Source organism: Desulfatiferula olefinivorans (assembly GCF_054657895.1).
In genome coordinates this window covers 1-56,819 of record NZ_BAAHXV010000012.1, presented here as the reverse complement: position 1 = coordinate 56,819, position 56,819 = coordinate 1, and the positions used below count along the sequence as shown (strand labels likewise).

The 56,819-nt window shown below is 57.5% G+C and carries 55 protein-coding genes and 1 pseudogene (1 of these 56 running past the window's edge); 16 read left to right on the top strand and 40 right to left on the bottom strand.

The window, feature by feature from the left end:
- From ACYQ11_RS10620 to ACYQ11_RS10515, 22 genes are all read right to left on the bottom strand, one after another.
- Positions 1–1,339 carry the 5' portion of a hypothetical protein gene (locus tag ACYQ11_RS10620; RefSeq protein ID WP_459923756.1) on the bottom strand. It extends 221 nt beyond the left edge of the window, so 1,339 of the gene's 1,560 nt are visible here — the first part of the coding sequence; it begins with the start codon at positions 1,337–1,339; its stop codon lies off the left edge, out of view.
- Between the two features lie 2 nt (positions 1,340–1,341).
- Positions 1,342–2,112: a FliA/WhiG family RNA polymerase sigma factor gene (locus tag ACYQ11_RS10615; protein ID WP_459923755.1), complete on the bottom strand. Its 771-nt coding sequence runs from the start codon at positions 2,110–2,112 to the stop codon at positions 1,342–1,344.
- Positions 2,113–2,162: 50 nt separating this feature from the next.
- Positions 2,163–3,026 carry a MinD/ParA family protein gene (locus tag ACYQ11_RS10610; RefSeq protein WP_459923754.1) on the bottom strand — a complete coding sequence of 288 codons (864 nt, stop codon included), beginning with the start codon at positions 3,024–3,026 and terminating at the stop codon, positions 2,163–2,165.
- A gap of 71 nt (positions 3,027–3,097) precedes the next feature.
- Positions 3,098–4,279: a flagellar biosynthesis GTPase FlhF gene (gene flhF / locus ACYQ11_RS10605; RefSeq protein WP_459923753.1), complete on the bottom strand. Its 1,182-nt coding sequence runs from the start codon at positions 4,277–4,279 to the stop codon at positions 3,098–3,100.
- A gap of 1 nt (position 4,280) precedes the next feature.
- On the bottom strand, positions 4,281–6,368 hold the full coding sequence (gene flhA / locus ACYQ11_RS10600; protein ID WP_459923752.1) for a flagellar biosynthesis protein FlhA: 2,088 nt from the start codon (positions 6,366–6,368) through the stop codon (positions 4,281–4,283).
- Between the two features lie 108 nt (positions 6,369–6,476).
- Positions 6,477–7,544 (bottom strand): flagellar biosynthesis protein FlhB, encoded by a 1,068-nt coding sequence (gene flhB, locus ACYQ11_RS10595; protein ID WP_459923751.1) that lies wholly within the window; start codon positions 7,542–7,544, stop codon positions 6,477–6,479.
- Positions 7,545–7,554: 10 nt separating this feature from the next.
- Entirely contained in the window at positions 7,555–8,337 is a 783-nt protein-coding gene (fliR, locus tag ACYQ11_RS10590; protein WP_459923750.1) for a flagellar biosynthetic protein FliR, read from the bottom strand.
- Position 8,338: 1 nt separating this feature from the next.
- The gene (fliQ, locus tag ACYQ11_RS10585) at positions 8,339–8,608 is read right to left on the bottom strand and encodes a flagellar biosynthesis protein FliQ (protein WP_459923749.1); all 270 of its coding nucleotides are present in this window, start codon (positions 8,606–8,608) and stop codon (positions 8,339–8,341) included.
- A 187-nt stretch (positions 8,609–8,795) separates the two neighbouring features.
- Entirely contained in the window at positions 8,796–9,617 is an 822-nt protein-coding gene (locus ACYQ11_RS10580; RefSeq protein WP_459923748.1) for a ParA family protein, read from the bottom strand.
- 129 nt (positions 9,618–9,746) lie between these two features.
- Positions 9,747–10,613, bottom strand: a complete 867-nt coding sequence (locus ACYQ11_RS10575; protein WP_459923747.1) for an alpha/beta fold hydrolase — start codon at positions 10,611–10,613, stop codon at positions 9,747–9,749.
- Between the two features lie 94 nt (positions 10,614–10,707).
- Positions 10,708–11,505: a flagellar type III secretion system pore protein FliP gene (gene fliP, locus ACYQ11_RS10570; RefSeq protein ID WP_459923746.1), complete on the bottom strand. Its 798-nt coding sequence runs from the start codon at positions 11,503–11,505 to the stop codon at positions 10,708–10,710.
- Positions 11,502–11,939, bottom strand: coding sequence for a flagellar biosynthetic protein FliO (gene fliO / locus ACYQ11_RS10565; RefSeq protein WP_459923745.1), 438 nt, complete (start codon positions 11,937–11,939; stop codon positions 11,502–11,504). The genes fliP and fliO overlap by 4 nt, the downstream gene beginning before the upstream one ends.
- Positions 11,940–11,974: 35 nt before the next feature.
- Positions 11,975–12,301: a flagellar motor switch protein FliN gene (fliN, locus tag ACYQ11_RS10560; protein WP_459923744.1), complete on the bottom strand. Its 327-nt coding sequence runs from the start codon at positions 12,299–12,301 to the stop codon at positions 11,975–11,977.
- 12 nt (positions 12,302–12,313) lie between these two features.
- On the bottom strand, positions 12,314–13,294 hold the full coding sequence (gene fliM, locus ACYQ11_RS10555; protein ID WP_459923743.1) for a flagellar motor switch protein FliM: 981 nt from the start codon (positions 13,292–13,294) through the stop codon (positions 12,314–12,316).
- A 15-nt stretch (positions 13,295–13,309) separates the two neighbouring features.
- Positions 13,310–13,852 (bottom strand): flagellar basal body-associated FliL family protein, encoded by a 543-nt coding sequence (locus tag ACYQ11_RS10550; protein ID WP_459923742.1) that lies wholly within the window; start codon positions 13,850–13,852, stop codon positions 13,310–13,312.
- A 10-nt stretch (positions 13,853–13,862) separates the two neighbouring features.
- Entirely contained in the window at positions 13,863–14,546 is a 684-nt protein-coding gene (locus ACYQ11_RS10545) for an OmpA/MotB family protein (protein WP_459923741.1), read from the bottom strand.
- Positions 14,547–14,557: 11 nt separating this feature from the next.
- A complete protein-coding gene (locus tag ACYQ11_RS10540) occupies positions 14,558–15,295 on the bottom strand; it encodes an OmpA family protein (RefSeq protein ID WP_459923740.1) in 738 nt (245 codons plus the stop codon).
- Positions 15,296–15,305: 10 nt separating this feature from the next.
- Positions 15,306–16,070, bottom strand: a complete 765-nt coding sequence (locus ACYQ11_RS10535) for a motility protein A (protein ID WP_459923739.1) — start codon at positions 16,068–16,070, stop codon at positions 15,306–15,308.
- Positions 16,071–16,380: 310 nt separating this feature from the next.
- Positions 16,381–18,186 carry a flagellar hook protein FlgE gene (locus tag ACYQ11_RS10530; protein ID WP_459923738.1) on the bottom strand — a complete coding sequence of 602 codons (1,806 nt, stop codon included), beginning with the start codon at positions 18,184–18,186 and terminating at the stop codon, positions 16,381–16,383.
- A 72-nt stretch (positions 18,187–18,258) separates the two neighbouring features.
- Positions 18,259–18,960 carry a flagellar hook assembly protein FlgD gene (locus ACYQ11_RS10525; protein ID WP_459923737.1) on the bottom strand — a complete coding sequence of 234 codons (702 nt, stop codon included), beginning with the start codon at positions 18,958–18,960 and terminating at the stop codon, positions 18,259–18,261.
- 32 nt (positions 18,961–18,992) lie between these two features.
- Entirely contained in the window at positions 18,993–20,621 is a 1,629-nt protein-coding gene (locus ACYQ11_RS10520; protein ID WP_459923736.1) for a flagellar hook-length control protein FliK, read from the bottom strand.
- Positions 20,622–20,905: 284 nt separating this feature from the next.
- A complete protein-coding gene (locus ACYQ11_RS10515; RefSeq protein ID WP_459923735.1) occupies positions 20,906–22,579 on the bottom strand; it encodes a methyl-accepting chemotaxis protein in 1,674 nt (557 codons plus the stop codon).
- A 453-nt stretch (positions 22,580–23,032) separates the two neighbouring features.
- On the opposite strand from ACYQ11_RS10515, the gene ACYQ11_RS10510 reads away from it, so the two are divergent.
- Complete coding sequence (locus ACYQ11_RS10510; RefSeq protein ID WP_459923734.1) at positions 23,033–23,449, top strand: hypothetical protein; 417 nt, start codon at positions 23,033–23,035, stop codon at positions 23,447–23,449.
- On the opposite strand, the gene ACYQ11_RS10505 is transcribed toward ACYQ11_RS10510, so the two are convergent.
- The 3 genes from ACYQ11_RS10505 to ACYQ11_RS10495 form a co-directional block, all read right to left on the bottom strand.
- Positions 23,450–23,665 carry a PLDc N-terminal domain-containing protein gene (locus ACYQ11_RS10505; protein ID WP_459923733.1) on the bottom strand — a complete coding sequence of 72 codons (216 nt, stop codon included), beginning with the start codon at positions 23,663–23,665 and terminating at the stop codon, positions 23,450–23,452.
- The gene (locus ACYQ11_RS10500; protein WP_459923732.1) at positions 23,658–24,554 is read right to left on the bottom strand and encodes a lytic murein transglycosylase; all 897 of its coding nucleotides are present in this window, start codon (positions 24,552–24,554) and stop codon (positions 23,658–23,660) included. Before ACYQ11_RS10500 ends, ACYQ11_RS10505 begins: the two co-directional genes overlap by 8 nt.
- A gap of 256 nt (positions 24,555–24,810) precedes the next feature.
- Complete coding sequence (locus tag ACYQ11_RS10495; RefSeq protein WP_459923731.1) at positions 24,811–25,605, bottom strand: histidinol-phosphatase; 795 nt, start codon at positions 25,603–25,605, stop codon at positions 24,811–24,813.
- A 97-nt stretch (positions 25,606–25,702) separates the two neighbouring features.
- Here ACYQ11_RS10495 and radA point away from each other — a divergent pair, with 97 nt between their 5' ends.
- Genes radA through ACYQ11_RS10475 form a run of 4 tightly spaced genes read left to right on the top strand, consistent with a single transcriptional unit; the run spans position 25,703 to position 28,805 of the window.
- Entirely contained in the window at positions 25,703–27,073 is a 1,371-nt protein-coding gene (gene radA, locus ACYQ11_RS10490) for a DNA repair protein RadA (protein WP_459923730.1), read from the top strand.
- Positions 27,070–27,696, top strand: coding sequence for an RlmE family RNA methyltransferase (locus ACYQ11_RS10485; protein WP_459923729.1), 627 nt, complete (start codon positions 27,070–27,072; stop codon positions 27,694–27,696). The genes radA and ACYQ11_RS10485 overlap by 4 nt, the downstream gene beginning before the upstream one ends.
- A gap of 8 nt (positions 27,697–27,704) precedes the next feature.
- Positions 27,705–28,439 carry a YebC/PmpR family DNA-binding transcriptional regulator gene (locus ACYQ11_RS10480; RefSeq protein ID WP_459923728.1) on the top strand — a complete coding sequence of 245 codons (735 nt, stop codon included), beginning with the start codon at positions 27,705–27,707 and terminating at the stop codon, positions 28,437–28,439.
- Positions 28,440–28,499: 60 nt separating this feature from the next.
- The gene (locus ACYQ11_RS10475) at positions 28,500–28,805 is read left to right on the top strand and encodes a YebG family protein (RefSeq protein WP_459923727.1); all 306 of its coding nucleotides are present in this window, start codon (positions 28,500–28,502) and stop codon (positions 28,803–28,805) included.
- A 200-nt stretch (positions 28,806–29,005) separates the two neighbouring features.
- Here the strand turns inward: ACYQ11_RS10475 and ACYQ11_RS10470 are convergent, their stop codons facing one another.
- From ACYQ11_RS10470 to ACYQ11_RS10410, 13 genes and pseudogenes are all read right to left on the bottom strand, one after another.
- Positions 29,006–30,355: a Ni/Fe hydrogenase subunit alpha gene (locus ACYQ11_RS10470; RefSeq protein ID WP_459923726.1), complete on the bottom strand. Its 1,350-nt coding sequence runs from the start codon at positions 30,353–30,355 to the stop codon at positions 29,006–29,008.
- A gap of 171 nt (positions 30,356–30,526) precedes the next feature.
- Positions 30,527–31,465, bottom strand: a complete 939-nt coding sequence (locus tag ACYQ11_RS10465; protein ID WP_459923725.1) for an NADH-quinone oxidoreductase subunit B family protein — start codon at positions 31,463–31,465, stop codon at positions 30,527–30,529.
- Positions 31,466–31,525: 60 nt separating this feature from the next.
- Positions 31,526–32,641 carry a Coenzyme F420 hydrogenase/dehydrogenase, beta subunit C-terminal domain gene (locus ACYQ11_RS10460; RefSeq protein ID WP_459923724.1) on the bottom strand — a complete coding sequence of 372 codons (1,116 nt, stop codon included), beginning with the start codon at positions 32,639–32,641 and terminating at the stop codon, positions 31,526–31,528.
- 20 nt (positions 32,642–32,661) lie between these two features.
- Positions 32,662–33,963 carry a (Fe-S)-binding protein gene (locus ACYQ11_RS10455; protein ID WP_459923723.1) on the bottom strand — a complete coding sequence of 434 codons (1,302 nt, stop codon included), beginning with the start codon at positions 33,961–33,963 and terminating at the stop codon, positions 32,662–32,664.
- Between the two features lie 43 nt (positions 33,964–34,006).
- Positions 34,007–34,456: a hydrogenase iron-sulfur subunit gene (locus tag ACYQ11_RS10450; RefSeq protein WP_459923722.1), complete on the bottom strand. Its 450-nt coding sequence runs from the start codon at positions 34,454–34,456 to the stop codon at positions 34,007–34,009.
- 25 nt (positions 34,457–34,481) lie between these two features.
- The gene (locus tag ACYQ11_RS10445; RefSeq protein WP_459923824.1) at positions 34,482–37,529 is read right to left on the bottom strand and encodes a 4Fe-4S binding protein; all 3,048 of its coding nucleotides are present in this window, start codon (positions 37,527–37,529) and stop codon (positions 34,482–34,484) included.
- A gap of 177 nt (positions 37,530–37,706) precedes the next feature.
- Positions 37,707–37,835: pseudogene (locus ACYQ11_RS10440) on the bottom strand (helix-turn-helix domain-containing protein); the annotation flags it as partial.
- An 83-nt stretch (positions 37,836–37,918) separates the two neighbouring features.
- Positions 37,919–38,467, bottom strand: a complete 549-nt coding sequence (locus ACYQ11_RS10435; protein ID WP_459923721.1) for a hydrogenase maturation protease — start codon at positions 38,465–38,467, stop codon at positions 37,919–37,921.
- A gap of 213 nt (positions 38,468–38,680) precedes the next feature.
- Positions 38,681–39,223, bottom strand: coding sequence for a hydrogenase maturation protease (locus ACYQ11_RS10430; protein WP_459923720.1), 543 nt, complete (start codon positions 39,221–39,223; stop codon positions 38,681–38,683).
- Positions 39,198–40,928: a nickel-dependent hydrogenase large subunit gene (locus ACYQ11_RS10425; RefSeq protein ID WP_459923719.1), complete on the bottom strand. Its 1,731-nt coding sequence runs from the start codon at positions 40,926–40,928 to the stop codon at positions 39,198–39,200. Before ACYQ11_RS10425 ends, ACYQ11_RS10430 begins: the two co-directional genes overlap by 26 nt.
- Before the next feature lie 3 nt (positions 40,929–40,931).
- A complete protein-coding gene (locus tag ACYQ11_RS10420) occupies positions 40,932–42,098 on the bottom strand; it encodes a polysulfide reductase NrfD family protein (RefSeq protein WP_459923718.1) in 1,167 nt (388 codons plus the stop codon).
- A 3-nt stretch (positions 42,099–42,101) separates the two neighbouring features.
- The gene (gene hybA / locus ACYQ11_RS10415) at positions 42,102–43,001 is read right to left on the bottom strand and encodes a hydrogenase 2 operon protein HybA (protein WP_459923717.1); all 900 of its coding nucleotides are present in this window, start codon (positions 42,999–43,001) and stop codon (positions 42,102–42,104) included.
- Complete coding sequence (locus ACYQ11_RS10410) at positions 42,988–44,106, bottom strand: hydrogenase small subunit (RefSeq protein ID WP_459923716.1); 1,119 nt, start codon at positions 44,104–44,106, stop codon at positions 42,988–42,990. The genes hybA and ACYQ11_RS10410 overlap by 14 nt, the downstream gene beginning before the upstream one ends.
- A gap of 622 nt (positions 44,107–44,728) precedes the next feature.
- Between ACYQ11_RS10410 and ACYQ11_RS10405 the strand changes: the two genes are divergently transcribed.
- The 10 genes from ACYQ11_RS10405 to ACYQ11_RS10360 all read left to right on the top strand — a co-directional run bounded on the left by ACYQ11_RS10405 (position 44,729) and on the right by ACYQ11_RS10360 (position 53,569).
- Positions 44,729–45,079 carry a hydrogenase maturation nickel metallochaperone HypA/HybF gene (locus ACYQ11_RS10405; RefSeq protein ID WP_459923715.1) on the top strand — a complete coding sequence of 117 codons (351 nt, stop codon included), beginning with the start codon at positions 44,729–44,731 and terminating at the stop codon, positions 45,077–45,079.
- Positions 45,072–45,803 carry a hydrogenase nickel incorporation protein HypB gene (hypB, locus tag ACYQ11_RS10400; RefSeq protein WP_459923714.1) on the top strand — a complete coding sequence of 244 codons (732 nt, stop codon included), beginning with the start codon at positions 45,072–45,074 and terminating at the stop codon, positions 45,801–45,803. Before ACYQ11_RS10405 ends, hypB begins: the two co-directional genes overlap by 8 nt.
- Complete coding sequence (gene hypF / locus ACYQ11_RS10395; protein WP_459923713.1) at positions 45,800–48,145, top strand: carbamoyltransferase HypF; 2,346 nt, start codon at positions 45,800–45,802, stop codon at positions 48,143–48,145. Before hypB ends, hypF begins: the two co-directional genes overlap by 4 nt.
- 108 nt (positions 48,146–48,253) lie before the next feature.
- Positions 48,254–48,481, top strand: a complete 228-nt coding sequence (locus ACYQ11_RS10390; RefSeq protein WP_459923712.1) for a HypC/HybG/HupF family hydrogenase formation chaperone — start codon at positions 48,254–48,256, stop codon at positions 48,479–48,481.
- Positions 48,481–49,566 carry a hydrogenase formation protein HypD gene (gene hypD / locus ACYQ11_RS10385; RefSeq protein ID WP_459923711.1) on the top strand — a complete coding sequence of 362 codons (1,086 nt, stop codon included), beginning with the start codon at positions 48,481–48,483 and terminating at the stop codon, positions 49,564–49,566. The genes ACYQ11_RS10390 and hypD overlap by 1 nt, the downstream gene beginning before the upstream one ends.
- The gene (gene hypE, locus ACYQ11_RS10380) at positions 49,563–50,573 is read left to right on the top strand and encodes a hydrogenase expression/formation protein HypE (RefSeq protein ID WP_459923710.1); all 1,011 of its coding nucleotides are present in this window, start codon (positions 49,563–49,565) and stop codon (positions 50,571–50,573) included. Before hypD ends, hypE begins: the two co-directional genes overlap by 4 nt.
- A 460-nt stretch (positions 50,574–51,033) precedes the next feature.
- Positions 51,034–51,852, top strand: coding sequence for a substrate-binding periplasmic protein (locus ACYQ11_RS10375; protein ID WP_459923709.1), 819 nt, complete (start codon positions 51,034–51,036; stop codon positions 51,850–51,852).
- A 321-nt stretch (positions 51,853–52,173) separates the two neighbouring features.
- On the top strand, positions 52,174–52,584 hold the full coding sequence (locus ACYQ11_RS10370) for an amidohydrolase family protein (protein WP_459923708.1): 411 nt from the start codon (positions 52,174–52,176) through the stop codon (positions 52,582–52,584).
- Positions 52,585–52,945: 361 nt separating this feature from the next.
- Positions 52,946–53,182, top strand: coding sequence for a hypothetical protein (locus ACYQ11_RS10365; protein WP_459923707.1), 237 nt, complete (start codon positions 52,946–52,948; stop codon positions 53,180–53,182).
- A 15-nt stretch (positions 53,183–53,197) separates the two neighbouring features.
- Positions 53,198–53,569 (top strand): amidohydrolase family protein, encoded by a 372-nt coding sequence (locus ACYQ11_RS10360; protein ID WP_459923706.1) that lies wholly within the window; start codon positions 53,198–53,200, stop codon positions 53,567–53,569.
- A 31-nt stretch (positions 53,570–53,600) separates the two neighbouring features.
- On the opposite strand, the gene ACYQ11_RS10355 is transcribed toward ACYQ11_RS10360, so the two are convergent.
- The gene (locus ACYQ11_RS10355) at positions 53,601–54,059 is read right to left on the bottom strand and encodes a cupin domain-containing protein (RefSeq protein ID WP_459923705.1); all 459 of its coding nucleotides are present in this window, start codon (positions 54,057–54,059) and stop codon (positions 53,601–53,603) included.
- 12 nt (positions 54,060–54,071) lie between these two features.
- The gene (locus ACYQ11_RS10350) at positions 54,072–54,857 is read right to left on the bottom strand and encodes a FadR/GntR family transcriptional regulator (RefSeq protein ID WP_459923704.1); all 786 of its coding nucleotides are present in this window, start codon (positions 54,855–54,857) and stop codon (positions 54,072–54,074) included.
- A gap of 243 nt (positions 54,858–55,100) precedes the next feature.
- Here ACYQ11_RS10350 and ACYQ11_RS10345 point away from each other — a divergent pair, with 243 nt between their 5' ends.
- Positions 55,101–56,513 carry a thiolase family protein gene (locus ACYQ11_RS10345; protein WP_459923703.1) on the top strand — a complete coding sequence of 471 codons (1,413 nt, stop codon included), beginning with the start codon at positions 55,101–55,103 and terminating at the stop codon, positions 56,511–56,513.
- Positions 56,514–56,819: the final 306 nt, after the last annotated feature.

Genomic DNA, 56,819 nt, shown 5'->3' with positions numbered 1-56,819 from the left:
TGTCCAGGGCGATGTAGGCGGCGCCTTTGATATGGGCCGGTGCGGGCACGAGAAAGCCGTTCATGGTGACCCGAATGATGTCCGGGGCCGGTGCGGGTGCCGGGGCGTCATCGGGCCCGGCGGTGTCCGGCACGGCCGGGGTGTCGAACGCCGGGGCCTGCTCATGAACGGAAAGGTCGGGTTCCGGTTTTTCTGAAAAGAACATCAGCGAGACCAGGCTGACCACCAGGACCAGGGCCACGGCCGCAAGGCTGACGGCCGGCCGGGACCGGTACCAGCGCACGTCCCCTTTGGGTGCGGGGGCATCGTCGCCGGGCTTGGCTTCAAGAATGACCTGGTCGGCAAGACGGTCTTCCAGGGGCTGAGCCCGGCCCGGTTCTTCACTGAGCAGCTTGTCGATGTCTTCCTGGGAAATCAGCTTTTCAGGCGATGCGGCGGTGGTAAGGCGGCTGTCGTCAAAGGGCTGAGCCGCATTCAGAAGGCGATCGATATCCTCCTGGTCGATCAGGGTTTCTTCGGCCTCGGCTTCCACCTCGTCGCTTTTTCCCAAAAGTAGTTTGTCGATGTCTTCCTGGGAAATCAGGTTGGTTTCTTCGTCCGCGGTTGACGCCGGTTTCTCCTCGCCGGTGAGCATGCCCGCACCGGCCAGCAGGCTGTCGATGTCTTCCTGGCTGATCAGGTTTTCTTCTTCCGGGAGCTCTGCCGCTTCAGGGGCGGGCGTCTGCGGCGGCGGGGTGTTGACGGGCGGTTCGGGGGCGGGCTTCGGCGTCGCGGCGGCCCCGGCCAGCAGGGCGTTGATATCCTCCTGGGAGATCAGGGCATCGTCATCGCCGGTCAGGGGACCGGCTTCGGCCTTGATTTCCATGCCGGCGGACAGCCCCATCAGATCTTCGGGGGTGATGGTGTCAAGGCCCCCCGGGTCCGATTTCTGGGCGGGCTTCGGGGTATCGGAGCGAAGCAGTTTTTCGATATCCTCGGGGGTGACCAGATCCAGGTCTGCGCCCACGTCCAGGTCATCGTCATCGTCTGCGGGCGGTGTTTCGGCCGGGGGGGCGGGCCGGGCGGCGGGTCTTGCGTTCAGCAGGGCGTCGATATCGTCCTGGGTGATCACCTCGTTCTCTTCGGCCGCCGGGGTATCGGCGGGGCCGTCGGCCAGACTGAGCAGGGCGTCGATGTCGTCCTGACTGATCATCTCCTCCGCATCATCGGCGGGTGTCGATGCGTCAGGGGTAGACGGGGCGAACGCCTCGGGCCCTAAGCCGTCGGCTTCGGCAAGAAGCCGGTCCAGTTCGTCCTGACTGATAAAGCTGTCTTTGTATTTGCTGTCGGTGTCAGCCATAATCAGGCGCTTTTGTATTCCTTGACCTTGGCCTTCAGTTTGATCAGGGCCATGGTGTGAATCTGGCAGATGCGTGATTCGGTGAGCTCCATGACCTGTCCGATCTCCTTGAGGGTCAGTTCATCGTAATAATACAGGGAGATCACCATCTGTTCCTTTTCCGTCAGCTTCTGGACGGCGGCGGCCAGAACGTCCCTGAGTTCACTGTGGATCAGGGATTCGGAGGGGCTGTCGTCGCTGCGCATGCCGTCGCTGAAGGTGGTTGCCGAGGTGTCGTTGCCTCCGTCGCCGTTCCGGATGTAGTCATCCAGGCTCAAAAGGGCCGCGCCGTGGATGTCCGACAGCACTTTATAGTAGCTGTCCAGGGGCTGGTCCAGTTCCTCGGCGATTTCCATGTCCGAGGCCGGACGACCCTCCCGGGCCTCCACCGTGTGGACGGCTTTTTCAATGCCCTGGATTTTTTTGCGCATGGACCGGGAGTACCAGTCCATGTTTCTCAACTCGTCGAGGATGGCGCCCTTGATCCGGTACTGGGCGTAGGTTTTCAGGCCCACGTTTTTCTTGGGGTCGTATTTGTCCACGGCATCGATCAGCCCCAGTGATCCGGCGCTGATCAGTTCATCGAAGACCACGTTCGATGGAATGCGACTGGCCACCCGTCCGGCCAGGTATTTGACCAGATAGGCGTATTTGGCAATCATCTGTTCCCGTTCCCTGGGACTGAAATAACTGCTTTGAACCTGGCTTTCGGTCTTTTCGTATTCCTGGATCATGGTTTTTTCCGATAATCCGTGTGAATGCCGCCAGAGCCCGCCGGATTCGATCAGACCCTCAGCAGGCGCTGCATGAAAAATTTGATGTTGCCGTCAAGGTCGGTGCGCCGGGACGAGGCAAGGAGCCGACCGGCCAGGGCGCCGACGGCCAGGGCCGCCGGTGAATCGGGAAACGTTTCGATAAGGGGCGTCCGGGCGATGACCGCGTCCCTGACATGCCTGTCTGCGGGGACAAAGCCGATGTATTCGGTGACCGCTCCCTTGAGAAAACGGGCGGCGGCCTGACTGAGCGTAAAGTAAACGGCTTTGGCCTCGTTCTCGTCCGCGACCATGTTGACCAGGAGCTTGAAGTGCTTCGCCCCGTGACCGTAAAGGACCTTGATGATGCCGTATGCATCCGTAATGGATGTGGGTTCACCGGTGACCACCACTATACACTCTTCGGCCGCCAAATTAAAGTAAATAACATTGGCGGAAATCCCGGCGGCCGTATCGACCAGCACCACATCGAACTGATTTTCAATGGTTTCGAATTCGGACAGAAGGATCAGCTTCTGGCCTTCGGACAGTTCGCTCATGGACTCCTCGCCGGACAGAGCCGGGATGATGCTGATGCCCGACGGGGTCCGGGCGATGATTTCCGTGAGTTCCTTTTCACCCGAGATCACATGGCTGATGTTGTATTTGGGGTGGACGCCCAGCACGATATCGATGTTCGCCAGCCCCAGATCCCCGTCGAAGATCAGCACCCGTTTGCCCATGCGGGTGAAGGCCAGGGCCAGATTGGCGACCATGTTGGTTTTCCCCACGCCGCCCTTGCCGCTGGTGATTGAAAAGACCCGGGGGCCGTCGCCCTGGTCCGGATACGGGGTCTGACGGTCCTGACCTTTCAGACGCTGGTGTTCCTGTTTCATCATTTTCCTCAAATTACTGGCCTGATCCACGATATGTCCGTCTCCATGGTGTTCGCTCCGCCCGAAGGCGCCTATTTCCGGAAGGTTTCCGGGGACAGGAGCAGTTGCAGAACATGTTTGGGGCTTGCAACAATCAGATCTTCCGGCACTTCCTGACCGTTGGTGATAAACGACAGCGGCATGGGGTGATCCATCATCTGGTCGACAATTCTGCCGCAGCGGTTGGTTTCGTCGACCTTCGAAAAGACATAGCTTGAAGGATCGAGGACCGCGAAGCGCTCGACCACGTCTTTCATGTCGAGACGGCCCATGGACGCATTGATCACCAGATGCCTTACGATGCCCGGAACCGCTCCGAGGATTTTTTTCAGATCCGCCATGCGGGCCGTGTCCAGGTGGCTCTGGCCGGCCGTGTCGATCAGAACATAATCCATGGAGGATAATTTGTTTAGTGCTTTTTTCAGATCGGCGGCCGTGAAGGCCGGAATGCAGGGCAGTCCGATGATCGACGAGTAGGTTTTCAGTTGATCCAGCGCCCCGATCCGGTAGTTGTCCACGGATACCAGCCCCACCCGTTTTTTGCGCTTCATGGACAGTTCCGCCGCCAGCTTGGCGATGGTGGTGGTTTTGCCGACGCCGGTGGGACCGATGAAGGCGGCCGTCCGGGCATCGGATCCGCCGAAGGGATCGGCGGTGTCGATGGACGAGAGAAGCCCCCTGAACACGCTCAGGGTGAAATCGTCTTCGGTGGCGTCGGGGCTGTCCGTTCCTTTTTTCAACAGGGATTTCACCCGCTTTTCCGACAGGCCCGACATCAGCAGCCGTGAATAGACCTTGAATGCCGCCCGGTTGCCCGTCATGAGGTCGATGACGTCGTCGTTGAAACTGGTGTAGCGCAGAAGTTCCCGGAGATCCCCCAGATCGAACCCGGGCAGGGGGTCGACCGGTGCCGGTCCGACACCCGGAAACCGCGGGGGCTTGTGCCCGTTCGTTTTGACGGTCAGGGGCGGACGCCCGTCGTTCCGGACGGGCGGCGAAGCCGCAACCGTTCGCGGAGAGAGCGACGGCGCGGTCTTGACCGGGTCTGCTCCGGACCGGGTGGCCTCGATCTGAAAGGTGTCTTTTCCATAGGGATCCATGGGCGGACGCGGAATCCGCCGGGTGGAGAGGATCAGGGCGTCTTCGCCGATGTCTTCCTTGACCTGGGCCATGGCGGCCTGCATGCTGTAAGCGGAATAGGTTTTTACGGTCATGTTACACACTCACCTTTCCCACGGCTTTGATGCTGATGTTGGGAGCGATCTCGGCATGGGAGATCACCATCACCGAGGGCACGTACTGTTCGATCATTTTCCTCAGATGACGCCGGATACCCGGTGAACAGAGCAGGATCGGCTGCAGATTCATCATCATTTTCTTTTCCACCTCGGTGCGGACCGAGCGGATGATTTTTTCGGCCTTGGCCGGGTCCATGGCCAGATAGGCGCCGTGTTCGGTCTGCTGGATGTGTTTGACGACCAGTTCCTCGATGTCCGGGGACAGGGTCAGCACGGGCAGGGTGCCGTCGGGCTGGATGAAGGGCCCCAGGATGAACCGGCCCAGTTTCTGGCGCACGTATTCGGTCAGAAGATCCGTGTCCTTGCTCATGGGTCCGTAATCGGCCAGGGTTTCGACAATGCCCAGAAGGTTGCGGATGGACACCCGCTCCCGCAACAGGTTCTGGAGCACTTTCTGGACCATGCCCAGGCTCATGACGTTGGGCACCAGCTCTTCCACGGCCTTGGGGCTGGTCTTGGCCAGGTTGCTTAGCAGCTGCTGCACTTCCTGGCGGCCCAGGAGTTCGGCGGCGTTGCTGCGGATAATTTCGGTGATGTGGGTGGCCATGACCGTCGAGTTGTCCACCACGGTGTAGCCGGCGAACTTGGCGTCTTCCTCACGGTCCGGGGGAATCCACAGGGCCGGAAGGTTGAAGGCCGGTTCGGTGGTGGGAATGCCGTCGATTTTCTGCATCACGTCGCCGGGGTCCATGGCCAGAAGATGGTTGATCATCAGCTCGCCCCCGGCGATGTCGGTGCCCTTGATCAGCATGCGGTACTCGGACGGCCGAAGCTTGAGATTGTCACGGATGTGGATGGGCGGGATAATAATGCCCATTTCCGTGGCAAACTGCCTCCGGATGGCCCGGATGCGGCCCAGAAGCGTGCCGTCCTGGGATTTGTCCACCAGGGGAATCAGGCCGTAGCCCACTTCGAGTTCCATGCTGTCCAGGGACAGAAGATGCTCCACGTCTTCGGGCCCGGCGTCCTCCGGGGTTGGGCCTCCGGCGGCTTCCTGCTCGACCAGGGCCGTTTCATCGGCCAGGATGCTGTCCTTGAAAAAATACACGGTTCCGGCCAGGGCCAGGGACAGGGTCATGAAGGGAAAGGCCGGAAGGCCGGGTACCAGACCGAACAGGAAGACGATGACCGAGCCCACATAGATGGGAATATCCTTGGCGAAGATGTGCCGGGCGAACTCGTCGCCCATCTTTTTTTCCGAACTGGACCGGGAGATCAGGATACCGGCCGCCGTGGAGATGATCAGGGCCGGGATCTGGCTGACCAGACCGTCGCCCACGGTCAGGAGGGTGTAGATTCCGGCCGCGTCGGCCATGGGCATGCCCTGCTGGAATACGCCGATGACAAAGCCGCCCACGATGTTGATGCCCGTGATGATCAGGCCGGCCACGGCGTCTCCGCGGACGAATTTACTGGCACCGTCCATGGCCCCGAAGAATTCGGCCTCCCGGGCGATCTTCTCACGGCGCTGCCGGGCCTCGACCTCGTCGATCAGCCCGGCGTTCAGGTCCGCGTCGATGGCCATCTGCTTGCCGGGCATGGCGTCTAAGGTAAACCGGGCGGCCACTTCGGCGATGCGGCCCGAACCGGCGGTGATGACCTTGAAATTGACCAGAACCAGAATCAGAAAAATGACCAGGCCCACCACGTAATTGCCTCCGACCACGAAATTGCCGAAGGCCTGGATGATCGATCCCGCGGCATCGGGTCCTTCACTGCCCCGTAAGAGAATCAGGCGGGTGGACGCCACGTTGATGGACAGCCGGAACAGGGTCAGAACCAAAAGCAGGGGAGGGAAGATGCCGAAATCCAGGGGTTTGACCGTATAGATGGTGGTGATGAGGACGATGATGCCAAGCGAGATGTTCAGCGCCAGGAGAAGGTCGAGAAGCACGGGAGGCACCGGCAGAATCATGGTGACCAGAATGGCGATGACGCCGATGACCATGCCGATGTCGGCGGTGTCCTTGCGAATGTCCGAGAAGATGTCCTGTACGGTTGCCACGGCGGTACTCCTTGAGCGTCCTTGGTTCCGGTTCGGCGGCGCCCTTGTCCGTATTTTGGCGCATTGTCGGATCGATGACATCATGATCCGGACAGGAAGCATCGGGCGTCAGAGGCCCCGGCCCTTCATTTTGAAGACATAGGCCAGAACTTCCGCCACGGCCCGGTAGAAGTCGCCGGGTATTTCCGAACCGATGTCCACTGTCTTATACAAGTTCCGGGCCAATTCCTTGTTCTCGATGACCGGCACACCGGCCCCGGCGGCGATTTCCCTGATTTTTTGGGCCACGAGGCCCGCGCCCTTGGCCACCACCTTGGGGGCTTTCATGGACAGGGGATCATAGCGGATGGCCACGGCGAGATGGGTGGGGTTGGTGACGATCACGTCGGCCTTGGGCACTTCGGCCATCATGCGTTTACGGGCGGCTTCGTACTGGAGGGTCCGGATCCGGGATTTGATCTGTGGGTCGCCTTCGGTCTGTTTTCGCTCATCCTTGACCTCCTGCTTGGTCATCTTGAGTTTTTCCTCAAACTGCCACTTCTGGTAGAAGTAATCGGCGTAGGCCACGGCTACCATGGGAATGATCACCCAGATGAAGATCTTGAAGATCACCTTTAGAAGGTAGAGCATGATCTGCCCCACGGACAGGTCGTAGAGCGTCATCATCCGGTCCAGCTCACCCCGGACGGCCAGCCAGGCCAGAAGACCGGTGATGGACAGCTTGGCGATGCTTTTGAACAGTTCGATGAGGGATGACAAGGAGAACTTTCCCTTGATGCCGCGGATGGGATCCAGCTTGGTGAATCTCAGACGGAGGGCTTTCCAGGAAATATGGAACCCCACCATGTAGATGTTGGTGAAAAGGGCCAGGACAAACACCGTGACCATCACCGGGGCGAAGGTCAGGAAGAATTCCGCCGAATAACGGTAAAGGAGACTTATGCAATGCTGGTCCGTGAAATCGGGAACCGTTGTGAACGAGAAGCAGTCCCGCATGACGGCGGTGATGTTCCGGTACATGAAACCCGACGCCGCGTAAACCGCACAGACCCCGCCGAGGAGTACCGAAACCGACGGCACCTCCACACTTCGGGCAACATCGCCGTCATCACGCGCCTCACGGCGTTTTTTAGCGGTTGCAGGTTCTGTCCTTTCCTGCATGCCGTCATCAGCCATACCCCCTCCCTTATCCGCCCAGCCACGCCAGAAGGGTGGCCAGAAGTTTCAGAAAGTCGGCGTTGAAACGCCGTGCGAAGATGCCGACCACCTGGAGCACAAATCCGAAGGTGACCAGTCCTATGAAAATCTGGAGGGGAAAGGCAACGATCATGATGTTCATCTGGGGCACGAATTTGGCGCAGATGCCGAAGGCGGCGTTGGTGAAAATCAGGGCAGCCATGGCCGGTGCCGCCATCTTGACACCGAGCACGAACAGGCCGGTGACCATGGTTTTCAGCTGCTCGAGCAGTCCGGCTTTCAGATAAATATCTCCCATGGTCACGATGCGGAAGCTTTCGGACAGGGCCAGGATGACGGTGTGGTGGCCGTTTAACAGGATGAACAGAAGGATGGCCGTCAGGTAGGCGATCTGGGACATCATCGAGATGTTGGCCCCGGACTGGGGGTCGATGACGTTGATCATGGAAAAACCCATCTGGAAGCCGATGATCTCGCCGGCCAGCTGGACCGCCCCGAAAAAAATGTCCACCGTGTATCCGAGGATCATGCCCACGATGACCTCGCCGACCACCAGCACGGCAAAGGACAGGTTGTCGTCGGGAAACCGCTCGGGGGAGACGGGGGCCACCGGATACAGAATAAAGGTGATCAGAAGGGCCAGCCCGGCTTTGGCCATGGTGGGCACCACCGGCGAACTGAACACCGGAAACATGAACAGCACGATGCTGACCCGGATCAGAATCAGGAGGAAGATCTTGTACTCGCCTGCGGAAAAACTCAGAATGTCCATATCACCTGATGTAGATGGGGATGTTGGTGATGATGTTGATGGTGAAGGTCATGATCTTCTCGAGCATCCAGGGCGCGAAGAAGATGATGCCCAGAAACACGGCCACAATTTTGGGAATGAAGGTCAGGGTCATTTCCGAAATGGAGGTGACCGATTGAAAGATCGAGACCGCCAGCCCCACGGTCAGGCCCAGCACCAGCATGGGCGCGGCAAGGACCAGGGTGAGGATAAGGCCTTCCTTGGCGAAGGAGACGACGAATTCCGGAGTCATGGACACCTGCCGTGATGATAATGGGCCGCGAGGCCCCGTTGGAATTTTGACGCTTCCGGTCGATGATTCACGTACGGGGAAAGGTAGAGCAGATTTCATGCCGGCCGGGGGTGAGGGTTGCCGTGAACCTTGTCTTTCGACCTCAGATCCCGATGATGCCGGGTCGCCGTCATGCCTCGTGTTCCGGTCAGACGCCGTCTTCGATTTCCCGGTACAGAGCCGTAAATTCCGCCGAAAGCTTGTGCCGGGGATCGAGGGCGATCATCGGCAGGGCCGACTGGTGGGATTCCCGGATTTTGACCGACGAGGACAGCCGGGTCTGGAGAATGGGCAGGCCCTCGGCGATCAGGGATGCGACGATCTCCCGGGGATGGTTGGCCCGGGGCGTGAACTGATTGACCACGATGCCTTCCACGTGAAGGTCGGGGTTGTGGTCGCTCTGGATGTCGCCGATATGGCGTCCCACCTCGTAGACGGCGTCCCGTGAGAAAGCGTCGCAGTCAAAGGGGATCAGGCATTTGGCGGCGGCGATCAGGGCCGACTGGCTGAAAAAATTCAGGGCCGGGGGCGTGTCGATGAACACGGCGTCGAAGCCTGAAAGGGCATCCAGGGCCTCCCTCAGTTTGTAGATCTTGTGACGGCTCGCCAGCTGGGTTTCCAGATCGGTCAGCATGGGATGGGCCGGGGCGATCCACAGGTTGTCGAAATCGGTGGGGTGGATGAAGGGGCCAAGATCCCGGTCGCCCCGGTCCGGCCGGGGAAAGAAGGGATTGAAGGTGAAGGCGCTGCCCCCGTCTAAAACGGCCTTGAAATAATCGTAGAGGGTTTTCCCGTTGTCTTTGGCCGCAGCAAGGCGGTGGTTCATCAGATAATGGCCGGCGTTGGCCTGGGGATCCAGATCGACGACCAGGGTCCGCTTGCCGGAGGCGGCGCTGACGGCGGCCAGATTGCAGGCGATGGTGGTTTTGCCCACGCCCCCCTTCTTGTTGAAAATCACCCGACGTGTCATGGCTGAACTCCCGCTGATGGGGTTTTAAAGAAGACGTCCCGAAGCCGAACGGACGGAACCTGTTTCGTGCCCCTGAGAGTCGTCTTTTTGACCGGTGTTTGTCAACCTTTTTTGTCCGATTTCGATCGGCTATGCCTGAGCAAACCGCCTGACCGCGGAAAGCACCTCGTCGGGTTTTTCCATGGGGACGAGGTGGCCGGCGCCGCGGACCAGGTGGGACTGGGAACCTTTGCATTTGCCGCAGAAGCGGCGGACCGAGCGGGGGAACAGGACGTCGGAATGCTCGCCCCGGATGATCAGGGCCGGGACCGTGACGCGTTTGGGCCAGAGCCAGACATCTAAGGGGTAGTTTTCGAAGATCCGGGCTTCGGCTTCCGGCGGGCAGAGCAGTTCCACCCCGCCCCGGGGCGAGGGCGTGAGGCCGTAGGTGACGTAGGATCGCAGAAAGGCGTCGTCGAAGTTTTTGAACAGGCTCTTGTCTTTCAGGTAGTCGTAAGCCGCCTGGTGATCGGCCCAGCCGTTTTTTCGTCCCCGGGCCCGTTTGGCAAGGAAGAAGCTCTCTTTCCGGCCCAGCACCCGGATCACGGCCATGGCCAGGACATAGCGGTAGGGCAGGATGGCCGGATCGATAAGAATGATTTTTGAAAACAGGTCCGGCCGAAGGGCCGCGGCCATCATGGTGGCCGCGCCGCCTACGCTGTGGCCGACCCCGATGACCGGTCCCGCGTTCCGGGCGTCGAGAAAGCTGATCAGATCCTCGGCCACGTCATGCCAGGAGGTGTTGCCTTCGCTCTGGGCGTCCTGCCCCCGCACGCCCATGCCCATGACCCGGAAATCTTCGGCAAGCCGGGTCATGAAGGGCAGATAGACGCTCACCGGAAATCCGTTGGCGTGGTAGAAATGAAGGGGCGGCCTGTCGCCGCCGCTGTCCAGATAACTCAAACGGGCCCCGCGAACGGGGTGGGAATCGCAGTGAAAGGGGGTGTCGAGCGCCATCAAGCCTCCTGTTGCTGTCCATGGGGTCAAAACGATGAAGGCGCATTATAAAGTCACTCGCCCCGGAAAAGCAACAGGGGTTTTTTATCCTGCCTCACACCCTGAAGCTGTTGACCAGGGAGCCCACGACGATGTTCCAGCCGTCGACGAGGACGAAGAGCATCAGTTTGAAGGGGAGGGAGATCATGACGGGGGGGAGCATCATCATGCCCATGGACAAAAGGACGCTGGCCACCACCATGTCGAGGATCAGGAAGGGGACGTAGATCACGAAACCGATGATGAAGGCGGTCTGGAGTTCGCTGATGGCGAAGGCCGGGATCAGGGTCAGGAGGGTCAGGTCCTCCTTGGTCTGGGGCCGGGGGCTTTTGGAGATTTTCACGAACAGGGCGATGTCCTTTTCCCGGGTGTTGGCCAGCATGAATTTTTTGATGGGCACCTGGGCCCGGTCGAAGGCGGTCTGGTAGGTGATCTGTTCGTCCATGTACGGGGACAGGGCGTTGGTGTAGATGTCCTGCCACACCGGTTTCATGATGAAAAAGGTGATGAACAGCGCCAGGCTGACCAGCACCTGGTTGGGCGGGGTGGACTGGATGCCGATGGCCTGCCGGAGAAAGTGAAACACGATCAGGATCCGGGTGAAGGAGGTCAGAAGGATCAGGATGGCCGGAGCCAGCGACAGGATGGTCAGAAGGGCGATGATCTCCAGGGCCAGGGCCACGTCCCCCGGTCCCTGGGCCCGGTCCACACCGACCTGGATCGAGGGAATGGGAAAGGTGGGGGCCGCCTGGGCGACCGAAACGACGGCCAGACCCAGAAGGACGGTTCCAAGCACGGCCACGATGAGCCTCGGGGCGGCAAACCGGTCGGCATGGCGTTGGCGTTTGATCATGGCCGGACCTCGTCTTTGGGGGGGGACGGCTGGTCCGACGCTTCCGGTACCGGGGTTTCCCGGACCAGGCGGGCCAGAAGGTGTTTGAACAGGGGCGGCTGTTCCGGATGGGCGTCCGCCTCGGCGCCTTCGTCCCAGGTCTCGGCCGAAAATTCCGCAAGGGGCGTGATGCTCTGGCCCGTCACCCCGATCAGGAGCTTGCGTCCCATCACGTCCAGGAGCACCACCTTTTCCTTGGGGGCCAAATGAAAGGAGGACAACAGCCGGATCATCGAACGACCGGACGCACCGCTCCGGGCCTGGGTCATTCGTTTGATCAGGTACAAAAGGCCGATGAGAAGGCCCAGCACCAGACAGAGGGTGCCCATGCTTTTCAGGATCATCAGCCAGAAATCGGAGCCGGTGACCAACGGTGTCGATGCCATCTCATTCATCGGGAGACCTCACGTGGGGTGTCTGGTTTAAACGGTTATCCGAGACTACGGACCCGCTCCATGGGGGTGATGATATCGGTCAGGCGCACGCCGAATTTCTCGTTGACCACCACCACCTCGCCCCGGGCCACCAGTTTGCGGTTGATGTAAATTTCCAAGGGTTCCCCGGCCAGTTTGTTCAGCTCCACGATGGACCCCTGGCCCAGCTGCAACAGGTCGTTGACCAGCATCTTGCTGCGGCCCAGTTCGACGGACAGTTCCAGGGGAATGTCCAGAATGAATTCGAGATCCTGGGCCTCGGCGGATCGACCTTTGTCCGGTTTCTTTTCCTTGCCCGCATCGTCCATGGTTTCGTCAGCCATACGGTGTGTTCCTTATCTGGTATAGAGTTTACGTTCGACCCTGAACGCCTGGAAGCCGCGTTGGATCCCGGCGTAGCCTTCAAGCTTGGGGTAGTTTTCAATCAGACCCTTCAAGGTGTCTTCGGCGTCCTGGTCCAGCTCGATGATGTCGCCGGGTTTCAGGTAGATCAGCCGCTCGCCGGTGATTTCCGTGGTGCCCAGCTGCACGGCCAGTTCCACTTCCGAATCCAGGATGATTTCCTTGAGCCGTTTCTGCCAGGTGTAATCCACGTCTTCGACCTCGGCCTGGAACCCGGCGGACAGCTTGCCGCGCAGGGGTTCGATCATGGCGTAGGGCAGGCAGACGATCAGGGTGCCGGCGGTCTGCTCCAGCTCCACCTCGAAACGGGTGACGATGACCAGGTCCGTGGGCATGACGATGGTGGCGAATTGCGGGTTCACTTCCGAGCGGACCATGGTCGTACGCACCGGCTCCACCGGAAACCAGGCCGTTTCCAGATCCCTCAGGCAGGCCACCACCACCTTGTTGATCATCACCTCCTCGATGGCCGTGAACTCCCGGCCCTCGATGCGGGCCTTGGTGGTTCCCTTGCCGCCGAAGAACTGGTCGATGAGGCTGAACACCAGCTGGCTTTCGAGCACCAGCAGGCCGTGGCCCCTCAAGGGCTCCATGCGGAAAACGTGGAGGCTGGTGGGCACAGGCAGGCTGCGCCCGAATTCCGAGAACTTCAGGGTGTCCAGGGATTCGGCGCTGATGTCCACGTTGGTGTGGAGCATGGAGGTCATGCTGGCCCTTATCTCCCGGGCGAACCGTTCGTTGATCACCTCGAAGGTCGGCATGCGGCCCCGGATGACCTGGTCCTGGTTGGTGAAATCGTAAATCACCACCCCGTCGGCCTCCTTGGTCGCGACCTCGGTTTCGGTTTTGACTTTGCCGGCGCTCAGTCCCGACAAGAGACTGTCGACTTCTTCCTGTGTTAAGATATCGCCCATGATTCCGCCTGACGCCTAAAAGATGATAAATTCGGAAAAATAGAGATTCCGGACCTTGCCGGTTTCAAGCATGCGGTTCAGATTGGCGATCAGCTCGTTTTTGAGAATGATCTTACCGTCCGCACCCTGTATTTCGCTTAAGGTTTTCGTGCCCAGTAAAGAGGTGATCATGCCCTTGACCTGAACCGCCCGCCGGGTAAGTTCACCGGCAAGGTCCGGCGAATCCGTGTCCAGTTCGATACCCACCTTGAACACCCGGTCGCCACCCAGGTCCCCCAGCTGAACGTCGAAGGAGCCAAGATGCACAAGGGTGGGAAAGACCGTAGACGCCTTGCGCGGCATCGGCTGTGTGTCCACCGGTTCTTCGATCGGCAAAGGCGCGGGGTCCGGGGAGGATGCAAGCATTATCAGCGTGCCGGCCACGCCGACTACGATCAGCACGATCAGCACCACCATCATGATTTTTCGGACCGGCGGCTTTTTCCCGCCTGATTTGTCGTCGTCGGGTTCTCCGATGTTCAGACTCAGGTCGTCGTCGATAGTGAACCGTTCAGGCATCGCTTGTTTCCTATGGTTGAAGGATGAATTCCACACGCCGGTTTTTGGCCCGGTTTTCCGCCGTGGTATTGGGCACCGCGGGCCGGGTGTCCCCGCAGCCGCCGGGGGCCAGGGCATCGGGACTCAGGCCGTATTCGGCGGTCAGGTACTCGAACACGGCAAGGGCCCGATACGCCGAAAGATTCCAGTTGGACCGGTAGGGCCCCCCCCGTAGGGGCAGGTTGTCGGTGTGCCCCAGAATCAGCACGGTGTTGGACACCCGGCTGAGCAGGTGCCCCATCAGGTTGAGCACAGGAAGCCCCTCGGGCCGGATGACGGCAAGGGCCGGGTCGAACAGGTGCTCCGAATCCAGGGTGACCACGACGCCCCGCGGGTCCTCGCGGACCTCGTAATATTTTCGAAAATTGTGATAATTCGCCTTGAGCGTTTTTTTGAGCATGGCGCTGGAGGTCACATAACGGACCTGCCGCCGGGGCTGAAGACCCTCGGGCGTGTCGGGAACGGCCTTGTAGCCGCTGACTTCCATGGCGCCTTCGGCTTCGATGAAATGCTCGAACATCTGCTTGGTGTCCTGTTTGTCCATGGTTTTCATGGTCAGAAGCATGACGAAAAAGGTCAGAAGCAGCATGATCAGATCCCCGAAGGTGACCATCCAGGCATTGGGATCGTTTTGTCCGCTGTTGTCGTCAGCCATGCCGTGCCTCCCTACCGGTCTTTGACATTGAAAAAGAAATCCTTGAAGATAAAGATCCCTTTGGGTTTTTCAAAGGATTTGTCATGGGTGAAGGTGATATCGATCCGTCGGTTCAGTCGCCTGCTCCGGGCGGCGGCATTGGATGCGGCGGGTTTCAGCCCGCCCCATCCGCAGGCCGTCAGGCGCTCGGCCGGGACGGAGCCCTGGGTGACCAGGTATTCCATGACCGTGACGCTTCGGAGCGTGGACAGCTCCCGGTTGTCCATACCGACACCGGGGGGCAGGGGGCTGTCGTCGGTGTGCCCGCTGATCTCCACCGGAAACTCGTTGGCGGTGAGTATCTTCACCAGCTTGTCCATCAACGGCTTCCCCTGGGCGCTGATTCGTGTGCCGTATCCGGAAAACAACAGGCTTTCCTGAATGCTCAGCGTGGTTTTTTTCGTCGTGCTTTTGACCGCAATGTCGTTTTCTGTGCCGGTGTCCCCGGCGGTCAGGTCGGACAGGTCCACGGGGCTCACGCCGTCGATGAACACCTCTTCCGGCGCCGTGCCGCTGGTCTCGGTGGGCTTTTCCCCCCCGAACTGCTCGACCACCGAGCCCAAGACTTTTTTGACCTTTTGGCTATCGATGGTGGCGATGGAATTGAGCAGAATGAAAAAAGCAAGCAGGATGATGAACAGAGAAATGGTCATCACCTGAATCAGGCCGTCGTTTTTCGGTTCCGCCTGGCTTTTTTTTCTTCGGGCCATGGTCCGCCTCTCAGTCGAACTTGCTGCTCCGGGCCTTGGGCGGCATGTACACCAGGAGTTTCTGCTCGAGAATCCTGGGGTTGTCGCCGTTTGTCAGGGAAATGACGCCGGTGCGGATGATTTCCATCATATGGCTTTCCTCTTTGCTTCGGGTTTTGAGCTTGCCCGAGATGGGCATGAACACGAGGTTGGCCAGAACCGATCCGTAAAAGGTGGTCAACAGGGCCACGGCCATGGCCGGGCCGATGCTGTTGGGGTCGTCCATGGACTGGAGCATCTGGACCAGGCCGATCAGGGTCCCGATCATACCCAGGGCCGGGGCGAAGGCCCCCATGGTGGCGAAGATTTCAGCCCCCAGCTGGTGCCTTTCCTTCATGATGTCCATTTCGGTGTCGAGGATGTCGCTGATGGCGCCGGGCTCCAGGCCGTCGACGGACAATTGAAGCCCCTTGCGCAGAAAGTCGTTTTCCACTTCCTTCACATGGGGCTCCAGGGCCAGAATGCCTTCCCGCCGGGCCTTGGTGGCAAATTCGACGAACTGTCCGGCGATATCGTCGCTTTTGAGTGTTTTGGTGAAAAAGACATTTTTCAGAACGCTCACCGTGCCGAAGATGTCCTTGATCGGGTAGTTGATCATGGCGGCGCCCAGGGTGCCGCCCACGACGATCATCAGGGAGGGAATGTTGACAAAAAGCATGATGCCGCCGCCCATGGCAATGGCGATGATCACCAGTCCGAAGGCGGAGCACAATCCAAGCAGGGTAGCAATATCCATATCGACTCTCAGTGTTTACCGGTTGTGGTATCGATGAAGGCCCCAATCCCCGACGGCGTGCGGATCAGACCATGGGACACATCGAAGACGACTGCAACGCCTGTGCCAAAATCAAGGCCAGCAATTCTGCACAGGCGTTGGAGTGTTATACCATGAAATTAAAAGGGGAAACAGGTTTTTAACACCGAGGGGGGGGCGGCGGCGTGATGGGAACTGTCAAATTCATGGCGGTTGACGGGGCCGCCGAAGCAAAAACCGTCGGCTCCTCCCGAAGCCCCCGGCGGGTGCCGGGGGGTCGGGGGGAGGGGGCCTACCGTTTCATGGCGATGGTATCGCCGAGCATGGTGTCCACGGTGGTGACGATTTTCGAGTTGGCCTGGTAGGCCCGCTGGGTGGTGATCATTTTGACGAACTCGGCGGCCATGTCCACATTGGACTGTTCCAGGGAGTTGGGGGCGATGCTGCCCAGACCGTTGGTGCCGGGTCTGTTGGTGATCACCGGACCGCTGGTCCGGGTCTCGGAAAAGAGGTTGCCGCCCTGTTTGAACAGGCCCTGGACATTCTGGAAGTTGCCCAGCGCCACCCGGAACAGGGGCGTGACCTGGCCGTTGGAATACTGACCGGTGATCACGCCGTCCGTATCCACGGAAATGTTCTGGAGACTTCCGGCGCCGTAGCCTGAGGAGGTCTGGTATACCGTGGTCGATCCCGAGGCGAACTGGGTGGTGGACAGGGCGCCGGGGGACCAGTTGGTGCCGTCGAATTCCGAGCCCATGTCCAGTTCGATTTCCATGGTGGTCGATCCGGCGATGCCTCCCAGGAAATCCGCCGCGAAGGTGAAATGCTGCTGGGTGAAGTTGCCGGTCATGTCCGACCAGTTGTTGGTGTCATTCAGCGCATCGGGATCGCCCTGACTGATGGTGATGTCGAAGGTGTCGCCCGCGCCCACCACGTTGCCGGTGGTGAACCGGAAGAACATGCCGTCGGGGCCTTCCACGTAATCCCCCAGGGTGTAGTCGGCCGGAATGGTCAGGGTGCCGGCGTTCCCGCCGTTGGCACTGGCCCAGGTCAGGCCGATGGTGTCGGTGCCGATGGTGCCGCCGGTGGGCGCGGTGAAGGTGTAAGTCTCGGAGGCCGGGGGGCCGCCCAGCAGATCGGCCGGGTCGCCTTCCCAGTCGCCGCCCACGCCGGGGAAGTTGGCTGCCCAGACGCCGGTGCCCGCGGTGGTGGTCAGGTTTCCGCCGGAGTTGCCCACAAAGCGTTCGAAGGTCTGGCTGGCCAGGATACCGTCGGAGGTGAAGGTCAGAAGGCCCCGGCCCAGGAGGCCCAACCCGGCGTTGTCAGCGGCGGTGAAAATATCCCGACGGTCTTCCACGGGGTTGCAGACCACGATGTATTCGTAGGTGTTGGTCAGCTCGCCGGGATCGTAGTAGATGGTCACGTCGTGGGTACTGCCCAGGGAATCGTAGACCTTGACGGTGGTCTGGTATTCGTAGGCCACGTCGGACAGGTTCACGGACGCGGCGGGGTCCCCGTTCCAGGCGGCGGACAGGGGAAGTCCGGGGCCGGTGGTGTTGTCTTCGGCACGGGAGTCCAGGTTGGTCATGATGCTGATGCTGTCGGTCTGCTCGGGCGGGGAGGTGAAGGATTCCAGCCGGATATCGCCGACCGAGCCGATGTCTTCCACATCCATGGTGTTCTCATTGCGGCGCAGTTCCCATCCCTGGACGATGTAGCCTGCGGGGGTGGTGAAATAGCCGTCCTTGTCGAACCGGAACTCCCCGGCCCGGGTGTAGTAGTTTTCCGCGACGTTGCTGGGGTCCCGGACGATGAAGAAGCCGTCGCCGCCGATGGCCAGGTCCGTGGGGGATTCGGTGGACTCGAAGGACCCCTGGACAAAGAGCCCGGCGATGTCGCCGATGGCCGTGCCGCGGCCCACCTGGGCGGAACCGGAATTGGTGGCGACCGTCTGGCTGAGAATGTCCTGAAAGGTAACCCGGCTGGATTTGAAGCCGATGGTGTTCACATTGGCGATGTTGTCACCGATGACCGTCATGGAATTGCCCGTGGCGGCCAGACCGCTTACACCTGAAAATAATGAACTTGTTAATGACATATGACATCCTCCTGCTTGAATGATCGCGTGTTTTTTATCGCAAACCCGACGTCCCGAAGGCGGGGCAAACCGTTACAGGGTTTCATCGGAAAGCCTCACGGTTTCAACGCTCGACGGATCCACACGCCGTCCGTCGACCATCAGGTAATTCTTGCCGTAGTATCGTGTCACGCCGTCGACCAGCCCGCTGGTGGTCGTGGAAACGGAGCCGTATTCTCCCCGGTCGTTCAGTGCCGTGACCTTGTATGTGTATTCACCGTCCAAAACGGTGTAGCCGTTGTCGTCCCGACCATCCCAGGCGATGTTGTACACCCCGTCCTCGATCAGCTCGTTGCCCGAATGCATCTGCCGGACGGCGGTTCCGTCGCTGTTGTAGACCGTCACGTGGATGGTGGCGGGTTCCTCAAGTTCGAACAGACCGCCTGCGATCACCTCGCCGCTTTCGACCGTCACGGGATTGCCGTCGCTGACGATTTCCTTGCCGATGTAGTCAAAGATGTTGCTGTCTTCCGTGGAGGCGGTCAGCGTCGAGAGGATGGAGGACAGGTTGCTGTTCATTTCAAGCTGCTGCTCCAGGCTTGAAAACTGGGCGAGCTGGGCGGTAAAGTCCGTGCCTTCCAGGGGGTTTAGAGGGTCCTGGTTTTTCAGCTGGGCCACCATCATGGTCAGGAAGGCGTCCTTGCCCAGGGAGTCCGCCTTGGTGTCGGTTTTCGTCTCCCGGAGCTGGTTGTTGATGAACATGTCCGAGTTGCTGTAATCCGTGTTGATTGCCATATCCGTTCTCCTCGTCTTTCGTCTGCCCTGGATCAGGCCACCAGATCCAGATTACCCCGGGTCCGCCGCCATGAACGGACCGGGTGATCCTCCGAAACGGTCCCGGTGATTCCGGCCGGGGCGGAGTCGTTCTTGCCGCGGTGCCTTCGTCCCTTGCCGGAGCCGGAGTTTTCCGCCTCCTGTCTGGCCTGGGCCATGGACTGTCCGAAACTGCCGGACACGTCCACGTCCAGTTTCTCCAGACGGATACCCTGATCGGCCAGAAGGGTTCGAAGATCCGTTGAATGACTGAGGATCATGTCCCGGGTGGCGTGCTGTTCCGTGACGATGTTGATCCTTAGCCCGTCCCGGGTGTTTTCGATGCTCAGCTGCACCCGGCCCATTTCCGGCGGCCGGATGCTGAAGGTGATTTCCGATTCGCCGAGTCTGACGGCTTTGCTGATCTGCCTGGCCACCTGGTCGGTCACGTAACTGGGAAGCGCTTTTTCGTTTGGTCCGGCGGCTTTCATGTCCGAGACCTTGCCGTACAGGTCCGATCCCGAAAGGGCTTTGACGGTAAACGGCGTGGCGTCTGCGTTATCGTGGGACGGTGCCGGCACTTCTTTCAGGGCCTTTTCAAACGAAGGAACCGCTTCGGCGGATTTTATCGCCTCTTTGCCCAGGGCTTTAAGGGCCTCGGCCCTGGTCCCGGAAAAAAATGCCGACTCGGCCGATTCCCCGGCGGAGGGCTGGGGCATCTTGAACCGGGGGGTGTCGAAATTCAGCGCAAGGCCGTCGGCAGGACCCTTGGGGCTTGGGCTGTTATCTGTGGACCCGCGGTTTATTCCGTTGTATTTCAGGTCCGTGACCTGGCCCGCAAAGGTTCGGGAGAGCCGTTCAAGGTTTTCCGGAGATGCCCCGGCGGGATTTTTTTCACGGACCAACGCTTCCAGTCGGGCCACAACCTCGTCCAGGGTGAGGGTCCCGGTTTTTCCGGTTTTCAGCCCCATGTCCCGAAGCAGCGATGTCCGGCTTTCGGATTCAAGGGCGACTCCGCTGGGGGAAGACGAAATCTGTTTCAGGTCGGCCAGGAGGGTGTCCAGATCAAGGCCGGAGCCGGAGCGGGCGGCACGGTTCATCATGCTTTCCACTTGGGCGGGCGGAAGGGCGAAGCTGTTGAGCAATGATTCGATGTAGGGCAGGGCGGACAGATCCAGTTCGTCGTCCCGGTCGTTTTCCTGAACGAATTCTCCCAGCCTGCTCATCAGGCTCGACAAGGAAATCCGGCCCCGGTCGCCGCCCTGCTTGAATGAATCGATCAGGGTATTGACCTTGTCGGTGTCAAAGCCAAGCGTGGTGAGCAGCCGGCCCAGGATGTCAAGGCCCTCTTCGCCCACCATGCGCAGGCCGGGAATCACGCCGCCGTCCTGGAGCTTTCCGGCCAAAAGGGTCAGAAGATCCGAACTTTTTTTCCCCTGGGCATCGTCCATGTTCATCATGTTCATCAGGGCATCCATGTCCAGCGTGCCGCCGTCATCGACCCGGGCCGTCAGCGATTCCATCAGGGCCTTGAACTGCTTGCCCAGCCCCTGGGCGGCCTGCCCCTTGCCGTCCCCGGACAGGGTGGGGGTCGGGGTCTTGCCGGCGGTCATGGTTTGAAAGATATGTGTCTGTGCGAGCATGGCTGCATCCTTGGTTCACGGTTGTCGGGTCGTGAGATGGACCGTTTGACCGGAAGAAAAGCATGTTGCGTGCCATGGACGTCTGTGTTGGAATAAATTATTTAAAAACAAGATGTTATAGAGCTTGGATTTAAGGGATATATCCGATTCGAAGCACGAAGGCGATGCGGTTTTTTCCGGATAAAGCCGGGACGGCGGAAAATCTTTCCCGGTACGAAGCGAGGGGTTCCGACAAAAAACCCGCCCTTTTCAGGGCGGGTTGGGGTAAGCGGATTTCGGAGGCATCAGATCCTGAATTTGCCGACCATGTCCTTGAGGGTCTGGGCCAGGGCTTCGAGTTTGTCGGTTCCGGAGTTCATCTGGTTGCAGTTTTCCGACATGACGCGGCCGGCGCTGTTGACCTCGGCGATATCCTCCGCGATCTGGGCGGAGAAGGCGGTGCTCTGACCGACGTTGCTGTTGATCCCCTGGATGACTTCGGAGACCCGGACCACGTTGTTGGCGATCTCCTTGGTGGTGGCCGACTGTTCTTCGACGGCCGTGGCGATGGTGGACACGATCTCGTTGACGTCATTGATCACCGTGGAGATCTCGCCGATGTCCGAGACCGTTCCGGCCGTGGAGCCCTGGATGCCTTCGATTTTGGTTTTGATGTCCTGGGTGGCTTCGGCGGTCTGGCGGGCCAGTTCCTTGATTTCGTTGGCCACCACGGCAAACCCTTTACCGGCTTCTCCGGCCCGGGCCGCCTCGATGGTGGCGTTCAGGGCCAGGAGGTTGGTCTGCTCGGAAATTTCGGTGATGGTCTCGGTGACCTTGCCGATGTCGTCGGCGGCAATACCCAGTTCCCTGACCCGATCGGACGCCCGCTTGGCCTGAGACACGGCCTTTTCGGTGATGGACCGCGCCTTTTCGGAGTTGCCGGCGATTTCGTTGATGGTGGCCGTCATTTCCTCGGTGGCCGCCGCCACGACCCCGGTATTGGCCGAGGCTTCTTCCATGGACGCCGCCACGGAATCCATGTTGGCGCGCATGTCGTTGGATGCCCCCGCCACGGTGTCGGAACGCCCGGACATGGCGGCGGCGCTGTCGGCCATCAGGGACGACAGGGAACTGAGTTCAGCCGACGAGTCGGTCAGGGTTTTGGCGTTACGCATGATCTGACCGATCATGTCCTGGAGGTTTTCGATGAAGGTGTTGAACCATCGCGACAGTTCCCCCACCTCATCTTCGCTGGTCACGGCCAGTCGTTTGGTCAGGTCGCCTTCACCCTGGGCGATGTCCTTGATCATGGCCACGGTGCCGGCCAGGGGCCGGATCACGGCCCGGGACAGGATGATCGAGACCATGATGCTTGAAAAGGCCACCACGGCGATGAACAGCACGATGTTCATGTACTGCTGGTAGAGAACGGCCTTGCCCGTGGCGTTGAGTTTCTGCCTGAGGGTGTCGGCAAAATACACGGCGTTTTTTTCGAGGCTTTCGGTCAGAATCTTGATGTCCTTGGCCAGTTCGATGGCCTTGGTGGTGTTGGTGTTGTTGGGGTCACCGGTTTCTTCCCGGCTGAGGCCCAGGTAGACGGGATGGGCCCTGGTGTTAAAATCCTTGATTCTGTTCAGAAGGTTCTGGACCCGCGTTGCGTCTTCCGGGTCGATCATGGCAAACGCGGTGATGGCGCCCAGGGCTTTTTCCGTCTGATCCGCCCGTTCCCGGGCCGTATCGATGACCTCCGCATCGCCTAAAAGCACGGCGTCGTTGTAAAGCTTGATCTGTTCGTTAAAGGCCGTGAGGGCGCTTCGGGCTTCCTGCCCGGCGGGGAACAGATAGTCGGAGACATGAAGAAGATGGTTCTGGGTTTTTGACCCGTTGACCAGGCCGAAGACCATGGAAACGAAATAACCAATGATCAGGATGCTGATGCTGCACCAGATTTTTTTGCCGATACTCAGTGACTTCCACATAGTGATTCCCCCTGATGAAACGTGATGGTCGCGGTGGTTCCGGTTATTTGGACGGTGGGGCGATGTAAGGTTTCACCCTTTCCAAAGGTGATGAACAGTATACATAATCAATAATGTTTTTCATTCTGATTCTGGTTGTTTATGTGACAGGTTCGAGAAAGAGCGACATTGGGACAAGGCCGAATTTGCGATTCATGATCGAAATTTTTTTTGAACATCTTATTATACCCGGACCTTAAAATCAAGAAATGTCTTGGAGACGTCCGGCGGGGGGGCCTGCCGGGCACCCTTGACCCAGGATGAACGCCTCAGGTTTTCGGCGGGGCCTGCCGATAAGATAGGCATCCGGGGGCGCATCGGCCTGTTCTATGGGTGAACGGTGCGGCCCTGCCGCTTCAAACGCCATTGATACCCGTTGTGGGTGTGTTTCCCACGCGCTTACAGGACCTGCTCATGAAAACACTATGCGCTCTGACCGTTTTCGCCGTTCTTTTCGCCGCACCGGCCCGGGCCGGTGATTACATGGTGGAACTGTTCGAGGAACACTACAAGGAAAAAATGATACCCGGTCCCGGTGACATGAAGGTCAACCATACCTGGCAGGTCAAGACCCGTTTTGGAAGCAAGGTACTGATTCTGGTGGGAACGGATTACAACCTGAGGACCTGGATCAGGCAGTACGCCGGCAATCACAAGCTCTGGATTGTCAAGATCCCCGATGAAGGGGATGAAAGGTTTGTCTACAATCTGTCCGTGTATGTGGATCTTCAGCAGCTCCAGCCGGTGTACGGCAAGAAATGGACCTGCGAGGGCTGCCGTCTCGGCTCGCCGCCTCGCAAGCCCCCGCCCCCTCCGGTCGAACCGCAGTGATCAGGGGGTCGCAACCCGTCCTTTGCGATATCCCAGAAGAAGGTAGATCAGCCAGCCGATGAAGGGGACCAGGGCAATGAGTCCCCAGAATGTCTTGACGCGTGTTGAGCCGAACTGTTTACGAAGCACATCGGTTACCGCCAGGGTGGTCAGGACGAAAAAGAACAGGCCGATGACCATCCAGATCAGGATGGTGTGTAAGAGGGTGCTATCCATTGCTTCCTTTCAGCAGGTTTGAAATCTTCAACAGGATGTTCACGTAGTACGAACTGTGGTTGTACGCGTAAAGAACCTTGAATGCCTTCTCATCGTTGATGGTTTCGTGCCAGCCGTAATGTTTCAGATAATTGGCGATACTGGCGATGGCGTCTTCATGATCGAACATGTCGATGACGCCGTCCTTGTTTCCGTCCATGGCCAGCAGCAGGATGTTGCTGGGCATGAACTGGGCGATTCCCATGGCCCCGGCATAGGACCCGTTGATCGCCGTGGGGTCGAGCTTTTCCTTTTCGGTGTAGCGGATGAAGGCCTTGAGCTCCGTAAAGGCCCAGGCCGATTTCCGCTCGGCTTTTTTCTCGAACTGCTCCCGGGGCAGTCGGTTCTCATCGGACAGGGAGTCCCACAGATGGTTCAAGGCGGCCTCGTCATTCAGGGCGGCCATGGTGGACAGGGTGTTGATCACCCGCCGTTTGCCCATGTAGGTTCCCAGCCCGGTTTCGACAAGGATTATGGCCGTTATGACGGTTTTGTCAACACCGAACTGCTTTTCAATGGTTTCGAAATGCGCACGGTGCCGGTCGATGTACTTCCGGGCTCTGTGAATGGCGGTTTTGTTGGCGAAACGCTCGTAGTTGAGAATGCCTTCGTTGTGAATGAAAAAAAGTCCGGTTCCTTCGCTGTCGAAAAAAACATCGGGAGAGGCATAGATGCGGCCGACGGCTTCGGCGTCGATTCCATCGTCGACCAGGCGCTGTTTGAGGGTGGTGAAATGATCAGGGTTCCGGCCGGGTGAGGGGCTGTCTGAAAAATTTCCCCGGGCGTCTGCGAGCGATAAAAGAAAGAGAACGGCTGCCGGCAGGATGGTCTTGGTGAGGGATCGGCTCATCAGAGACTCCTTTGCGTAAGAAGCGTCAAAAAAACAGGGGGAACCTTTTTTTCTGCCCGCCACGAATCGGTGGCGGTAAAAAAAAGGTTCCCCCTCATCCCCTTGTGATGCCCCCCGCGATATCATGCTGCAGATTGCATACCAAGTGTATTGAAAAATTTTTTTCTTTAAAATCAATGTATTGAAAATGTGCATACGCAACTCCCGTGGAAAACCTGACAAAAAAAGGCGCTTTTTTATGACAAAATAGGGCACATTACCCCCAAAGGGGAACCGGTCTGACCTGCCGACGTTCGAAGGTGTTGATGTGGGTGTACCCGATGCGTTTCAGGATGGCGGCGCCCCGGTCGATGTTTCGGCCCACGTTCTCGGGTCTGTGGGCGTCGGAGCCCAGCGTGAACGGGATGCCGCGGAGGTGACATTTTTCGGCAAAGGGTCGGGAGGGGTAACTGTCTTCCGCCGGGTGATCCCAGCCCCCGGTATTGAATTCCAGGGTCAGGCCTTTGCGGGCGATTTTTTCAAGAAGGCCCTCCATTAAGGGTTCAACGTCTTGGCTGGTCGCAATACCGCTTTTTCTGACCACATCCGGATGGCAGACGACATCGAAAAAATCGTAGTCCAGCATCCGGTCGAGGGCCTCGACATAGAGGCGGGCCATGTCGCCGTCGGCGAACAGTCCCTCGGGCGGAGCGTTTCTCCGGCTGGCCACATTGTATCCCCGGACAAAATGAACCGAGGCCCCGATGACATCGAAATCGAAACTCTCGATGATCCGGCTGATCTCATCGATTCTCTCGGGGATGAAATCCACTTCAAGGCCGGTCCGGATGATAATTTTCCCTTCAAATTCACGCCTGAGGGCGGCTGCGGCCTGAACGTAAAGCGGTACTTCCGACACGGCCATGGTGTTTTTCAGGCCAGGTCCGTCGATGATCAGGTGGTCGAGGAAACAGATCTCCGAAAGCCCTGCCGAAACGGCATGAAGGACCGATTGACGCATGCTGCCCTGTGCATGGTTGCAAAGGGGGGTATGGATGTGATAATCAATCATGGGCCAAATCCGGGTGTGAACCATTCCGAATCAATCGTGTGTCGAACGTGTGCCTGTGCAATGACTCAATCCTAACAGAAAGGACCGGGCCGGTATAGTGAAAAAAAAGGCCAAAACCGTTTACAGCTGCCAGGCCTGCGGGTATCAGTCCCCCAAATGGCTGGGCAAATGCCCGGGTTGCGGACAGTGGGACAGCCTGGTCGAGGAGGCGGACGAAACCGGTGCCTACGGTGAACGCAGCGGTAACGCCGGAACGGTCAAGGCGCTCACCCCGGTTCCGGTCGACGCGGTGGTCTGTGACCATGAGGCCCGGATGATCACGGGGATTTCCGAATTCGACCGGGTCCTGGGCGGCGGGCTGGTCGAAGGCTCTCTGGTGCTGATCGGCGGCGAACCGGGTATCGGCAAGTCCACCCTGATGCTCCAGGCCCTTGACGGACTCTGCCGCATGGGGCAGAAGGTGCTGTATGTGTCGGGCGAGGAATCGGTCCGGCAGATCAAGCTCAGGAGCGAGCGGCTTCAGACCCTGTCGCCCCGGCTGTTCGTGGTGTCTGAAATCGATCTGGAACGCATCATGGCCACCGTGGCTGCGGAAAAGCCCACCGTTCTCGTCATCGATTCCATCCAGACCATGTACAACCCCGAGTTGACCTCGGCGCCGGGCAGTGTCAGCCAGGTGCGGGAATCGACCATGAAGCTGATGGTCATGGCCAAGCGCAGCGGCATCCCGGTGTTTCTGATCGGCCATGTGACCAAGGACGGGTCCATCGCAGGCCCCCGGGTCATGGAACACATGGTCGATACGGTGCTGTATTTCGAGGGGGACAATTCCCACGTCTTCCGGATTCTAAGGGCCGTCAAGAACCGTTTCGGCTCCACCAACGAGATCGGTGTCTTTGAAATGAAGGACCGGGGCCTGGCCCAGGTGACCAACCCCTCGGCCGTGTTTCTGTCCGAACGCCCGGAAAAGGCGCCGGGATCGGTGGTCACGGCCTGCATGGAAGGCACCCGGCCCATTCTAGTGGAGATCCAGGGCCTGGCCAGCGGCTCGAACCTGGGAACCCCCCGGCGCACGGTGCTGGGGCTGGACCAGAACCGTGTGGCCTTGTTGGTGGCCGTCATGGAGAAGAAACTGGGCATGCATCTCACCGGGCTGGATATTTTCATGAATGTGGCAGGCGGGGTGAAGGTCATGGAACCGTCCGTGGACATGGCCATCGCCACCGCCATCGCGTCGAGTTTTCTGGATCGGGCCGTCCCCACGGGCGTGGTGGTCCTCGGGGAAATCGGCCTGACCGGCGAGGTCCGGGCCATCAGCCGCATCGAGATCCGGGCGGCGGAAATCAAAAAAATGGGATTCACCCGTCTGGTCGTGCCCAAGAGTTGTGTGGGCGGGCTGAAAGGCATGGGCGACATGAAAATCACCGGGGTGAAGAACCTGGGCGAAGCCATGGAGGTGTTGTTTTGAACGGCAGGCGCAAACCCGCAAAACCCAAACCCGGAAAGGGGGGAAATTCGTGGGAGGATCATTACACCCGAAAGGCGAAGGACGACGGCTATCCGGCCCGGTCCGTCTATAAGCTTCAGGAAATTCAGAGAAAGTTTACACTGATAAAAAAAAATGATAGGGTACTCGATCTCGGATGCTCGCCGGGATCATGGCTTCTTTACGCGGCGGAACTGGTCGGAGCGGGGGGGCGGGTCGTCGGCATTGACCTGAAACCCGTCACCGCCAAACTGCCGGCCCAGGCCCTGGCCCTGGTGGGCGACATCCTGGAACCGGATCCGGCCTGGGATGAACATCTGGCCACGGGTTTCCAGGCGGTTCTCAGCGACATGGCTCCTTCCACCACCGGCATGAAGGACGTGGATGCGGCACGGTCCCTGGAACTCTGCAACATGGCCCTCGATCTGGCCGCACGGGTGCTGACCCCCGGCGGAATTTTTGTGTGCAAGATTTTTCAGGGCGGGGATATCAAAGATTTTACCGACCGGGTCCGCCTGGTCTTCGATCAACAGAAACAGTTCAAACCGGAAAGCTGCCGCAAGCAGAGCAAGGAAATTTACATCATAGGCACAGGTAAAAAATAGGAGGATGGATGGCTGGACATAGCAAGTGGGCGAACATCAAACATAAAAAAGGTAAAGAGGATGCCAAACGGGGCAAGATTTTTACCAAACTGATCAAGGAAATCACGGTGGCGGCCCGGATGGGCGGGGGCGATCCCGGCGCAAATCCCCGGCTGAGGACGGCCATTGCCGCGGCCAAGAGTGAGAACATGCCCAAGGACAACTTAGAGCGTGCCATCAAGAAGGGCACCGGTGAACTTGAGGGCGTCAATTATGAGGAAATGACCTACGAAGGATACGGACCCGGCGGAGCGGCGGTGATCGTCGAGTCGCTGACCGACAACAAGAACCGGGCCATTGCGGACATCCGCCATATTTTCACCAAGTGCGGCGGCAACATCGGGTCCACGGGCTGCGTGTCCTGGATGTTCGACAAGAAGGGCCTGATCGCCGTCAACAAGGGCGAGGTCGACGAGGAGGTTCTGATGGAAACGGCCATCGAAGCCGGGGCGGAGGATGTGAAAGACGAGGGCGACACCTTCGAAGTGCTGACGGCCCCCGAGGATTTCGATGCGGTCAAGGACGCCGTCGACGCCGCCAAGATACCCTATATCATGGCCGAAGTGACGATGATTCCCCAGAACATGGCCAAACTCCAGGGCGCCGACGCCGAAAAGATGCTCAAGATGATGGATATGCTGGATGATTGCGACGACGTGCAGAATGTCCATACCAATGCGGATATTCCGGACGATCTGGCCTGATCCATCGGGGCCGAAATATTAGGGGCGGGACACTATTTATCATGATCAAGGGAGCGTGCCATGGCGGTTGTTGTTAAATACATCGTTGTACGGAACGGAGTCGAAAAAATGACATTCACGAGCAAAAAAGAGGCGGACGCCTACGACAAGATGCTTGATATCGCCGATGAGCTTTACGGATACATCGAAACAGCCGGTCTTGATATCAAGGAAGAGCTTCTCGAGGAACTGTCCCTGTTTTTGTCTCAAAACAAAGACCACGTCATCACCCTGCTCAAAGGCGCCAAGCCCGAGCCCGAGTCCCGGAAGGGCACGGGCAAAAAGAAAGGCGACCCCTCTCCGGACAAACCGGCCCCGTCCAAATAGTCCAACCGCCGCCCTTCGGGGCGGCGGTATTTCCGACCTTCAATGATTCAAAATGAGGGGGCCCGTCCCCGACCTGAACATCGGTAGCACAGGGTTTATGATTTTGCTTTGGGCCATGATTCAACGAGATTCTTGGATGAATCAAAGATGCTGATCGAGATGCCGTGATCGCCGTCCAGGCGATGGGTTGCGCAGGACACTCATGGGTCGTAGGCGCGCACCGCCATTTCGATCTTGTTCAGGGTCCCTTCGTCGACGTTTCCGTTTTTGATCAGGAGCCTTGCGGCCTGATCCACACTCATGTTGATGGGGCCCAGGTTGTGGGTGGTGCCCACAATCATGTTGGCCCGTGTGATCAGGCCGTTTTCATCGGTGGAATAATCATGGATCAGGGTGCCCCTGGGGGCTTCCACGAAGCCCACCCCGCGGCCCGCGCCCGGTTCTGCGGTGGCCCTGACATTTTCGTCCGTAATTTCAGGGTCCTTGAGCAGTTCGATGGCGTGCTCACAGGCGTAGACCTCTTCAATCAGCCGGGCCCAGTGATATAAAAGGGTGGCCTGGGCCGGACGGCCGAATTTTTCGCGGAATTCCTCCAGTTCGGCCTGGGCTTTGGGGGTGCTCATGCGGTCTGCTGTGTTGATCCGGGCCAGACAGTTGGATCGGTATATCCCTTTGGGCGCGTCAAGAGCAAGCGAAAAACCCTCGTCCCAGCTTCGGGCATAGGGGAATTTCCCGTAGGACCAGGGCACCACCTGTTCACCGATATAGTCGGCATAGTCGGTCACGTCAAAATCCGTGAAGGTGCCGTCCGGTTTCATCAGTCGGAGCTTGCCGTCATAAAGGTTCATGGCGCCGGTGTCGTCCACGGTTCCCAGGAAACCGGTGTTGATGACGCCCAGCACCTGAATGGTGTCCAGGTATTTGGCAAAGACCTCTTTTTTTGCGAAATCCATGGTAAAGAGGGCAAAGTCGAGGATCTCCTGCATTTCGGCGATCATTCCCTTGCGGTCCTCCTCCAGGAGCGGTTTGGAAAAGCCGCCGGTCACCCCGGCCACCGGATGAATGGCCTTGCCCGCAAACTTTTCCAGAATCATCTTGGCCTTGAATCGCATCTGCACCACTTTTTTGGCAAGATCCGGGTTGGCCTTGACCACGCCGATCACGTTCCTCACCGCATAGTCGCTTTCCGGCCCGATGACGAAGTCGGCGGCCGCCAGAAAGAAAAAGTGGAGCAGCTTGTCTTCCGCATGGGCGATGGTCTGCATGAGTTCGCGCAGTTTTTGCCCGGCCGGGGGAGGGGTGACACCGAAGCACCGGTCCACCGCCTTGTTGGAGGCCAGATGATGATGCCAGGGACAGATCCCGCAGATGCGGTTCACAATCCGGGGCAATTCCTCGGCCGGCTTCCCCTCGACAAATTTTTCAAACCCCCGGAGGGACTGGAAATGGACCTTGGAGTCCTTGACATTGCCGTCATCATCCAGATCGATGGCAATGGACGCATGCCCCTCTATCCGGGTGAGCGGCGAAATGGTGATGGTCTGGGTCATATGAGTTCCTTTGATTTTTGGGGTTTGCCTCCGGCGGCCCTGCCGGGGGCCAAACTTTTTGTAAAAGTTTGACAAAACATGTTTTTGTCCTGTGCACGATTCTTCCCAACCCATTTGCCCAGCTTTTTAAAAGCTGGCCCCCCGGGAGGGTCGCCTGAGGCTGTTTTTGTTTTACGCGCTTTTTGCCTTGAACGGGGGGCGGAGCCTCCCATGGGCGCCGGAAAACCGGAGCAGAGAGGCGCGTTCCGGCAGGGACGTGATGTCGATGCCGTTGGAGGCCAGGGCGTTTAGCATATCCATCATCTGGTTGCCTTCATGTTTGACCGGACCGTAGCATCCCCTGCAGGGTACCCTGGCGGAAATGCATCGCGGGGTGATGCCGTTGCCCCCGCATCCGGCGCGGGTCACCGGTCCCATGCAGAGAATGCCCTGCTCCAGAAGGCAGCGCATTTTATTCAGAGGAGCCGAGGGGCTGTCCTGCTTGGGAGCCTTGAGAAAACGCACCAGCTTTTTCAGGTCTCCCTTGCCTTCACGCCGGGTGGGGCAGGTGTCACAGACGCTTTTGCCCGACAGATCTGCCGGGCGTTGCTCGATGAGGGCCACCAGGGCCTCGAACACCTGATCCGGGTGAGGCGCACAGCCCGGAAGGTAGACATCCACATGGATTTTTTCATCAAGGGCATAGCAGGCGTCCAGTAGTTCGGGGATGCCCTCGGACGGATAGCGCTCTGGCGTGTCCGTGGTTTCCGTGGAATAATACCGGTCTAAAATCTGATCGTTGCGGTAGCTGTTGGCCAGACTGGGGATGCCGCCGTGGGTGGCACAGGTGCCCAGGGCAATGACGATCTTGCACTTTTTCCGGATTTCAAGGGCCAGTTCGAGATGCTCATCATTGCGAATGCCCCCGCTGATAATCCCCACGTCGGCTTCCGGCAGGGACAGATGCTTCCGGTCTCCCAGCTGTCCGTAGTATTTGTTGTCCATCAGCACCGGGATATGCACAAAATCGACCAGGTTCAGGACATCCAGCAGCCGCTCTCCCATATCCACCATGGAAATCTCACACCCGGAGCATGAGTTGAGCCATTCGCTTAACACCTTGACTTTCATAGAGACTCCTTTCGTTTGTCGTGTCCGTCGCAAGGTGGACGTTCCCGTTAAGGATGGGCGCTAACTGACGACCTTGATGCCTTTGGATCCCAGTGTTTTCAGGTTTTTCCTGGCGGCCTGTTTTTTTTCATTGGACGCCATGCGGGTCGTGGAAAGGGCCTGGCTGGCATAATTGGCATTGTCCGCCACCGGGAACTCCTCCACGGATTTGTTCCGGGCATCCGCAAAGACGGCGCGTCCCAACGGCGTTCGCGTAATGACGGTGGTCCACCCCTCCTCCGCCCCGATGCCGCCAAACGAGATGTCGGCGTACTCGGAGGCATAATCCATGCAATACCTGCAGGCGTGCCGTTTCATGAATTCGAGGTCGGACAGGGGGACTTCCGTAATCTTTCCATCGTTACCATGCACCCTGAAGGTATCCTTGACATTGATTTTCTTCACGGCGTCCCAGTCAATATGATGGTTTTCGGAAAGCTTTTTTCGTTGAACGTCCCCGAAAATGAAATTGCCGGAACAGAAAAGGCCGAAACAGAATTTGATCGAATCCGAAGGAATGATTTCAAGCGCTTCCATTCGCCGCACCGACTGAATCTGACAGGGGGTCCCCACCAGGGCTACCCTGCGCAGGCCTTTCTGCATCATGGGAGCGAATTCTTCAATGGTCGAATAGGTCAGATACCGGTCATTGAGCTGATTCACCCCCTGGGAGGTGTCAAAATAAAAGCCGGCTGCCTCGTGGATTTCCTCCCGGCCGGTGGCCAGGGTGGGGCTGCGCTGAAACCGTCCCGTGGGCCGTGCCACAATGGCTCCGTCGATTTTTCCGGTATCGAACAGGTGCACAAGCAAGGCCGTGATAACCCCGCCGTCCGTGGCATGGGCCCGGATCCGTTCGTCCTTGGCCCGGGCCACCGTGGTTTCCATCACCCGCCCCATGGGAGCACTCCAGGCCAGCTTTCGCTTGACCTCTTCCTCCAGCTCATCAATTTCCGGGCAGATGGAGTAACACAACCCGCACTCGATGCACTTTTCAATATCCAGATATTTCGGAGCCCCGTCCTTGTCCAGCTCGAGGGCGCCATAGTTCACCGCCGTGCAAAACGTCACACACCCCCCGCACCGGTGACAGAGCCCCGGTTTTTGAACGTCCTGAATCAGGTTGAAAAACGTTTTCATGCCGCCTCCAGTTTCTTGATTTACAGGCCCACGCCGGCCAAGTCCGGTCCAAGATAACCCCGCTCATTTTCGCCCAGATTCCCCATGGCCAGGCAGATCAGGGTCCACAAATGCACGGTGTAATACCCCCCGTCAAAATGTTCCGACAAATCGTGGATCTGGGAATGGCAGTTGTGGCAGGGTGTAATGCAATAACCCGCGCCGGTCTTCATGATCTGGTCGAATTTCTGTTTGCCGTATTCGTGGCGGGCGTCAGGCAAACCGGCCTGAAGAAATCCACCGCCGCCGCCGCAGCAGAAATTGTTGGAACGGTTGGGATTCATATCGATGAAGTTTTCCTCACCGACCACCGACTTGACCACGAAACGAAGGTCTTCGGCAATGGGGTCGCCCAGGCTTTTTCGAACCAGCTGGCAGGGATCCTGAACCGTGAATTTTACCTTGAGGTTGCGGTTCCATTCGGAACTGACCTTGAGTTTGCCCTCACGGATCCAGCGGGCATAATATTCGATGATGCTTTTGACCTCAAACGTGTGAGGGATGTTGAACTTTTTCAGTCCGGCCCGGACTGCGAAGAATTCGTGGCCTCACTCCGTATTGAGCCAGACCTTGGCCCCAAGGTCCTCCACAGCCTTGGCCTTGGTCCTTATAATGGATTCCCAGTCCGCATTGTCGGCCAGGAACATACAGTAATTTTCAGCGGCCCAGCCCTTGCTGCCATAGGTCCAGTCCGCCCCCACCGAATGAAGAATTTTCCAGAGGGGCACCATCTCGTCGGGCTCGGTCACCGGTTCCCTGGAATTCTGATTGAGAAAAAAGACGGTGCCGGCCTTGTCCATGGGCGCTTCCATGCTTCGAAACTCCGGCTGGTTTTCACGCACCTCCTCCAGCACATCCTCCACCACATAGACCCAGTCTTCTTCGGTGGCGCCCATGGCGCTGCAGGTATCGCTTCTGAGGGCGAGGTCGCAGGAACTGAGAATGCCCTTGGGCTTTTCAGCCCGGGGTGTGACGCTTCGCACATTGTAGACCAGCTGGGGGATATCGATTTTCATCGGGCACACATGAATGCAGCGCTGGCACATGGTGCACATCCATATCCAGGGACTTGCAAGAATCGCCTCATCCATGCCGAGAAAGGCCATGCGTAAAAATTTTCTCGGGTCCATATCTTCAAGCCCTGTTGCCGGGCACCCGGAGGAACAGACCCCGCAGGTCAGGCACATGTTCAGGTTGCCGCCGTCGGGCAGTAGCGCCATCACGGCGTCTTTGAACAGCCCCTTTTTTTTCTTGCCGAGTTGAATGACAGGTTCAGTACTCATACGTACCCCTTTTGTGACGTGATGACGAGTTCATCACGTTTGGTTATCCGGTTTTCTTCTGTTCAGACGCGACGGACACGGCAGCAGGGACAAGGTTCGGTCCCAGCGCCCGGATTTTTTTAGTAAAGTCCGTCACGAGGCGGGCAAACCGCGGTGCTTCGGCCGAAGAGACCCACTGAAGGTCGAACCGATCCGGATCGATGCCCGAGTCCTCAAGCACCATGCGGATGACCGGCGCCCTGTCTTTTGCTTTGTAATTACCCTCCAGGTAATGGCATTCACCGAGATGTCAGCCCATCACCAGGACGCCGTCCGCACCCCCGGTGAGGGCCTTCACCACCAGCTCCGGATGAACCATGCCTGAACACATCACCCGGATGGCCTTCATGTTCGAGGGGTACTGAATCCGGGAAACCCCGGCAAGATCTCCCCCGGCATAGGCACACCAGTTGCACAAAAAACCCACAATCAACGGTTCAAAGGGTTGGTCCATCGTCTATCTCCTTCGTTTTGAGTTGCTATGAAACTTTGATCAACGCATCGACCTGGGCCATCAGTTGATCCATGGTGAATCCGTGAACCTCGACCCCGCCTTTGGGACAGGTGGCTGCACAGACCCCGCAGCCTTTGCATAACGCCGTATCGGTTTCGATCCGTTTGAGCGGACCGGTCTTGCCCTGATAGTCCAGCAGGCTGATGGCGTTGTACGGGCAGACATCCACACACAGGGCGCAGCCGTCGCAGCGGTCTGTGACATAGGATTTGATGGGATCCAGTTTCATTTCCGTTTTGGCAAGCAGGACACTGGCCCTGGACACGGCCGCCCGTGCCTGGGCGACGGATTCGTCGAGGGGCTTGGGATAATGGCAGAGCCCTGCCACAAAAAGCCCGTCCACACTCATGTCCACCGGCCTTAATTTGGGATGGGCCTCGTTGACGAAGCCGTCTTCATTCATGCTGAATTTGAACAGGTTTGAAAGATTCGAAATCCCAGTCGGTTCGATGGCTGCCGCCAGCACGAGGTAATCCGCATAAATCGCCACCTTCTGTCGAAGGATATGGTCGTTGGCCTTGATGACGATCTTTGCGCCCTCCCGCGTCACCACAGGTTTTTGGTCCGGATCATACTGCATGAACACGACGCCCAGTTGACGGGCCTTTTGATACCACGTTTCATTCACGCCATAGGTCCGGACGTCACGGTACAGGACATACACCTGTTTGTCCGGGTCCATTTCTTTCAGCTCGATGGCTTTCTTGACCGTGTGGCCGCAGCAGACCCGGCTGCAGTAAGGTCGTTCTTCGGTCCGGGACCCCACACACTGGATAAAGGTCACGCACTCGGCCTTGCGGACGGCATTGGTTTTCTGGGCGTAAAATGCATCAAACTCCAGATGGGTAAACACGGCAGGATCATTGCCGTACAGGTATTCGGACGGTTTGGTTTCAATGCCGCCGGTGGCCACCACCGCCACACCGAAATTCACCGGCGTTGCGGACTTTTTACCGGTTTGGATCGTACCGGTAAAATTGCCCACGGACCCGCTGGCTTCCGTCAGGGTGGCCTGCCTCATCACGGTGATTCGCTCATGGTTTTCAACATCGGCGATCATCTGTTCGAGGGCCGGACGGACCGTGAGCCCGTTGGCGGTTTTGTCCAGAAAGCGTGCATTGCCGCCCAGCTGGGCACTTTTTTCGATAAGGACCGTCTCGTATCCCATGTGGGCAAACCCCAGCGCGGCCACCATGCCCGACAGACCGCCGCCGATGACCAGGGCTTTCTGGGTGACCGGCACGGATTGGGAATGAAGGGGCGTGGCCCGGGTCACCTTGGCCACCGCCATACGGACTTGGTCCTTGGCTTTTTGCGTGGCCATCTCCGGGTTGTTTTTATGCACCCAGGAATTATGATTCCGGATGTTGGCCATTTCCATCAGGTAGGCGTTCAGGCCCACATCTTTCAGAGTTTCCTGAAACAGCGGCTCATGGGTTCTTGGGGTGCAGGCTGCAACCACAACCCGGTTGAGGTTCAGTTCCTTGACTTTGGCTCCGATGATGACCTGGGTGTCGGTGGAGCAGGTGAACAGATTGTTTTCGACAAAAACGACGCCGGGAAGGGTTTTCGCGTAATTCGCCACGGCCTGGACATCGACCACACTGGCGATGTTGATGCCGCAGGAGCAGACAAACACGCCGATGCGGGGTTCTCCCCCTTCAACATCGCGTTCGTCGGGATAGGTTCTTGTCCGGGTCATGGTGCCTTTGGCCGAGGCCAGTTCCATGGCCACCTTGCAGGCGGCGGTGGAGGCCTGGGTCACCGCGCGCGGAATGGCCATGGGACCGGAGAAACTGCCGCCGATACAGATGCCTCGGCGTGTGGACTGGGACGGCGCAAAGGGATCGGTCTGGGCAAATCCCCATTCATTCAGGCCGATACGGGTGACCTTGGACAGTATTTCCGCATCCGGTGACGGTTCCATGCCCACGGACAATACAGCCAGGTCGAAGTGCTCTGTGCGTTTCCCGCCGTTTTTATCCATCCAGGTGATGCTGACCCCGCAGCCTTCCGGGCCGGGGTCGATGGTGTGAGGCCGTTCCCGGATGAACCGGACCCCTTTATCCATCGCATCTTCGTAATACCGGTCAAAATCCTTTCCGTGACTCCGGATGTCCATATGGAACACCGTCTGACGGGCCTGGGACGGAAGATGATCCGCCGTGACCAGGCACTGTTTGATGGACACCATGCAACAGACACTCGAACAGTAGCTGCGGTCATGCCGGTTGATGCTTCGGGATCCCACACACTGGAGCCAGGCGATGTTCATCGGCTCCTTGTTGTCCGAGGGCCTCACCAGATGTCCCATGAAGGGGCCTCCGGCTGACAGCATGCGCTCATACTCCATGGTGGTGACCACATCGGGTATCCGTTTGTACCCGGTATAATCGTATTGTCCGGGATCAAAGGGTTTGTACCCCGGCGACAGAATCAGCGCACCGGTTTTGATGGTTTTGATGGTTTCCCTGTCATCGAAGTTGATGGCGCCGGTGGGACAGAATTTTTCACAGGCCCGGCATTTGCCTTTCTGCAAAAACAGGCAGCTTGATTCATCGATGGCATATTTGAGCGGAACGGTCTGGCCATACTGGATGTAGGCCGCTTTTCGTTTGCCGAGCCCCATGTTGAACTCGTCATCCACCTTTTTGGGGCACTTTTCAGCACATATCCCGCAGGCGATGCATTTGTCCATGTCCACATAACGGGGTTTTTGTCTGACGGAGACGGTGTAGTTGCCTTCGGAACCTGCAACATCCGTGATTTCTGACAAGGTATGAATTTCTATGTTTAAGTGCCGACCGCACTCGACCAGTTTTGGCGAGATAATTCACATGGCGCAGTCGTTGGTCGGAAAGGTCTTGTCCAGTTTGGCCATGGCGCCGCCAATGCCGGAACTTTTTTCGATCAGATAGACATAGTATCCCGAGTCGGCCAGGTCCAATGCGGCCTGAATCCCCGCAATGCCCCCGCCGACAATGAGAACGGATCCGTTTTTTTTCACAGCCATAGACACCTCTTTTTGAGTTGGTGCGGTTCCGGGTTTCGTTTTCACGTTGCTGTAATGGTGTAAGGGACCGGTAAGCTTTCGAGGGCCCCTGGAAAACGAGGATGAGACACTGTTCACAAAGTCCGAAACAAGGGTTGGGCTGATTCCATGGTCCACGAAAAACCCTATAAAATCAGTCTCATCAATCAGATATTTCTTGCCTACCGTGGGTTTTGCGGGCAACACTCCCTTTTTTATCCAGTTTCTCACCGTATTGCGATGGATACCAAAGACGTCTGCCACCGAGCCTACTTGAAAGATAAACATTCAACCCCCTGCATGACGAACCGGAGTTTTTGTGCCTGAACCCCGTTCAGTCTGTTTTGAAAAAAACCGCATGGATGCGGCCCTTAAAAAACGAAGGCCTCGACACAACCGCTTTTCCGGGTGTTGGCGTTTTCGTTTAATGGCTTTCCACCCACGTCCCGGGCAAGTTTTTCGGCGATCAGGGCCACTGCGTTCCGAACCGGTTCGGAAAGCCCGGGAGCCACCGTTTCCGGTAAGGATTCAATCTGAACACCCACCACGGTGACCGCGATGTCGGTATGATCTTTGAGTTCTTTCAGCATGTTGGTGGTGGGAAACTGGTGGAGTGAAAAGTCGCTGGTTTTTTCAGGGCTGATCTGATCCACATCGATGTCGAACAGTTCGCCCGGTTTTCGGCCCGGCATGTCCACCGCGTCAAGAATGATGATTTTTTCGGGCCGCCTTTCGCTTAGAATGATGTCAAACAAAAGGTCGCGAACAGAGGTCCCCACGTCAATAAACCCACAGCCCGGCGCAGGCTCAAAGCGGGCTTCCATGTACTGAATGACGGCCGGGCCAAATCCGTCATCACCGAAAAGGGGATTGCCGCACCCCAGAACAAGGGTATGACAGGTGTGAATCAATTCGATCATGGTGAGCCTTTCCTTTGCTTTCCGGACGCAAAACGATGCGTCCAAACGATGTATTACCCTCTGTGAGCAAAGAAGAACGGGTTTCGGTCGTGAGATTACCCGAAACGAATATGCCAAGTGTGCCATCGTGACATTGTGGTTGTATTGGTAAAAACTTTTGCACACCCCGCCTCTATTGTCAATTTAAATAAATGTTTCGTTGCAAGCACTTACCTATGCCGTCCACCAGTAGTCCGGGGTCACCGCTCCATGGACCGGTTCCGGGAAAACGCCTTTTTCATGAAGCCAGGCCATGATCTGTGTTACGGCAGGGTCCATGCTTGCCCTGACCTCGGACGAAAGCGCTGTGCCCACCCCCGTGTTTTGGGGAATGATTCCCAGAATGGCAAACTCGTCCAGGCCCTGGTCGTTCAGCGTCATCAGCTGAATCAGATCGAAAAAACTCATCTGGTGGGGAGACATCTTCAGGTCCGCCGGTCGGCCAAGGATCGCGTTCCCGGCAATCATGCGGATCTGCCCCGGCGGTCCGGGGACATCGAGGGCATCGATGACAAGCAGCCAGTCTTTGCCCAGAATCTCGGACTGGAGGGCCGCTCCGGCCGTACCGCCGTCGACCAGATCCACATGGTCCGGAAACACATAGGCCGCCTCGAGGTATTTCAGGATCGTGATGCCGATGCCGTCATCGTTCTGCAGGACATTGCCCACACCGACGATGACCCCCTTTTGATCAGGTGCGTGTTTTTCCTTTTCCAATTTCGTTTCCTTTCGGATCAAAGGCGTGCACGGCGCAGGCCATGCACGGATCATAGCTGTGTACGGTTCTCAGAGCTTCCAGGGGTTCATGCAGATCGGCAATAGGATTGCCGATCAGGGATGCTTCCGTGGGGCCGGGATTGCCGTCCTTGTCCCTGGGACAGAGATTCCAGGTGGACGGAACCACGGCCTGATAATTGGCGATCTTTCCGTTGTTGATCACCACCCAGTGGGACAGAAATCCCCGGGGGGCTTCATGGATACCAAATCCGCTGATTTCACCCTTGGGATAGACCGGCGGATTGCACACCGTCAAATCGCCCGACCCGATGTTGTCCACCAGCTTCTGCCAGTTGGTCAGGGCCAGATCAAGGATGGCGGCGCAGCGGATCACCCGGGCTCCATGGCGGCCCATGGTCGAGGGAACGGCATTCAAAAACCCGTTCATGTCGAGATCGGCGGCGCTGCTCACCGAGGTTGCGGCGCCCAGGGCGTTGACATTGTCCACGAACAGCCGGGTGTATTTCCGGGTCAGGGGATCACCCAGTTTGAAGCTGGTCAGCACCTGGGCCGCCGGTCCTACCTGCATGCGCCGTCCGTCGAAGCGCGGGCTTTTGACCCAGGAATATTTCCCCTCATGGTCAAAACCCGTAAAGCTGGGCTCGGTGGTCTCTTTGTAAGGATGCAGCTCCCAATCGCCGTCATACCAGGAATGGGCCACCGATTCGGCGACATTCTGCTCGATGTATTTATCCCCGAAGCCCTTGATCGCCTTGATTTTGTTATCGATCAGCGTTCCGCCCAGGGACAGGAATTCCATGCCCCGGGTGTCCATGGGAAATTCCGGCACCGCCAGCATGTCCGTCACGCCGATGCCGTAGCCGGCCCAGGGCATGTACTGGCTCATGATGGCGCAGACATCCGGGAAATAGACCTGGATGACAAAATCACGGACGGCGTCGAAATACCCTTTGACCTTGAGGAGGGTGGTCATGTTGAGGGCCGTCTCCTGGTTCAGGTCAATGGCATTGGCCACACCGCCCACGGCAAGGTTCTGGATATGGGGTGTCTTGCTGCCGAGAAGGCCGACCACGTCATTGGCTTTCCGGAGATACTCAAAGGACTGGAGGTAATGGGCCACCGCCATCAGGTTCAGTTCCGGGGTCAGGTGCATGGCCTTATGGCCCCAGTAACCGTTGTTGAAAATGCCCAGCTGGCCGCTGTTCAAAACGCCGGTGATTTTTTCTTTGACCGCCCGGAACTCGGCCTCGGAATTGCCCTTCCAGTCCGGGGAAATCATCTGGGCGACCTTTGACGCGGCCCTGGGATCGGCTTTGGCCGCCGAGGTCACATCCACCCAGTCCAGGGCGGACAAGGTGTAGAAATGGGAAATATGGTCAAAAATCGAATGGGCGGCAACAATCATGTTCCGGATCATCTGGGCATTGATGGGAACAGCCAGATCGAGGGCGTTTTCCACGGCCCTGACCGAGGCCATGGCGTGGACGGTGGTGCAGACCCCGCAAAAACGCTGGGTGAAAATCCAGGCTTCGCCCGGATCCTTTCCGACAAGAATCTGTTCGATGCCTCGGAACATGGTTCCCGCCGACCAGGCATCGATGACCCGTCCGTCCTTGACCTTGATATCGACGCGTAAATGCCCCTCGATACGTGATATGGGATCTATAGTGATGATTTTTGACATCGATTATCTCCTTTCCTTCGCAATAATCGGAAATGTTTTGACGATCATGATGAAAAATACAAGCTGCAGGCACACCATGCCCAGGGAGATCGACAGTTCGGGGACCGATGGGAAATAGGTCACGCCGGGCAGCGGATTGAATCCGATGATGTAAACGTTGATGCGGTAGAGGGAACCGGCCGTCATGATCAGGCAGCTGCCCAGAAAAATATTGTTCGGTTTCATCCGGACCGGGTCATTTCTGACGTACCAGAGGCCGCCGCCCATGAGCAGCATTTCCGTCCAGAACGACATGCTGGCCAGATTTCCTTTAAATGCCAGGGTGATGGCCCCGGTTCTCAGCACTTCGCTTATTCTGAGAACCAGAAACACAAACATGAACATGAACATGACCTTGGCCAGCTGGCTCAGGATCGCCATGTGCCCTTTTTCCTTGTAATCGTCCGAGAGCACCAGTTCCGTCACGATGACGCAGCCGTAACCCATGGCGATGCATGAAATCAGATGGTGAAGTGACACCAGCGGACTCTGCCAGAGCGGGCTGATTTTCTGGCCCATGACCACGGCAAGCCCGCCGAGACCCGATTGATGCATGGTGGGCAGCAGGATGCCCAGGGAAATGATCAGAAACAGAAAACGGTCGAGTACGGCATAGAATTTATCGAGCACCACCCGAAGCCGTCCTTCCACATCGGAAAATTTTTCAATGAAGGCCGGGGCGATCTCCAGGGTGAGGACACAAATATAGGTCATGACGCAGAGTCCCACTTCAAACAGCACCGAGTTGCCCTGCCAGTACTTGGGTATGAGGAAATTGAACAGTCCCCAGTAGCGGCCCACGTCGTAAAACAGGGAAAAACCGGCAAAGGAGTAGCCCAGCAGGGACAAAAGAAGAGCCGGACGCACGTACCTATGGTAATGCCCCTGGTTGAACAGGTACACGGTAAAGGCGCAGGCATAGCCGCCACAGACCAGGGCGGCTCCCACGATGACGTTGATCACCTTCCAGATGCCCCAGGGCATGTAATTGGAGAGGTTGGACACGGCGCCGATGCCGTACATGTAGCGAACAATCAGAAAGAAGACGCCCGCAGCGGAAACAAAAAGCAGTAGAATCACCGGTCGTGTCAGAATTTTTCCGCCAAGCGGCCTGGCATGGACATGGGCCATGAGTTATTCCTCCGTTTTTTTATGCGCGTTCCGGATATTTCGGAATGCGGCAAAGGCCAGGCCGATATAAATGACGATCGGTGCAAGCATATTATGATAAATGGTATGCTGAATGCCTTCGCTGATTCGTGCCGATGAATAATCCGGAAGGTCCGGAAGACCAAGTTTGTCAAAGGGTACGCCCGCCATGTACATGACGCCCGTACCACCGCTGTCACGCTCGCCGTAAATTTTGTCTTTATAGTATTTGCCGGGATCGTTTCGGATGCGGTCTTTGGCCATGGCAATCAGATCCTGCTGGGTTCCGAAGGCAATGGCGCCGGTCGGGCAGGCTTTGGAGCAGGCGGTATACCCCAGTTCCAAAATGCCGTTGTCGGCACACATCTGGCATTTGACAATCCGGCCGTAACTGGCGTCGAACTCGTATTTGGGAATGTTGAAGGGGCAACCCATCTGGCAGTAGCGGCAGCCCACGCAGGCATCGATGTCCCATGTGACCACCCCGTTGGCCTGTTTGACCAGGGCCGACGTCGGACAGCCTGACACGCAGGCCGGATCCACGCAGTGCATGCACTGGCGTTTGATAAACGATTGTTCTCCCTCACCCTCACCCGTGAACAGTTTGACAATGGTCAGGGTTTTAGCCGAAAGATCCCTCGGCGCGTCCCAGATTCCCTGGGGATCATACTCGAAGGGCATGCCGTTGGCCTTTTTGCACGCCACCTCACACGACCGGCAGCCAATGCACTTGGTGGCATCATACAGCATCCCCACATCCCCGTCGTGCCGGGGCCTCAATTTCATGGCCACCGCGTTTTTCGCGGACAACAGGGGCGCTGCCATGACACCGGCCCCCGCCAGCGCCATTCGTTTGAAAAACTGCCTGCGGCTAGTCGTTTTCATGGTCATCATCCTTGTTATCTTTAAGGCTTTTGGTCTTGGTGGCGACAGCGGTTGCGAGGGCACCGGCCACAGCACCGGTAATGGCGGTGGCCACCGGGCTTATTTTTTTGTTTCCGGGTTCCACGGGTTTGGGATAAACCTGAGGCGGTGTGGCCGTACTGACCATGGTGGAAAGTTCAAACAAGGGCGTGCTGAAGCCGACGCCCTTTTCAATGCATCCAAAGCAGGGATGGCCGATGGCGACGGGCCACCGTTTTTCCGCGTTGAACCCCTGTTCGGGACAGTTGCCATAGGTGCTGGGGCCTTTGCATCCCAGCTTGTAAAGGCAATAGCCTTTCCGGTGACCCTCATCGCCGAAGGCCTCGGCAAACCGGCCGCTGTCAAAGTGGGCCCGGCGTTCACACTGATCGTGAATCAGGGTTCCGTAGGCAAACTTCGGGCGGTTCTGGGAATCGAGTTCCGGAAGGCCATACATCAGATAATGGACCACGGTGGACAGGAAGTTGTGGGGGTTGGGCGGACAACCCGGAATGTTGATCACCGGCTTGTCGATCTTCATGTCGTTCAATGTGGTGAGGACGCCCTGGGCACCTGTGGGGTTGGGGCCCGCAGAGGGAATGCCGCCCCAGGCCGCACATGAGCCGATGGCGATGATCGCCGCTGCATTGGGAGCCGTTTTTTTGAGAATGTCGGCGGCCGTCTGTCCGCTGATGGTGCAGTAATTCCCCCCGTCTTTCATGGGAATGGATCCTTCCACCACCAGCACATATTTGCCCCGGTACCGCTCCATGGCCCGGACCAGATTGTCCTCGATCTGATGACCCGATGCGGCAAACAGAGTTTCATGGTATTCCAGGGAAATGATGTCAAGGATCACCTCTGCGACATCGGGTTCGGAGGCTCGAAGCAGGGACTCCGTGCATCCGGTGCATTCCTGGAAATGCAGCCAGATCACGGCAGGTTTTTCTTTTTTCTCCAGGGCCTGGCACAATTTTGGAACCATGGTTGTGGAGAGCCCAAGCACGGCGGCTGTCGTCGCGGACAGTTTCATGAAATCACGACGATCCATGGGTTTGTCAAGAACCATTCGTCTGTTTCCAGCCATAGAAACCTCTCAATGTATTAAAATTAATAATTATACGAAGCACAAAGGCTCCAGGGTCGATTCCGGCCAAACGGGTGAGCATATCGCAGATCCCGGACATCGCGATCGTTCATGATCAGCGCCTGTCAGGGCGGGCCTTGGGGGGGGGTGGAAACAGTCCGGCAAGGTCGCGCACCACTCGGCAACATACGGTAATTATAGTCTTTCAACAGATCTCACGAAATTTAGTCTTTACTGGCAGGTTGAAAGGGAAAAATCAAGAAAATTGTGCAATGTTGCCAAAATTATTTTTTTTAATCATTTGTGCATGTTATGCAATGTGTGCGAACAAAATTCTATTGTTAAATAAATTCGTAGGGTTGAAATTTTGTGCGATAAGCGGTTTCATACAGCAGGCCGTTTCAGGAAGACTTCCGGCATTGACGCGAAAAAAGACAGGTGATAAAGATTCAGAACAGCACGCCACTTTAAAATCGTAAGACGTTGTTTTGTAAACTTTATAATTCGGTTGCCCCTGCTGTTCATCGTGCTTGGTACGTCTGGTTTGGCGGGAATGCATGGCCATTTCCCCTGAATCGTATTAGTATTGAATCGAATTATTTTTTATTGAGGACATAGGCGGATGCACGAACTGAGTATCGTAAGCAGCCTTATTGAAACGGCCGCAAACCATGTGCCGGAAGGGAACCGGCTTCGCGGCGTCCACGTGAGTGTCGGTGTTCTGTCCGGTATCTGCGCCGAATCCCTTGAATTTTGTTTTTCCATTGTTGCCGGGGAAAACGGCCACCCGTCAGCCCGGCTGATCATTACACCCATCCCGGCACGGTTTTTGTGCCTGGCCTGCGGGAAAAACTATGAGGCAGAGTCCGTGTACCATACCTGCCCGTTTTGCGAATCACTGGAGAGAGAGATCCTTGAAGGAGATCGATTCACCCTTGACGCGATTGATGTGGAGAAAACAAACCATGTGTGAAACCTGTGGATGTCCCGAAGCGACGCACCCGACCATTGGCCATGCCCATCACCACCACCACCCGGGCACCGCGACCATTACCGTGGGTGAGGAGGTGCTGGCGAAAAACAATCGTTATGCGGAAAACAACCGGGCACGGATCAGGGACCGGGGGATTTTTGCCGTCAATATCATCTCCTCGCCGGGCAGCGGGAAAACAACGCTGCTGGAAACCCTCGGCCGGCATTTCGGCCAGGCCATGACGGTGATCGAGGGCGATATCCAAACCACACGGGATGCCGAACGGATCATCCGTTCGGGCAGCCACGCCTGTCAGATTCAAACGAACGGCGCCTGCCATCTCGATGCCCATGCCGTGGGCCATGCGATGGACGATCTGGACCTTGACGGCTGCCGCCTTCTGGTTATCGAAAATGTAGGCAACCTGGTCTGCCCGGCGGGCTACGACCTGGGGGAACATGAAAAAATGGCCATCCTCTCTCTGCCGGAAGGGGACGACAAGGTTCTGAAATATCCGTCTCTTTTTTCACGGATCCAGGGCCTGATCATCAATAAGATCGACCTTCGTGACTACCTTGACTTCGATATGGAAAAGGTCGTCAATGAATGCCGGAGTCTCAATCGGCAGTTTGACGTTTTTGCACTCTCCGCCAAAACCCGCGAGGGCGTTGCCAAACTGACGGATTACCTTGAACAGCGCATGGATGCGTTAAAGGCGACATGACGCATTTTGCATGGAAAGTGACGATCACGGGGACGGTTCAGGGGGTGGGCTTCAGGCCCTTTGTTTTTTCCACTGCCGGTGAATTCGGTATCACGGGGTCCGTTCGGAACACATCGGCCGGGGTGGAGATTCTCGCCTTTGGCGACGATGACCGGGTGGCGCGCTTTGTCCGGAAACTCAAAACCGCCCCTCCGCCCCTTTCCGAGATCGATACGTTTTCATCCGTTCCCGTTCAGGTGAGCACCCGTATTCCGGCCGACTTTTCCATCGAAACCAGCCGGGAAGGCGCCGCCGCCGAGGTCACCGTCCCTCGGGATACTACGTTCTGCGAGACCTGCCTTTCGGAACTCATGGACAAAGAAAACCGGCGTTTCGGCCATCCCTTTATCAACTGCACCCAGTGCGGCCCCCGGTACTCGATTATCAAAAAACTGCCCTACGATCGCACATACACCACCATGGACTCCTTTGGGATGTGCGAGGCCTGCCGGAGGGAGTATGCCGAGCCCCGGTCACGGCGTTTTCACGCCCAGCCCACCTGTTGCCCCGACTGCGGCCCGCACCTTTCCTTTGCCGACCACGACGGCACCCCCATTGCGACAGGCGATCCTCTGTCCGCGGCGGCGCAGGCCCTTTTCCAAAACAGGATTGTGGCGATCAAGGGCGTGGGCGGATTTCACCTGGCCTGCCGGGCAGATGATGCCGGTGTGGTCGAACGGCTTCGCCTACGAAAAAAAAGACCCCATAAGCCCCTGGCCCTGATGGTCAAATCCCTGGAGGACGTCAGGCGGTTCGCCTGCGTGTCCGGGGCCGATGAACGGCTGCTCACAAGCCCCGAACGCCCCATCGTGCTTTTACCCAAAAACGAGCGGTGGCAACAGTACCTCTGCCCCGGCGTGACCGGTGCGATCAGCAGTGTTGGGGTGATGCTGCCCTCAAGCCCCCTTCATTACCTGATGCTGGAAAAAACAACCGGGTTTCCCCTGGTCATGACCAGCGGCAATCCCTCAGGCGACGTGCTTTGCTGCGATAATGACGAGGCCCTCGCGAAATTATCGGGCATCGCCGATTTTTTTCTGCTCCACAACCGACCGATTCAGATGCGCATCGATGACTCGGTGATCCGAACCGTCGACGGGACCCCCGTCATGGTGCGTCACGCCCGGGGGTATGTGCCCCGGGCCCTTCCGGCACCCATGTCCCTGGACGGCCTGGTGGCCCTGGGCGGCATTCAAAAAAGCAGTATCGCCCTGGGCAGAAGCAATACCGCTTACGTCTCCCAGTATCTGGGCGTCGCCGACAACATGGCCGTCATCGCCCATGCCGAGGCGGCCATGGCCCATTTGACGGAACTTCTGGGCATCCGGCCGGTGGCCGTTGCCCATGACAGTCATCCCAACAACCTTCTGCTTCATATCAAACGGCCGAAGGGACTGCCCTTGATCCCCGTCCAGCATCACCATGCCCATGCGGCGGCCTGTCTGGGGGAAAACCGCCACACGGGCCCGGCGATTTGTGTGGTCTTTGACGGGACAGGCTGGGGGGAGGACGGCACCCTCTGGGGCGGCGAGTTTCTCATTGCCGACCTCCACCGGTTTCATCGGGCGGCTCATCTTAAAGGGATGCTCATGCCCGGCGGCGATGCGGCGGTTCGTTATCCCGGACGGATGGCCTTTTCCGCCCTGTATCGGAAACTCGGCGATCCGGCGAAGGGTTTGATTGCCTGGATGGATGATTCCGAAAAAAACATCCTGGCCGCCATGCTGGATGTGCATCTCAATTGTCCCATAACGACCAGCATGGGCCGGCTGTTTGACAGCGCGGCCGCCCTGTTGGGTCTCTGCAGGGAGAGAACCTACGAAGGGCAGCCGGCCATGGAACTGGAAGCCGTGGCGGATCCCTGCGAAAAAGGCGTTTACGACTACGACTGTGACCTGAAATCTCCCGCCATTCTGATCGACGGGGCATCGATTCTGATCCCTATGGGGCGGGATATCGCGGCCGGGGTTGAACCTGCCTTGATTTCGGCCCGGTTTCACAATACGATCGCCGCCATGACGGCCGAGATCATCGGCCGCCTTGCCGAACGCACAGAAATCAGGACCGCCGCCCTGTCCGGCGGGTGCTTTGCCAACCGGCTTCTTTTCCGGGAAACGAAAAAACGCATCGGCGAACAGGGCATCACGGTGCTTCATCATCACCATCTGCCCCCGGGGGATGAATGCGTGTCCTACGGTCAGTTGCTCATTGCCGCCGAAACGCTGAACGCCTCCGGCGGCCCTGCCGGGGGCCAACCTTTTGAAAAGGTTGCCAAACGGGTTTGTGGGGGAGAGGACGTCTGATGGCTTCGCGTTTTTTCCCAACCCATTTGTCCGGCTTTTTAAAAGCCGGCCGCCGGAGGCACCGGATTTAAAAACGTCATGTGAACCACCATAAGGAGGGTAAGTGCCATGTGTCTGGCCGTACCGGGTAAAATTGTCGCAATCGAGGACACCACCGCCACCATCGACATGGAGGGGAACCGCATCAGCGCCGACCTTTCCATCGTCCCGGACGCCGTCATCGGGGACTGGGTCATTATCCATGCCGGATTTGCCATTCAAAAATATGATGAGCATGAAGCCCTGGAAACCCTGAAGCTGCTCCGCGAGGCCGCGAATATGGGCGTGGTGAAATAATGGACCGGCGTCCCAAGTTCAAAGACCCGGAGCTTGCCAAAGCGCTTCTCAAGAAAATCGGGATGCTGGCCAATGACCTTCCCGAGGTCCGTATCATGGAGGTCTGCGGCACCCATACCATGGAAATCGGCAGGTTGGGACTGCGCCAGCGTTTGCCCGACAATATCCGGCTGTTGTCCGGCCCCGGCTGCCCGGTCTGCGTGACCCCGGGAGAGGTGATCGATTCGGCGGTGGCTTATGCCCGGATGCCGGACCATGTGCTGGCCACGTTCGGGGACATGATCCGGGTCCCGGGATCGCGCCGGTCCCTTGAGCAGGTGAAAGCAAACGGCGCATCCATAGAAATTGTGGCGTCCCCGCTGCAGCTGATCCGGATGGCGGAAGAACGCCCGGACACAACCCTTGTCTTTGCCGCCGTGGGATTTGAAACAACGATCCCGGCCGTGGCCCGGACCATCGAGATTGCCGCTGAAAAAAAATTGTACAACCTTAAAATGCTTGTGGCCCACCGCCTTTTGCCGCCCGCACTGTCGGCCCTCTGCGCGGATGAGGACACCCAAATCAGCGGGTTTCTGCTTCCGGGCCATGTCAGCGCCATCATCGGTGAGGCGGTCTACCGGACCATTGACGCCTTGACCGTGCCGTCTGCCATCACCGGCTTTGAGGCCCTGGATATCCTGGGCGGCATTCTTTCGGTTCTGGAGATGCTGACAAACCAGACAGCCCAGGTGATCAACATGTATCCCCGTGTGGTGCGTGCCGACGGAAACCCCCATGCCAGAGACCTGATCCATCGGTTCTTTACGCCCGTTGACGCGGCCTGGCGGGGGATCGGCATCATCCCCCAAAGCGGGCTTGCCTTGCGGGATGAATTTAAGGCCTTTGACGCACCCGTGCTGGTGACGGGCGCGTCCGACCTTCCCAAAGGATGCGCCTGCGGAAAGGTCCTCAAGGGGACGCTCACCCCCCCGGACTGCGGGCTTTTCGGCAGAGCCTGCACACCCCAGACACCCATCGGACCCTGCATGGTGTCCAGTGAAGGGTCCTGCGCCGCCTATTACCGGTATGAAAGGACAGAAGGATGAACGATGAACAGGTGCGCCTGCTCAACGGCAGCGGGCAGGGCTTGCAGACCTTGCTCAATCAGGTCGTTCTGCCCGCGCTTCAGACCCGTGAAAACAACGGGCCCCTGGAAGATGCGGCCGTGTTGACCGGCCTTACCGGGCCCCTGGCCTTCACGACAGACTCCTTTGTGGTCAATCCCCTTCGGTTTAACGGGGGGGATATCGGGAAACTGGCCGCCTGCGGGACCATCAACGATCTGGCCATGATGGGGGCAAAGCCCCATGCCGTCTCTGTCGGCCTGATCATCGAGGAGGGCCTGTGGTTTTCAGACTTGAACGATTTTCTCTGCTCCCTCCGGAAGGAATGTGAACGGGCCGGGGCCGCCATTGTCTGTGGGGACACCAAAGTGGTCGATGCGGGAAAAGGAGACGGCCTTTACATCAACACCAGCGGCATCGGGGTGGTTGCAGCGTCGTGCTCCCTTTCGGCGGCCCATGCCCGGCCCGGAGACTGTGTGATTGTGTCCGGTCCCATTGGCCAGCACGGCATCGCGATTTTAGCGGCCCGCGGGCAACTGGGGTTTTCATCGACGGTGGTTTCGGACTGCGCGTCCCTGGACTCTTTGGCCCTTGATTTACTGACCGCCATTCCCGAAACCCATGTCCTGCGTGATGCCACCCGTGGCGGATGCGCGGCCGTGCTCAATGAAATTGCCGACGCCTCGAACGTGACCATCACCCTTGACCAGTCCGCAATACCTGTCCAGCCCGGCGTTGCCGCCGCCTGTGACTATCTTGGCCTGGATCCGCTCCAGGTGGCCAATGAAGGCCGGTTTGTGGCCCTGCTGCCTGAAGCTTCGGCTGCAAAAGCCCTGCACACCCTCCGAGCCCATCCCCTTGGAAAGGAAAGTGCCGTGATCGGTCAGGTCTCTCACCGGGAACGGTTCGGCCTCCTCATCAAAACCGACATCGGCGGAAAACGCATGGTCGACATGCCGTCCGGGCTTCTGCTGCCGAGGATATGCTGACACCTTGGACGGCTCCGTAAACCGTCCGATATCTGCGTTACGCGTCATCCCTCGTCATTGCGGCGTACCCTAAGTACGCCTCATTCCTCGGGATTCGCAAGCCTTGATCTCGAACATTTTACGAAGCCGTCCAAAAACTTACTTTTTACGAGATCATCAACTTTAAAGCGGCCAAAGAAATCATCAATTTTGCCCTGAACATCAATGTTTGCTTGCGATTGGATGGCGTTATTGATATGGTCCAAATTGAGTCCTTTCTGATTGATATTATTGTGTTTTGTCGTAAATTCACTATACATCAACAGACTGGGCTCATCAAGTTATTTATTCATAAATTCAGATAGATAGACTGTATTTCCATCCTTTAAATTCCATTCCCGAAAGTTGAGTGAATAACATACGCTGGTTGCATGTAGTGGCATAATAGTACTTTAATATGAAGCAAGGAGGTGCGGATGCTATGAAAAAAATTCAGATCATTACAATCCTTATTTTCATTTTCTCATATCCCGGTCAAAGCCTTGCCAACGAAAAATCAAGGCTGATTATGGGGTGGGAACCATGGGCTCCTTTTGCCTATGCGAGTGAAAGCGATCGTCTTACGGGACTCGACATTGACATCGTTGCTTCCATTTTGAGCAAATATTCTTACTCGATAGATTATCAAAAGGCTCCCTGGGCCAGGCTCTTAAAGCTGCTTGAGAACGGTGAGATTCATATTTGTGCCTCTGCGATGAAAACGCCTGAAAGAGAAAAATTCGCATATTTTTCATTCCCCTACCAAAAAGAAACATATCTATTATTTGTTAGAAAAGGTGAAGCTTCTCATTATAATTTAAAGCGCCTTCAGGATATTATCGGTACAAAATTTCGCTTGGGAATACTCCGTGGTTCTCTTTATGGATCTGAATTTGAACGTCTGATGAAAGACCCGGATTTCTCGAAACATGTTGAAGATGTTACAACCGATGAACAAAACCACATCAAACTTTTGGCCAATCGGTTTGACGGATTTATACAAGAATATTCAAGAATGGTAACTGACGGGAGAAAAAGCGGAATTATCAACCAGGTCGAACCGTTATTTGTTATCGAAGAAAATATACTGCATGTAATGTTCAGTAAAAAATCAGTTGGTCCCGAGGTTGTGGATTCTTTTAATGAAGGCCTGAAAATAATGATGAAGGATGGAACATATCAGAAAATTTTCGAAAAATACAATCTTGAAAGATATAATATGATTTCGCCCATCGAACTAAGCGTCGATGATCGAGGGTGATTACAAGGACAAACCATGATGGTCTCGTAAAAAGTCAAGATTCAGACGGCTTCGGAAAAAGTTCGAGGTCAAGACTTGCGAATCCCGAGGAATGAGGCGTACTTAAGGTACGCCGCAGTGACGAGGGATGAAGCGTAACGCAGAGATCGGACTTTTTACGAAGCCGTCAACCATGGACCATGCAATTCGCCCACATCTAAGTCGAAGGGGTTTTTGAACTATAGCCTTATCGCCGCAAGTCTTCTGGCCATGCCCGTCATAGCGGGGTGAGGAATCGCGAGAAAAAACGTTCCGGAATCCATTGAAGGTCCTCCTCTTTTATTGAAAAACCTGAACCTGGTTGACGTGGTGTTCCGAGACATTCAGCCCAACGCGTGGATTCTCGTAGACAACGGGAAAATTGCCGCTCGGGGTGTCGGGTCTGTTGATAATCCTCCTGGACGGGTGGTGTTCGACATGAGAAATCGTTACCCAATCCCGGGGCTCATCGATACCCACTGCCACAGCACCTCGTCCCCGATCTTTTCCATGCGAATGGTCGACACCATGCGCCATAACCGGCAGTTGAAGCAAAATTATGCGGCGGCCATCGAATCCGGAGTCACCACGATCCGTGACATGGGCGCTTTTTCAGGGCTTCTCCGATATTTTATCCGTCAGATCAAAGACGGAACTCTGCCTGGTCCCCGGGTCACCTACTTCCATCCTCAACGTCATGGGCGGTCACCCTGAAATACCTCCTACGGACATGAATCTTTTCGCTAAACCCGCCTCGCTTTTTATTGGAATGATCATGGACAACTTCAAGGATACGAAGGAAGTGGACGCCTGCCTCGAGAAAAACGCCAGGGGGGCCTCGTTCATCAAGCTGGCCCTGGACGACAAGAGTCTTTTCTGAAAGAAGATCAAAAAGATTCCGGTTTATACACGGGACCAGTTGGATCGGGTGTTTTGTTTTGCTGAAGCGAAGGGCTTGCTCGTTTCGGGGCACAGTCAATGCAAATTCGGCTTCGACCGGGCCATGGAATACCCGTTTAACTCGATTGAGCATATTGTATCCGATGAGATTCTCTCCGACGAGGAGGTAGTCCGCATGGCCGATCGGAAGCTGGCTATCGTTCCTACCATGACCCTCAGCCAGTCCTATCTAGTCGACGAGGCCTACGATGATCTTCCGCCAGCTTACAGGACACCGGAAATCCGGGCTGAGCGTGAGGATAGGGCCGAGTATTTCAACAGGGCGGCCACGGCTCATTGCGACAGCGTGCTTCACGAGCAGAACATGATAGCCATGACTTTATATAGAAAGCTGGGATGGGACAACCTGTGACCAAAAAAATTTCTCATGAATCCGGATATCTACTACAATATGGTCATCAACGGCCAGAAGAACCTGCGCAAAATGAAAGAAGCGGGTGTTTTAATCGGTTGTGGTATTGACGCGGGAATGCCCTTCAACTATTTCGGCGGTATCTATCGGGAATACGAGTGCTTCAGCCGGGTGGGGTTTACACCCATGGAGATCCTTCGCTGTGCCACTATTAACAACGCCCTGATTCTCCGCATGGAAGACAGCATAGGGTCCCTGGATACGGGGAAATACGCCGACATGGTGGTCTATGACGGAAACCCTCTGTCGGATATTCGGGTTCTCAGGTGCCCCAGCTTGTTTTCAAACAGGGGGCCTGATGTTCGCGGCAAGAGATTTAAAAGTTGACGGTACCTTGGCCGCCATATGAATGGGGTGTCTACCGGATGGACCAGGTGCAAATATCCGGCGCCAGGTCGCGGAGTCGTTCGGCGGTATCCGGGTGGGCGCTTAAGAGGGTGAAGTCGGCGAAGTCGAAGCCCGGGGCCACGGAGCAGCCGACCAGAACGGTGCCGGAAAGGGGTTCGGCGGCCTGCCAGACGCCGGCGGGAACCACATGGCAGAACCGGTTGGCGTCGGCTGAAAGCACCACCGACACCGGGGGCTGGTCTGTGCCGTCCCAGAGATAAAGCCGCAGGCCCTCTCCCTGATACAGGTTCCAGACCTCATCGGACGAGACCTTGTGAAACCGGCTGACCTCGCCGGGATTGAGGGAAAAGTAGATGTGGGTGAGGGCGGCCCGCCGTTGTCCGCAAGGATGGGTGACGGTCATGGGTGAGCGGTAGACTTCGCGGAACCGTCCGCCTTCGGGGTGTTCGGTCAGATCGATGGGTGTCATGGGATGCCTTTCTCAGGCCCGGGCCTGGGGTTTTGCCTGGGTTCTCGTGCGCACCAGTTCCCGTTCCTTTTCCGTGATCGGCCGGAGTTTTTTGATCAGGCCCTGGTGCAGCCCCAGGAGTTTTTTGTGCTCGGTGGAGAAGATGTCCGGGTCACTGATTTCACCGGTCTGGTAGCCCCGCAGAAGGGCCCGCTTGAATTCCACGTGGCTTTTCAAAACCTCGTCGTCGACCATGTTCACGAACAGCCGGACCAGCTTGTTGCGCATCTGGCGGGTGGAGTTTGAGATCAGGAGCATCAAAAGGTTGCCGCATTTTTCGGCCACCATATCCTGACTGAGCACTTCCAGCGCGATGATCCGCTCACGGTCATGCAGATGTTCGAGTTCCTCGTCGAAAATATCCATGAACTCCTTGATGCCCATGGGGGTGATCCGGGCCATGGCCATGCGGATCATCAGGGGCATGAATTCGGACCAGAAAGCCCAAACCTCCTCGACCAGGTAGCTGTCGACGAAGATTTCCTCCCCCTCTTCTTCCTGCTGAAAAAACAGCGCCCGCAAAAAATCCACGCCCGCGTGTTTCCGGTAATCCTTGACATAAATGCCGTCGCCCTGGCGGATATCCAGCACATGCATGGCTTCCAGGTGTTTGAGGGCCACCCGGAGCGAGGTTCGGTCCACCCCGAGGTCCACGGACAGCTGACGTTCGGTGGGGAGTTTGGTGCCGGCCTTGAGCCGGTTGTTGAAGATGTCGAGCAGCAGCTTTTTGACGACGGTTTCATGTTTTTGTATGGCCATGGCGTATCCTCAAATAAGGGGGTTCAGACGCATTCATTCTTGTTTTACAACGAATGGACCGAACGGGCAAGGGGCTGCTTAAATTTTTTTTAACAATTGAATAAATTTTTTCTTGACATTGGCTCATTTATTTACGACTAATTGGTTAAACCATTTGCAATCAGTTGTAACGACATCAAAACGGAAGACATCAGCGTCGGGGTCGTTCTGGGTCAGGATGAGACTCCGAGCCGGGAGAGTTACATGAACGATGTTTACATCATCGGGGCGCACACCATTCCCTTTGGCCGGTACCTGGAAAAGAGCATCAAGGATCTGACGGCCATGACCGTCACGGGCTGTCTGGCCGATGCGGGTCTTGACAAAAAACAGATCGAGGCCCTGTGGTTTTCAAATTCCGCCTGGGGGGACCAGAAGGGACAGAGCTGCATCCGGGGGCAGGTGGCCCTGCGGCCCATGGGGATTGACACCATTCCCATCACCAATGTTGAAAACGCCTGCGCCAGCGGTTCCACCGCCTTCCACCACGCGTGGATGGGGGTGGCCGGGGGGCTGTATGACATCACCATGGCCGTGGGGGCGGAGAAACTTTATCACACGAATAAAATGGCGGTGTTCGCAGGCTTCATGGCGGGCATCGACATTGAAAATGCGGTTGAGATCAGCAGGAACCTGTCGGTGTTCTCGATGACGCCGGAAGACCATGCGGCCATGGCGGATTTCAAGCGGACGTATCAGTCCCGAATGAACGGTCATGGCCGACGATCCCGGAAGCCGCCGCTCAAAGAACGTCTCAAGACGCTTCGCGATCAGATTGTGGTGGGCATCAACCTGGGCGAAAAACTGGGTTACGATACGGTCCGGGAACTCCGGAAACTCAGCGGGCCGTCGGATCATTCCCCGTTCATGGATATCTACGGCTACGCGGCCCGCAAGCACATGAAGACCTACGGCAGCACCGTCGAGCAACTGGCTGTCATCGCATCCAAAAACCATTTCAACAGCACCTTAAACCCCAACGCCCAGTATCGGTTCGAGGTTCCGGTGGAGAAGGTGCTGGCCGACCGCATCGTCAGCTTCCCCATCACCCGGGCCATGTGCGCCCCCATCGGCGACGGGGCCGCCTCGGCCATCGTCTGTTCGGAAAAAATGGTCAAGCAACTGGGACTGTGGTCCCGGGCCGTGCGGGTCCGGGCCTCCCTGCTGGGCTCGGGCCAGGCATACCGTGACGATGCCGGGATCCCCGACATCGGCGAGCGGCTGGCCGCCCGGGCCTATGCCGCGGCCTCGGTGGGTCCGGAAGAGATCAGCCTGGCCGAGGTCCATGACGCCACCGCCTTCGGTGAATTGCACCAGGCTGAGAACCTGGGCTTCTGTGCCCGGGGCGAGGGGGGCCGACTGGCCGAATCGGGCGCCACACGTCTGGACGGCCAGATCCCCATCAACACCAGCGGCGGTCTGACGTCCCGCGGTCATCCCATCGGGGCCTCGGGGCTGGCCCAGATCCATGAGCTGGTCGTTCAGCTCCGGGGTGAAGCCGGAAAACGCCAGATCGCATCGCCCCGTCTCGGCATGGCCGAAAACGGCGGCGGCGCCCTGGGCCATGAGGAGGCGGCCATGTGCATGCACATCCTCGAAGCCCCGTCCCGGTCGTGAGGGGAGGCAGGACAATCGTATGTCTGTGCCGGGTTGATTGCGTTTTCCTGAAGCGGGGCAATCGCCTGGACCTGCACGTGGCGTGACACAGCCTGGGGCCGTGGACCATTCCTTGGCATGGTCTTGTTTTCTCTGTGCCTTGGTGTCTCCGTGAGAAAACAAAAAGACCGGCGTATCTTCGGTGAAACCGGTTTTAGGACTCTCACAGAGACACAAAGACACGGAGTAAAATCCGGACATGCCGGGGCATGTCGCACGACAACGCTCCTGTGGGCATCCCATGCCATGACAGAAAAGAGCCCCGGC

Bases quoted from the DNA above. Each gene is read 5' to 3' on its own strand.
- ACYQ11_RS10615 (WP_459923755.1), bottom strand. From the start codon at position 2,112: ATGATCCAGGAATACGAAAAGACCGAAAGCCAGGTTCAAAGCAGTTAT.
- ACYQ11_RS10610 (WP_459923754.1), bottom strand. From the start codon at position 3,026: ATGAAACAGGAACACCAGCGTCTGAAAGGTCAGGACCGTCAGACCCCG.
- flhF (WP_459923753.1), bottom strand. From the start codon at position 4,279: ATGACCGTAAAAACCTATTCCGCTTACAGCATGCAGGCCGCCATGGCC.
- flhB (WP_459923751.1), bottom strand. From the start codon at position 7,544: ATGGCTGATGACGGCATGCAGGAAAGGACAGAACCTGCAACCGCTAAA.
- fliR (WP_459923750.1), bottom strand. From the start codon at position 8,337: ATGGACATTCTGAGTTTTTCCGCAGGCGAGTACAAGATCTTCCTCCTG.
- fliQ (WP_459923749.1), bottom strand. From the start codon at position 8,608: ATGACTCCGGAATTCGTCGTCTCCTTCGCCAAGGAAGGCCTTATCCTC.
- ACYQ11_RS10580 (WP_459923748.1), bottom strand. From the start codon at position 9,617: ATGACACGTCGGGTGATTTTCAACAAGAAGGGGGGCGTGGGCAAAACC.
- ACYQ11_RS10575 (WP_459923747.1), bottom strand. From the start codon at position 10,613: ATGGCGCTCGACACCCCCTTTCACTGCGATTCCCACCCCGTTCGCGGG.
- fliP (WP_459923746.1), bottom strand. From the start codon at position 11,505: ATGATCAAACGCCAACGCCATGCCGACCGGTTTGCCGCCCCGAGGCTC.
- fliO (WP_459923745.1), bottom strand. From the start codon at position 11,939: ATGAATGAGATGGCATCGACACCGTTGGTCACCGGCTCCGATTTCTGG.
- fliN (WP_459923744.1), bottom strand. From the start codon at position 12,301: ATGGCTGACGAAACCATGGACGATGCGGGCAAGGAAAAGAAACCGGAC.
- fliM (WP_459923743.1), bottom strand. From the start codon at position 13,294: ATGGGCGATATCTTAACACAGGAAGAAGTCGACAGTCTCTTGTCGGGA.
- ACYQ11_RS10550 (WP_459923742.1), bottom strand. From the start codon at position 13,852: ATGCCTGAACGGTTCACTATCGACGACGACCTGAGTCTGAACATCGGA.
- ACYQ11_RS10545 (WP_459923741.1), bottom strand. From the start codon at position 14,546: ATGGCTGACGACAACAGCGGACAAAACGATCCCAATGCCTGGATGGTC.
- ACYQ11_RS10540 (WP_459923740.1), bottom strand. From the start codon at position 15,295: ATGGCCCGAAGAAAAAAAAGCCAGGCGGAACCGAAAAACGACGGCCTG.
- ACYQ11_RS10535 (WP_459923739.1), bottom strand. From the start codon at position 16,070: ATGGATATTGCTACCCTGCTTGGATTGTGCTCCGCCTTCGGACTGGTG.
- ACYQ11_RS10530 (WP_459923738.1), bottom strand. From the start codon at position 18,186: ATGTCATTAACAAGTTCATTATTTTCAGGTGTAAGCGGTCTGGCCGCC.
- ACYQ11_RS10525 (WP_459923737.1), bottom strand. From the start codon at position 18,960: ATGGCAATCAACACGGATTACAGCAACTCGGACATGTTCATCAACAAC.
- ACYQ11_RS10520 (WP_459923736.1), bottom strand. From the start codon at position 20,621: ATGCTCGCACAGACACATATCTTTCAAACCATGACCGCCGGCAAGACC.
- ACYQ11_RS10515 (WP_459923735.1), bottom strand. From the start codon at position 22,579: ATGTGGAAGTCACTGAGTATCGGCAAAAAAATCTGGTGCAGCATCAGC.
- ACYQ11_RS10510 (WP_459923734.1), top strand. From the start codon at position 23,033: ATGAAAACACTATGCGCTCTGACCGTTTTCGCCGTTCTTTTCGCCGCA.
- ACYQ11_RS10505 (WP_459923733.1), bottom strand. From the start codon at position 23,665: ATGGATAGCACCCTCTTACACACCATCCTGATCTGGATGGTCATCGGC.
- ACYQ11_RS10500 (WP_459923732.1), bottom strand. From the start codon at position 24,554: ATGAGCCGATCCCTCACCAAGACCATCCTGCCGGCAGCCGTTCTCTTT.
- ACYQ11_RS10495 (WP_459923731.1), bottom strand. From the start codon at position 25,605: ATGATTGATTATCACATCCATACCCCCCTTTGCAACCATGCACAGGGC.
- ACYQ11_RS10480 (WP_459923728.1), top strand. From the start codon at position 27,705: ATGGCTGGACATAGCAAGTGGGCGAACATCAAACATAAAAAAGGTAAA.
- ACYQ11_RS10475 (WP_459923727.1), top strand. From the start codon at position 28,500: ATGGCGGTTGTTGTTAAATACATCGTTGTACGGAACGGAGTCGAAAAA.
- ACYQ11_RS10470 (WP_459923726.1), bottom strand. From the start codon at position 30,355: ATGACCCAGACCATCACCATTTCGCCGCTCACCCGGATAGAGGGGCAT.
- ACYQ11_RS10465 (WP_459923725.1), bottom strand. From the start codon at position 31,465: ATGAAAGTCAAGGTGTTAAGCGAATGGCTCAACTCATGCTCCGGGTGT.
- ACYQ11_RS10460 (WP_459923724.1), bottom strand. From the start codon at position 32,641: ATGAAAACGTTTTTCAACCTGATTCAGGACGTTCAAAAACCGGGGCTC.
- ACYQ11_RS10435 (WP_459923721.1), bottom strand. From the start codon at position 38,467: ATGATCGAATTGATTCACACCTGTCATACCCTTGTTCTGGGGTGCGGC.
- ACYQ11_RS10425 (WP_459923719.1), bottom strand. From the start codon at position 40,928: ATGTCAAAAATCATCACTATAGATCCCATATCACGTATCGAGGGGCAT.
- ACYQ11_RS10420 (WP_459923718.1), bottom strand. From the start codon at position 42,098: ATGGCCCATGTCCATGCCAGGCCGCTTGGCGGAAAAATTCTGACACGA.
- hybA (WP_459923717.1), bottom strand. From the start codon at position 43,001: ATGAAAACGACTAGCCGCAGGCAGTTTTTCAAACGAATGGCGCTGGCG.
- ACYQ11_RS10410 (WP_459923716.1), bottom strand. From the start codon at position 44,106: ATGGCTGGAAACAGACGAATGGTTCTTGACAAACCCATGGATCGTCGT.
- ACYQ11_RS10405 (WP_459923715.1), top strand. From the start codon at position 44,729: ATGCACGAACTGAGTATCGTAAGCAGCCTTATTGAAACGGCCGCAAAC.
- hypB (WP_459923714.1), top strand. From the start codon at position 45,072: ATGTGTGAAACCTGTGGATGTCCCGAAGCGACGCACCCGACCATTGGC.
- hypF (WP_459923713.1), top strand. From the start codon at position 45,800: ATGACGCATTTTGCATGGAAAGTGACGATCACGGGGACGGTTCAGGGG.
- ACYQ11_RS10390 (WP_459923712.1), top strand. From the start codon at position 48,254: ATGTGTCTGGCCGTACCGGGTAAAATTGTCGCAATCGAGGACACCACC.
- hypD (WP_459923711.1), top strand. From the start codon at position 48,481: ATGGACCGGCGTCCCAAGTTCAAAGACCCGGAGCTTGCCAAAGCGCTT.
- hypE (WP_459923710.1), top strand. From the start codon at position 49,563: ATGAACGATGAACAGGTGCGCCTGCTCAACGGCAGCGGGCAGGGCTTG.
- ACYQ11_RS10375 (WP_459923709.1), top strand. From the start codon at position 51,034: ATGAAAAAAATTCAGATCATTACAATCCTTATTTTCATTTTCTCATAT.
- ACYQ11_RS10365 (WP_459923707.1), top strand. From the start codon at position 52,946: ATGGCCGATCGGAAGCTGGCTATCGTTCCTACCATGACCCTCAGCCAG.
- ACYQ11_RS10360 (WP_459923706.1), top strand. From the start codon at position 53,198: ATGAATCCGGATATCTACTACAATATGGTCATCAACGGCCAGAAGAAC.
- ACYQ11_RS10355 (WP_459923705.1), bottom strand. From the start codon at position 54,059: ATGACACCCATCGATCTGACCGAACACCCCGAAGGCGGACGGTTCCGC.
- ACYQ11_RS10350 (WP_459923704.1), bottom strand. From the start codon at position 54,857: ATGGCCATACAAAAACATGAAACCGTCGTCAAAAAGCTGCTGCTCGAC.
- ACYQ11_RS10345 (WP_459923703.1), top strand. From the start codon at position 55,101: ATGAACGATGTTTACATCATCGGGGCGCACACCATTCCCTTTGGCCGG.